49 protein-coding genes and 2 tRNA genes (2 of these 51 running past the window's edge) are annotated in these 57,671 nt (G+C 69.2%); 32 read left to right on the top strand and 19 right to left on the bottom strand.

What is annotated here, in order from left to right:
* From BM362_RS04740 to BM362_RS04730, 3 genes are all read left to right on the top strand, one after another.
* Positions 1-521, top strand: partial view of a TNT domain-containing protein gene (locus tag BM362_RS04740; RefSeq protein WP_167545204.1) — the end only. 850 nt of this gene lie to the left of the window's left edge; 521 of the gene's 1,371 nt are visible here — the last part of the coding sequence; the start codon falls outside the window, past its left edge; the stop codon is at positions 519-521.
* Entirely contained in the window at positions 522-2,750 is a 2,229-nt protein-coding gene (locus tag BM362_RS04735; RefSeq protein WP_067578279.1) for an ADP-ribosylglycohydrolase family protein, read from the top strand.
* A gap of 124 nt (positions 2,751-2,874) precedes the next feature.
* Positions 2,875-4,767 carry a TNT domain-containing protein gene (locus BM362_RS04730; protein WP_093572296.1) on the top strand — a complete coding sequence of 631 codons (1,893 nt, stop codon included), beginning with the start codon at positions 2,875-2,877 and terminating at the stop codon, positions 4,765-4,767.
* Here BM362_RS04730 and BM362_RS04725 read toward each other — a convergent pair.
* The 3 genes from BM362_RS04725 to BM362_RS04715 all read right to left on the bottom strand — a co-directional run bounded on the left by BM362_RS04725 (position 4,753) and on the right by BM362_RS04715 (position 8,495).
* On the bottom strand, positions 4,753-5,586 hold the full coding sequence (locus BM362_RS04725; protein ID WP_093572295.1) for a small ribosomal subunit Rsm22 family protein: 834 nt from the start codon (positions 5,584-5,586) through the stop codon (positions 4,753-4,755). The two genes, BM362_RS04730 and BM362_RS04725, sit on opposite strands and share 15 nt — an antisense overlap.
* Entirely contained in the window at positions 5,571-6,896 is a 1,326-nt protein-coding gene (locus tag BM362_RS04720) for a sensor histidine kinase (RefSeq protein WP_093572294.1), read from the bottom strand. Before BM362_RS04720 ends, BM362_RS04725 begins: the two co-directional genes overlap by 16 nt.
* A 141-nt stretch (positions 6,897-7,037) precedes the next feature.
* A complete protein-coding gene (locus tag BM362_RS04715; RefSeq protein ID WP_067578287.1) occupies positions 7,038-8,495 on the bottom strand; it encodes a CCA tRNA nucleotidyltransferase in 1,458 nt (485 codons plus the stop codon).
* Positions 8,496-8,596: 101 nt separating this feature from the next.
* Between BM362_RS04715 and BM362_RS04710 the strand changes: the two genes are divergently transcribed.
* From BM362_RS04710 to BM362_RS04670, 9 genes are all read left to right on the top strand, one after another.
* Complete coding sequence (locus tag BM362_RS04710; RefSeq protein ID WP_009085315.1) at positions 8,597-9,103, top strand: NUDIX hydrolase; 507 nt, start codon at positions 8,597-8,599, stop codon at positions 9,101-9,103.
* Positions 9,104-9,117: 14 nt separating this feature from the next.
* Positions 9,118-11,280, top strand: coding sequence for a DUF6049 family protein (locus tag BM362_RS04705; protein ID WP_067578289.1), 2,163 nt, complete (start codon positions 9,118-9,120; stop codon positions 11,278-11,280).
* A gap of 714 nt (positions 11,281-11,994) precedes the next feature.
* Positions 11,995-13,773: a murein biosynthesis integral membrane protein MurJ gene (gene murJ / locus BM362_RS04700; protein ID WP_244287077.1), complete on the top strand. Its 1,779-nt coding sequence runs from the start codon at positions 11,995-11,997 to the stop codon at positions 13,771-13,773.
* 79 nt (positions 13,774-13,852) lie between these two features.
* Positions 13,853-15,451, top strand: coding sequence for a protein kinase family protein (locus tag BM362_RS04695; protein WP_093572292.1), 1,599 nt, complete (start codon positions 13,853-13,855; stop codon positions 15,449-15,451).
* A 31-nt stretch (positions 15,452-15,482) separates the two neighbouring features.
* A complete protein-coding gene (gene sigM / locus BM362_RS04690; protein ID WP_067578291.1) occupies positions 15,483-16,148 on the top strand; it encodes an RNA polymerase sigma factor SigM in 666 nt (221 codons plus the stop codon).
* Complete coding sequence (locus BM362_RS04685; RefSeq protein ID WP_093572291.1) at positions 16,145-16,942, top strand: hypothetical protein; 798 nt, start codon at positions 16,145-16,147, stop codon at positions 16,940-16,942. Before sigM ends, BM362_RS04685 begins: the two co-directional genes overlap by 4 nt.
* Positions 16,943-17,036: 94 nt before the next feature.
* Positions 17,037-18,029, top strand: coding sequence for a thioredoxin-disulfide reductase (gene trxB / locus BM362_RS04680; protein WP_067578294.1), 993 nt, complete (start codon positions 17,037-17,039; stop codon positions 18,027-18,029).
* Between the two features lie 28 nt (positions 18,030-18,057).
* A complete protein-coding gene (gene trxA / locus BM362_RS04675) occupies positions 18,058-18,381 on the top strand; it encodes a thioredoxin (RefSeq protein WP_067578295.1) in 324 nt (107 codons plus the stop codon).
* 268 nt (positions 18,382-18,649) lie between these two features.
* Positions 18,650-19,798: an N-acetylmuramoyl-L-alanine amidase gene (locus BM362_RS04670; RefSeq protein WP_067578297.1), complete on the top strand. Its 1,149-nt coding sequence runs from the start codon at positions 18,650-18,652 to the stop codon at positions 19,796-19,798.
* Positions 19,799-20,647: 849 nt separating this feature from the next.
* Here the strand turns inward: BM362_RS04670 and BM362_RS04665 are convergent.
* Positions 20,648-21,292: a GNAT family N-acetyltransferase gene (locus tag BM362_RS04665; RefSeq protein ID WP_093572290.1), complete on the bottom strand. Its 645-nt coding sequence runs from the start codon at positions 21,290-21,292 to the stop codon at positions 20,648-20,650.
* Positions 21,293-21,473: 181 nt separating this feature from the next.
* On the opposite strand from BM362_RS04665, the gene BM362_RS04660 reads away from it, so the two are divergent.
* Both BM362_RS04660 and BM362_RS04655 read left to right on the top strand, forming a co-directional pair.
* On the top strand, positions 21,474-22,793 hold the full coding sequence (locus BM362_RS04660) for an aminotransferase-like domain-containing protein (protein WP_093572289.1): 1,320 nt from the start codon (positions 21,474-21,476) through the stop codon (positions 22,791-22,793).
* A 30-nt stretch (positions 22,794-22,823) separates the two neighbouring features.
* Entirely contained in the window at positions 22,824-23,774 is a 951-nt protein-coding gene (locus BM362_RS04655; protein ID WP_067578302.1) for a D-alanine--D-alanine ligase family protein, read from the top strand.
* Positions 23,775-23,905: 131 nt separating this feature from the next.
* On the opposite strand, the gene BM362_RS04650 is transcribed toward BM362_RS04655, so the two are convergent.
* From BM362_RS04650 to rpmH, 8 genes are all read right to left on the bottom strand, one after another.
* The gene (locus BM362_RS04650; RefSeq protein WP_093572288.1) at positions 23,906-24,925 is read right to left on the bottom strand and encodes a ParB/RepB/Spo0J family partition protein; all 1,020 of its coding nucleotides are present in this window, start codon (positions 24,923-24,925) and stop codon (positions 23,906-23,908) included.
* The gene (locus BM362_RS04645) at positions 24,922-25,845 is read right to left on the bottom strand and encodes a ParA family protein (RefSeq protein ID WP_093572287.1); all 924 of its coding nucleotides are present in this window, start codon (positions 25,843-25,845) and stop codon (positions 24,922-24,924) included. The genes BM362_RS04650 and BM362_RS04645 overlap by 4 nt, the downstream gene beginning before the upstream one ends.
* Before the next feature lie 86 nt (positions 25,846-25,931).
* Positions 25,932-26,612 (bottom strand): 16S rRNA (guanine(527)-N(7))-methyltransferase RsmG, encoded by a 681-nt coding sequence (gene rsmG, locus BM362_RS04640; protein ID WP_093572286.1) that lies wholly within the window; start codon positions 26,610-26,612, stop codon positions 25,932-25,934.
* A 620-nt stretch (positions 26,613-27,232) separates the two neighbouring features.
* Positions 27,233-27,772: a Jag family protein gene (locus BM362_RS04635; protein ID WP_067578310.1), complete on the bottom strand. Its 540-nt coding sequence runs from the start codon at positions 27,770-27,772 to the stop codon at positions 27,233-27,235.
* Between the two features lie 28 nt (positions 27,773-27,800).
* Positions 27,801-28,946: a membrane protein insertase YidC gene (gene yidC, locus BM362_RS04630; protein WP_067578312.1), complete on the bottom strand. Its 1,146-nt coding sequence runs from the start codon at positions 28,944-28,946 to the stop codon at positions 27,801-27,803.
* A 4-nt stretch (positions 28,947-28,950) separates the two neighbouring features.
* The gene (gene yidD / locus BM362_RS04625) at positions 28,951-29,277 is read right to left on the bottom strand and encodes a membrane protein insertion efficiency factor YidD (protein WP_067578314.1); all 327 of its coding nucleotides are present in this window, start codon (positions 29,275-29,277) and stop codon (positions 28,951-28,953) included.
* Positions 29,278-29,283: 6 nt separating this feature from the next.
* Complete coding sequence (rnpA, locus tag BM362_RS04620; protein WP_067578316.1) at positions 29,284-29,715, bottom strand: ribonuclease P protein component; 432 nt, start codon at positions 29,713-29,715, stop codon at positions 29,284-29,286.
* Positions 29,716-29,737: 22 nt separating this feature from the next.
* Entirely contained in the window at positions 29,738-29,881 is a 144-nt protein-coding gene (gene rpmH, locus BM362_RS04615; protein WP_067578318.1) for a 50S ribosomal protein L34, read from the bottom strand.
* Positions 29,882-30,481: 600 nt separating this feature from the next.
* Between rpmH and dnaA the strand changes: the two genes are divergently transcribed.
* From dnaA to BM362_RS04535, 16 genes are all read left to right on the top strand, one after another.
* Positions 30,482-32,161, top strand: coding sequence for a chromosomal replication initiator protein DnaA (gene dnaA, locus BM362_RS04610; protein WP_093572285.1), 1,680 nt, complete (start codon positions 30,482-30,484; stop codon positions 32,159-32,161).
* Between the two features lie 910 nt (positions 32,162-33,071).
* On the top strand, positions 33,072-34,205 hold the full coding sequence (dnaN, locus tag BM362_RS04605) for a DNA polymerase III subunit beta (protein ID WP_067578322.1): 1,134 nt from the start codon (positions 33,072-33,074) through the stop codon (positions 34,203-34,205).
* 49 nt (positions 34,206-34,254) lie between these two features.
* Positions 34,255-35,145 (top strand): phosphogluconate dehydrogenase (NAD(+)-dependent, decarboxylating), encoded by an 891-nt coding sequence (gene gnd, locus BM362_RS04600; RefSeq protein WP_067578324.1) that lies wholly within the window; start codon positions 34,255-34,257, stop codon positions 35,143-35,145.
* Positions 35,146-35,164: 19 nt separating this feature from the next.
* Entirely contained in the window at positions 35,165-36,319 is a 1,155-nt protein-coding gene (gene recF / locus BM362_RS04595; RefSeq protein WP_093572284.1) for a DNA replication/repair protein RecF, read from the top strand.
* Positions 36,320-36,428: 109 nt separating this feature from the next.
* On the top strand, positions 36,429-37,064 hold the full coding sequence (locus BM362_RS04590; protein ID WP_067578328.1) for a DciA family protein: 636 nt from the start codon (positions 36,429-36,431) through the stop codon (positions 37,062-37,064).
* 197 nt (positions 37,065-37,261) lie between these two features.
* The gene (gyrB, locus tag BM362_RS04585) at positions 37,262-39,229 is read left to right on the top strand and encodes a DNA topoisomerase (ATP-hydrolyzing) subunit B (protein ID WP_067578330.1); all 1,968 of its coding nucleotides are present in this window, start codon (positions 37,262-37,264) and stop codon (positions 39,227-39,229) included.
* A gap of 50 nt (positions 39,230-39,279) precedes the next feature.
* Complete coding sequence (gene gyrA, locus BM362_RS04580; RefSeq protein WP_067578332.1) at positions 39,280-41,889, top strand: DNA gyrase subunit A; 2,610 nt, start codon at positions 39,280-39,282, stop codon at positions 41,887-41,889.
* 35 nt (positions 41,890-41,924) lie between these two features.
* Positions 41,925-42,578, top strand: coding sequence for a DUF3566 domain-containing protein (locus tag BM362_RS04575; protein WP_093572283.1), 654 nt, complete (start codon positions 41,925-41,927; stop codon positions 42,576-42,578).
* Positions 42,579-42,628: 50 nt separating this feature from the next.
* A tRNA-Ile gene (locus BM362_RS04570) sits at positions 42,629-42,702 on the top strand.
* Positions 42,703-42,792: 90 nt separating this feature from the next.
* Complete coding sequence (locus BM362_RS04565; RefSeq protein WP_093572282.1) at positions 42,793-44,178, top strand: hypothetical protein; 1,386 nt, start codon at positions 42,793-42,795, stop codon at positions 44,176-44,178.
* Entirely contained in the window at positions 44,175-44,945 is a 771-nt protein-coding gene (locus BM362_RS04560; RefSeq protein WP_093572281.1) for a phosphotransferase, read from the top strand. Before BM362_RS04565 ends, BM362_RS04560 begins: the two co-directional genes overlap by 4 nt.
* A 159-nt stretch (positions 44,946-45,104) precedes the next feature.
* Positions 45,105-45,275, top strand: a complete 171-nt coding sequence (locus BM362_RS04555) for a DLW-39 family protein (RefSeq protein WP_093572280.1) — start codon at positions 45,105-45,107, stop codon at positions 45,273-45,275.
* A 30-nt stretch (positions 45,276-45,305) separates the two neighbouring features.
* A tRNA-Ala gene (locus BM362_RS04550) sits at positions 45,306-45,378 on the top strand.
* 540 nt (positions 45,379-45,918) lie between these two features.
* Positions 45,919-46,566 (top strand): antibiotic biosynthesis monooxygenase, encoded by a 648-nt coding sequence (locus BM362_RS04545; RefSeq protein ID WP_093572279.1) that lies wholly within the window; start codon positions 45,919-45,921, stop codon positions 46,564-46,566.
* A gap of 632 nt (positions 46,567-47,198) precedes the next feature.
* Positions 47,199-47,699, top strand: coding sequence for a hypothetical protein (locus tag BM362_RS04540; RefSeq protein ID WP_143132382.1), 501 nt, complete (start codon positions 47,199-47,201; stop codon positions 47,697-47,699).
* 550 nt (positions 47,700-48,249) lie between these two features.
* Positions 48,250-49,167: an ATP-binding domain-containing protein gene (locus tag BM362_RS04535; RefSeq protein ID WP_244287040.1), complete on the top strand. Its 918-nt coding sequence runs from the start codon at positions 48,250-48,252 to the stop codon at positions 49,165-49,167.
* Here BM362_RS04535 and BM362_RS04530 read toward each other — a convergent pair.
* Positions 49,149-50,348 (bottom strand): glycosyltransferase 87 family protein, encoded by a 1,200-nt coding sequence (locus tag BM362_RS04530; protein WP_093572277.1) that lies wholly within the window; start codon positions 50,346-50,348, stop codon positions 49,149-49,151. The genes BM362_RS04535 and BM362_RS04530 overlap by 19 nt on opposite strands.
* A gap of 21 nt (positions 50,349-50,369) precedes the next feature.
* The gene (locus BM362_RS48700) at positions 50,370-51,188 is read right to left on the bottom strand and encodes an AraC family transcriptional regulator (RefSeq protein WP_093572735.1); all 819 of its coding nucleotides are present in this window, start codon (positions 51,186-51,188) and stop codon (positions 50,370-50,372) included.
* 97 nt (positions 51,189-51,285) lie between these two features.
* On the opposite strand from BM362_RS48700, the gene BM362_RS04520 reads away from it, so the two are divergent.
* A complete protein-coding gene (locus tag BM362_RS04520; RefSeq protein WP_093572276.1) occupies positions 51,286-52,695 on the top strand; it encodes an amidase in 1,410 nt (469 codons plus the stop codon).
* Here the strand turns inward: BM362_RS04520 and BM362_RS04515 are convergent.
* The 3 genes from BM362_RS04515 to BM362_RS04505 are packed head-to-tail and all read right to left on the bottom strand — an operon-like array spanning position 52,692 to position 55,981.
* Complete coding sequence (locus tag BM362_RS04515; RefSeq protein WP_067578352.1) at positions 52,692-55,076, bottom strand: ATP-binding cassette domain-containing protein; 2,385 nt, start codon at positions 55,074-55,076, stop codon at positions 52,692-52,694. The genes BM362_RS04520 and BM362_RS04515 overlap by 4 nt on opposite strands.
* Before the next feature lie 40 nt (positions 55,077-55,116).
* Positions 55,117-55,527 (bottom strand): VOC family protein, encoded by a 411-nt coding sequence (locus BM362_RS04510; RefSeq protein ID WP_067578717.1) that lies wholly within the window; start codon positions 55,525-55,527, stop codon positions 55,117-55,119.
* Positions 55,528-55,537: 10 nt separating this feature from the next.
* Positions 55,538-55,981, bottom strand: coding sequence for a helix-turn-helix transcriptional regulator (locus tag BM362_RS04505; RefSeq protein WP_067578355.1), 444 nt, complete (start codon positions 55,979-55,981; stop codon positions 55,538-55,540).
* A 107-nt stretch (positions 55,982-56,088) separates the two neighbouring features.
* On the opposite strand from BM362_RS04505, the gene BM362_RS04500 reads away from it, so the two are divergent.
* Positions 56,089-56,973, top strand: coding sequence for a hypothetical protein (locus BM362_RS04500; protein ID WP_167545203.1), 885 nt, complete (start codon positions 56,089-56,091; stop codon positions 56,971-56,973).
* Here BM362_RS04500 and BM362_RS04495 read toward each other — a convergent pair.
* Positions 56,970-57,608, bottom strand: coding sequence for a pyridoxine/pyridoxamine 5'-phosphate oxidase (locus BM362_RS04495; RefSeq protein ID WP_093572275.1), 639 nt, complete (start codon positions 57,606-57,608; stop codon positions 56,970-56,972). The two genes, BM362_RS04500 and BM362_RS04495, sit on opposite strands and share 4 nt — an antisense overlap.
* A 1-nt stretch (position 57,609) precedes the next feature.
* Positions 57,610-57,671, bottom strand: partial view of a hypothetical protein gene (locus BM362_RS04490; RefSeq protein WP_167545242.1) — the end only. The gene runs 610 nt beyond the window's last position; 62 of the gene's 672 nt are visible here — the last part of the coding sequence; its start codon lies beyond the right edge, outside the window — the gene reads right to left on this strand; it ends in the stop codon at positions 57,610-57,612.

Genomic DNA, 57,671 nt, shown 5'->3' with positions numbered 1-57,671 from the left:
ACCGGGAAGCCGGGAAATGGAGCCTCTACCAGGTCAAAGCCGGTTGGGCAGTCGTCGCACCGGACGGTCGCGAGCAGACCTTCGCCCGCCTCGAAGACGCCGCTCAGCAGCTGCTCGGCGCACTCCTGATGCATCCTGCCCGCGCGACAGGCGGCCGCGAAACTCCGCTGGAAACGGCGCGGGAAGTCGCCGACTGGCCGGTCCAGCCCGCGCCGGGTGACCCTCCCCTCACGCTGCTGCGGAACAAGAGACTCACTCGGTTGGCGGAAGGTACCGTCGTTCTGCGATTCGGCGAAGAACCCGGCAACCTGGTCCACCACCAGGCGGTACGGTTCGCGACGACGTCCCTGCCACTCGAACGGGAGCGCATGACCAGCACTTTTCGCCTCCGAAGATCACTCCAGGTGATCACCGGGGTGACGGTGCCCTGGGCGAACCTTCCCGGGGGCGCGGTGGCGTACGTCTTGCCCAAGCCGATCGCGGAACACGAGTCCGACGGAAGCCTGGAGAGGATCGAGTAGGTGGAAGCGGCGGAAGCGGTGGAGAAGGTCGGGAAGTGGTTGCGCGCCGTGCACGGCCCCGAGGTCTCCGGGCCGGGCGGCCTCCGGGTCGACCGCGACCGCGTGCTGCGGGTCCCCGAGGGCTGGTCGATCCCCTACAACACCGTCGCGTTCCTCGACGACGGCCGTCCGGACAAGGAGCTGTTCCCCGCCCCGTCGGTGCTCGTGCGCGAGCCGGACGGGGAGCTGCGCCAGGCGCACCCGCATCCGGGCGGGCTCAGCACCCCGGTCGCGTACCCGGGCCAGGAGAGCTGGCGCGAGGTCGTCGACCCGGAGTACGCGAAGGCCGGGCTGGGCGAACTCGGCGTGCCGCTGCCCGCGGTCGCGGGCTGGGTGAAGGTCGACAACGACGGCCACCAGACCGGTGACGAACGCGAGAACCCCGAGTACAAGGCCGGTCCGATCCGCCGCGGCTACCCGAAGCCGGAAAACCCGCTGGAAACCCTCCTCGCGTTCGCGAGCGTCGGCTGGCTCTCGCGCGAACAGCTGCTGATCGGCCTGCTGCGCTGCGAAGTCTTCGTGCCGTTCGACCTCAAAACCGGCGCGACCGACCGGTTCTACTTCTCCGAGGAACGCAACGAGCTGCGCGTCTTCAGCGCGACCCGGCATCTGCCCGCCCGCGAGCACGCCTGGTGGCGGGTCGACTTGGCGACACTCGCCGAGTTCGAGCACCCGCCGAACCTGGTGATCAACGGCGGTCCGGCGACCTTCGAGGACGTCGCCGGCGCCGAGCTGACCACGATCGCGAAGCGGTTCCCCCGGCAAGAACCGCGGGTCGACGAGAACGGCCGCTGCCCGGAAATCGAAGAAGACCTGGAGAAGTTCGCCGTCGAAACCGCCGCCCGGATCGGGCTGGACAAGCCGGTCGACGTGCCGAAGGCGGCCGCGGAACGCGCGCGGCGGCACGGGTTCGAGCTGACCGCGGACGAATGCCGCAAGACCGTCCTCGGCCGGTCGTGGCTGCGCCGGTTCGACCAGCCCGAGCCGAGCCGCTCGCGACCGAACGACCTGCGCGCCAACGGTCTCGTGCCGTCCTGGGACAACGGCGGCCGGATCGTCCCGAAGCTCGACACGTTCGGCAAGTATCCCGAGATCAGCCTGGAGAACTTCCGTTACGGCTGGCAGCGGGTCACCGGCGCGTGGGTCGGCTTCGCGCTCGGCGAGGCGCTCGGATCGGCCGTCGACCGGATGCGGCTGGACGAGATCGTCTCGACCTACGGTCCAGACGGCGTCCGCGACCTGCCGCTCGCGTTCGACCAGCCGGGCCGGATCGGTTCGATGACGCAGCGGCTGCTTTTCCTGACCGAGGCGGTGATCCGCAGCCCGCACCGCGAACAGCCGGAGTCGCGCGACGTCGAAAAACTGTTCCCCGGCGTGGTCCGCGGCGCGCTGGGCCGCTGGCTGCACACCCAGGGCGCGGCGATCCAGAACGCCGACGGTTTCCTGGTCAAGGTGCCCGAACTGCACGCCCGCCGCGCGATCGACGACGCCGAGCTCAACGCGTACCACGCGCTGGTCACCGGCGATCCGCAGGCCGCGCCGCTGTCGGGTCCGGCCGCGCTGCTCGGCGCGCTGCCCGCGGTGCTGACCGCGGCGGGTCCGGGCACCGGGTTCAGCGGCGGCATCGGACAGGTCGTGCGCGATCTGGCCGGCGTGACGCATCAGCCGGACGACGTGGCCGCCGCGACCTATCTGGCGTGGGTGTTCGAGAAGGCGCTCACGAAGGATTCGTTCAGCTACCCGGTCTGGAACCTGTCCCGCGAGGTCCTCGACGAGCACGACGGCCCGGAGTGGGGACCGGTGCGCGATCTGGTGGCCGAAGCGGTGCCGTTCTTCGGCGAGCACGGCCTGCCGGACCTGCGGATGCCGGAGCTGATCGGCGACGGACACAGCACACTGTCCGTCCTCGGCCGCGCGTTCGCCGCACTGTCCGGTTTCGAGAACTACCCGGAGCAGGCCATGCTGCGCGCGGTGAACCACTCCGGCCGCAGCGCGCTCACCGGCGCGTTGACCGGTGCGCTGCTCGGCGCGCGGGTGGGCGTTCCCGGGCTGCCCCGGAAGTGGGTCGAACAGCTTGAGTTGCATCACCTGATCGAACAGGTGGCGACCGACGCGCTGTGGCATTTCGACCGCCATTCGGCGCGGAACGCCCTCGGCGACGCCTGGGTCCAGCGCTACCCACGGCACTGATCGGTCACCCGAGCAGGTATTTGTGGGCGCATATTCTCCCGTCTCCGGTGACCGATGGTCGGGTCGTGACACGGTCAGATAAGTTCGTTGCGGCTACACGGGGGACTTCGGGGAGGAACCAGACGTGCGGTACCGGGTGGAATCGGGAGAACGCCCAGACGGCCTGTACGCGACGCTCGACGATCGCACTTTCGCGGCACAACGCTCCACCACCGACGGCACGCTGCTGCTGACCGTCGTCGGCGACGAGGAAGCGCCCGAGGGGTTCGACCGCGAGCACGAGGGCAAGCCGGCGCGGGTCGTGCTCGCGAACGAGGTGCCCGCGACGTTCGACCTGCGCACCTACGTCGAGTACGACGACGAGCTGTTCGAGGTCGCGCCGGGCGACCAGGCGAATCTGACCCTGCGCTGGGCGCGGCACGATCCGGTGCGCGCGGCGCAGCTCGGGCTCACCGATTTCTCGGTGAGCGTCCCGGGCAAGCAGCTCACCGGGCTGTGGCTGACCCGGCACGACTACGGCGAGCCGAAGGCCGAGACCGAGGGCGGCGACCAGACCCGGATCCTGCGGGGGATCGGCCGCACGCTGCGCCAGGTGCCCGGCGGATGGTCGCGGGTGGCGGCGCAGTTCCGGCAGGTCGGCGACTACTCCGAGCTGGAGGTCCGCGCGGTCGGCGACGAGAACGGCCCGGTTTCGGTGGCGCTGCCCGGCACGCCGCAGCTGACCACGCTGTTCTCTCAGTTGCGCGCCGCGATGTACCAGCCGGAGACCGGCACCTGGTTCCAGGGCACCTTCACCCTCGACGCCGACTCGCAGTTCGATTTCGACTTCGACGCCGACCAGGAGCCGGACTGGCGGCTGCCGCCCAACGCCGGCGGCGAGCCCGCCCGCGAGTCCTACCTCGTGGAGCTGACCCGGTTCCCGCGCCCGGACAAGCACCTGCCGGACTGGCTCGGCGCGAAGGCCGGGCTGCCGCTGACCGTCGGGTTCCGCCAGGCGCATCCGGTCGACGCGTACAACGAGGGCGAGCGACCCGTGGTGAACCGCCCGCCGGTGCCGCCGGACCAGGTCCGCGGCGTGCTCGACTACCTGTTCCGCTCGCCCGTCGTGCTGCACCGGCCCGTACCGCAGCCGGACATCTTCGCGCCCGGCGCGCCGCCGGACGTGCCGCAGGCCTTCCACACCGACGGCACCTGGATCTGGCCCGCCGCCGTACCACACTACCTGCGCAAATACGGGGTCCCGCCGGAGCCGGAGCTGGTCGAGCACATCCGCGCCGCCGGGTTCCGGCCGCCGATCGTGCGCGATCTGGTGCGCGCGACCGCCGAGGCGGACGTGCTCGGCAAACCGCGTCCGGGCCGTACCGAGGCCGACATCCCGGACGACAGTTCGCTCGCCCGCGCGGTCCGCGGCGAGCCGACCCTTGGGCTGCGCGGGGCCGAGACGTTGGCGCTGTTGCAGCAGCGGCTCGTCGAACACGGCGTGCCGTCGTCGGCGTACCGGATCGGCGCGAACGAGGTGCCCGCCGAAGGCGTGTGGACGTTGCGCCGCGCGGAAAACGGCTGGGAGGTGTCGCGTCCGCCCGCGGTGGAACCGGTGGCGTTCGCCAATCTCGCCGACGCGGCCCGGTTCCTCCTCGGCACGCTGCTGATGCTGCCGCCGCAGGCCCCGGACGAATCCGATCAGCCCGCGGACTGGCCGATCCTGCCGATGCGCGGCGAGCCGCCGTTGTCGTTCTTCCGCGGCAAGCGGGTCGTCGCGCTGCCCGCCGGCACGACGGTGGTCCGGTTCGGCCCCGAGGCCGGGAACCTGGTGCACCCGAATGCGGTGCGGTTCCTCGAAACCTCGCTGACGCCGGACCGCGAACGCGACCGGCACGAGTACCGCGTGCAGCGGACGATCCGGGTGCTGACCGGCGTCACCACGCCGTGGGGCCAGCAGCCCGGCGGGGCCACCGCGTACCTGCTGCCGCGGCCGATCGCGCAGCACCTCGAACAGGGAGCGCTATCCCGGCTGTGAAGCCGTGATCAGCACGGCGGGCGCCCACCAGTAGTCCGCCAGCGGTTCCACGGTCACGTCGGCGAACCCGGCGGCCGCGAGCTGCCGGGTCCACTGCGCGGCCGGATGCTCCCAGTTCGTCCGCGCCGTCCCGGCAGCGACGCCGAGCAGCACCGGCAGCAGAAATCCTTGCGCCACCAGGGAAGCCTGCTCGCCGTATTCGGCGACGCCGCGTTCGTACCGCCGCACGAGCGATTCCAGATCGGCGGTGTCCGGCACGTCGAATTCGGCCAGCACCAACCGTTCCGTCCGCCCCCGCAACGCACTCAGTACCGCGGCACGGACGGAAGGCTCGATCGACTGCAGCGCGAAGGTCGACTGCGTGAGGTTCCACGTGGAACCGTCCGCGGCGAGAAAGTCCTGCGCGGTCAACGAAAACCGGCGCGCACCAGGAACTTCGACGTCCGCGAGCAGCGCCTCCGACGGCTCCACCAGGTCGATCCGCTCCGGCCGGAACGAGGCCCGCGCCAACGCCGGTTCGATCGCCGACCCGTCGCCGCACCCGAGATCCAGCAACGCGGCCGGACGCCAGGAGTCGTACCGCGCGGCCAGTTCTTCGCTCAACCGCCGGTACAACTCGACGTTCCCGCCACCGCGGATGAACGCCGTGAACGCGGCCGGCTGGTCGTACACCGGAGCGCTCGGACCCGCCGCGAGATACGTCGCCAGCTCAGCACCCAACGGCGTTGCCGCCGCGGCGGCAAGCGCACCTGCCCGCTCGACATCGCCGTCCCGGTACGCCGCCAGCGCTCCGGCCACCCCGCTCACAGCGGCACCCACAACGTCACCCGCGTTCCGCTCCCCGGACTCGATTCGACCAACGACGTCCCGCCGACCTCGGACAACCGCGCGGTGATCGACTCGCTGATGCCGAATCCGGCCGGCCGGTCCTGCGGACTGAAGCCGGTGCCGTGATCCCGCGTGATCACCGCGATCCCGCCGTTGCGTTCCTCCACGCGTACCACGACCTTGTCCGTCTCCGCGTGCTTCATCGTGTTGCGCATGGCTTCCCGCACCGCGTCGCGGATCGCGATCTGCCGGACCTCGGACAGCGTGTCGTTGTCCAGCTCGGCGATCACCAGCTGCGCGCGCAGCCCGTCCCGCGCCATCTCCGCGGCCAGCGCCGCGAGCTTCTCGCCGAGCGGCCGCGCGCCCTCCTCGGCTCGCTGCGCGGCGGCGGTCTCGATCGTCTGCCGCAGTTCGATCGCCTGCGCGCGAGCCAGCCGCTGCACCTCGACCAGCCGCTGATCCGAATCCCCTGGACCGCCGAGGGCGATCGCTTCCAGCGTCTGCAGCACCGTGTCGTGCAGCATCCGGTGCTGCCGTGCGCGTTCGGCGAGCCGCCCGTTGCGAATCCCGTACGCCAGCGCCAGCCGGATCCCGAGCCCGAGCAGGATCAGCGCGCCGACCGCGGTGAACAGGACGCCGAACATCGTCGGGTACAGCGACGCGGCCTGCGCGAAATCGAAGGTGCCGTGGTTGAGCAGGTCCGACAGCAACCGCACCGGCAGGCTGAGCGCCGCCAGTCCGATCCCGGACGGGATGCCGACGGCGAGGGTGACCAGGGCAACGCTGCCGAGCAGGTGTTTGTCCGCGACGCCGACCGCGTCGTGGAACACCGCGGGCGACACCGTCGCGCCCATGAACAGCTCGAACGCGAGCGTCGCCACGAGGTCGGCCACCAGCAGCCGGCCCGCGAGATCGCTGCGGAACGGGGCCCGGCGCATCATCCAGAACAGGCCGAACGCGCTCAGCGCCACCGAGCACACCGTGACGACCGCGACCGACGCCAGCCCGGCCGACCCGTGCTTGACCGCGTACGACGCGAACGTCGCGGGCACCACCAGCAGCCGGTAGACAAGCGGAACCAGCACCACATACCGGGCCGCACGCAGCAGCAGCCCGTCGCGCTGCCGCTCGTCGACCGGACCGGCCATCCGCGAGATCCGCTGCAAGGCGCGCACCGGGGTCGGATCGCCGATCTCGTCGGTCAGCCCGGTCGTCGCCGTGGCCAGCGCGGGCGTGCCGCGCCGCAGCAGCATGACGAGAAAGCTGGCTCCGCGCCGGTCCCCGTCCTGCTGCCGCGTCATCGATCCCCCTGTTCGGTTCGAGACAGGGAGTATCTCGGCTGCCCGGGCGATGATCCAGGGCCCAAAGGGGGATCGTGGCTCTAATGTGGCGTCGGCTTCGCCGCCGCGGCGGGATCGCCGTTAAGTCCGCGATCCCGCGGTTCAGTTCTGCGGCGGCTGGCCCGAACCGAGGCCCTCCGCCGCCGCCCACTTCTTCAGCTCGGCGACCGCCTCGTCGTGCTCCAGCGGACCGCGGTCGAGGCGCAGCTCCTTGAGGAACTTCCAGGCCTGCCCGACCTGCGGGCCCGGCGGGAGGCCGAGCAGCCGCATGATCTCGTTGCCGTCGAGATCCGGCCGGACCCGGTCGAGGTCCTCCTGTTCCTTGATCCGCGCGATCCGGGCCTCAAGATCGTCGTAGGTCGCCTGCAGCGCGGCCGCCTTGCGCTTGTTGCGCGTGGTCGAATCGGCGCGGACGAGCTTGTGCAGCCGGGTCAGCAGGTCGCCGGCGTCGGTGACGTAGCGGCGGACCGCCGAATCGGTCCACTCGCCGCCGCCGTACCCGTGAAACCGCAGGTGGAGGAACACGAGCTGGGAGACCTGCTCGACGATCTCCTTCGAGTACTTCAGTGCCCGCAAACGTTTGCGGGTCATTCGCGCGCCGACCACCTCGTGGTGGTGGAAGCTCACGCCGCCGCCGGGGGTGAACTCGCGAGTGGCCGGCTTGCCGATGTCGTGCAGCAGCGCGGCCAGCCGCAGCACGAGGTCCGGCCCGCTGGCCGGTTCGTGCGATTTCTCCAGCGCGATCGCCTGCGCGAGCACGGTCAGCGAATGCTGGTAGACGTCCTTGTGCTGATGGTGCTCGTCGATCGCCAGCCGCATACCGGGCAATTCGGGCAGCACCCGGTCGGCCAGCCCGGTGTCGACCAGCAGCTCAAGGCCCGGTTGCGGGTCCGGGGCCAGCATCAGCTTCGACAGCTCGGTCTGGACCCGCTCGGCGGTGATCCGGTCGATCTCCTCGGACATCGACGTCATCGCCTCGACCACGCGCGGCGCGGCGGTGAAACCGAGCTGCGCGGAGAACCGGGCGGCGCGCATCATCCGCAGCGGGTCGTCGGCGAACGACTCCTGCGGCAGCGCCGGGGTGTCGAGCACCTTCAGCCGGAGCGCGTCCATGCCGTCGTGCGGGTCGATGAACGTCTTCCCGACCAGGTCGATCGCCATCGCGTTGACGGTGAAGTCACGGCGCAGCAGGTCGCCCTCGATGGTGTCGCCGAAGGTGACCTCGGGGTTGCGGCCGACGCGGTCGTAGCTGTCCGCGCGGAACGTGGTGATCTCCAGCGTCGTCCCGTTCTTGGTGACGCCGACGGTGCCGAACGCGATGCCGACGTCCCAGACCGCGTCGCCCCACTCGCTCACGATCTGCAGCACCCGGTCCGGGCGCGCGTCGGTGGTGAAGTCGAGGTCGTTCGTCGTCCTGCCGAGCAGCGCGTCGCGCACGCTGCCGCCGACCAGGTACAAGCTGTGGCCGGCGCGAGCGAAGCGCTCGGCCAGCTCATCGGCCAACGGGGACACTCGCATCAGTTCCGTCACCGCGTTCTGCTGGGCGACCAGGTTGTTCACTCGAATCCCACCACGAAAATGGCGCCACCACCGCGGACGCCGCCGGACACGGACACGGAGAGCCAGAGTACCCGGGCGACCGTTTGCTCTAGCATCGCAGCATGTCTGGATCCGCCGGTCGCGCCGGGCCGCCGACGCCGCGCCGGCGGCGACGGCGCCACCGCGGCAGGCGGCTGACCACGGTCGACGAGACCTCGGCGGGCGGACTGGTCGTCGATCCGGAGCGGGAACGCGCGGTGCTGATCGGGCGGCTCGACCGACACGGCAGACTGCTGTGGTCGTTGCCGAAGGGCCACATCGAGGACGGGGAGACGGTGGAGCAGACCGCGGTGCGCGAGGTGAAGGAGGAAACCGGCATCTCCGCGCGCGTGCTGCACCCGCTGGGCACCATCGACTACTGGTTCGTCGCGCAGCAGCGCCGGGTGCACAAGACCGTGCACCATTTCCTGCTCGAAGCCACCGGCGGCGAGCTGTCGGACGAGGACGTCGAGGTGACCGAGGTCGCCTGGGTCCCGCTGGCCGAGCTGGAGACCACCCTCGCCTACGCGGACGAGCGCAAGCTGGTTCGCGGGGCAGCAGAACTTTTCGCGCCCGACGAGCGCGGCTGAGAGGGAGCACCCGAGTGAAGCGGCCCGCCGCCTTCTTGCTGTCTTTGCTGATCGCCGCCGCCACCGCGCTGTTCGGTGCGCCGGCGGGCGCGCAGGAGAATCCGTCCCCGGAACCGGCCCGGCTGCGGCTTGACCTCGGCCAGCTGAACCCGCGCGTGATCACCAGCTCGGACCAGGCGCTCACGGTGACCGGGACGGTGACCAACACCGGATCCCGGCGGATCGTCAAGCCGATGGCCCGGCTGCAGATCGGCGAACGCCTCGCCAGCCCGCGCGCGATGGATTCGGTGCTGGCCGGGAACCCGGTGCAGGACAGCCCGCTCACCGAGTTCACCTCGCTCGCCGAGGAACTGGAGCCGGGCCAGAGCGCCCGGCTGGCCATCACCGTGCCGCTCGCCGGAGCACGCGGCGCGGCGCTCCGGCCGGGTGTGTACCCGCTGCTGGTGAACGTGAACGGCACCCCGGAGTACGGCGGTCCGGCCCGGCTCGCCGCGGTGAGCTTGCTCATGCCGGTGCTGTCGACGCCGGGGCACACGAGCAACCAGGCGACGCAGCGGCATGCGAAACTGGCCGTGCTGTGGCCGGTCACCGACAGCACCCCGCACATCCAGTCCGCCCCGTTCGGCGTGCCGATGACGCTCACCGATGATTCGCTCGCCGACGAGCTGAGCCCGGGCGGACGGCTGTATTCGCTGGTCTCGGCGGCGCGAGCGGCGCAGGAGACCAATCCGAAGGTCGGCGGCTCGCTGTGTTTCGCCCTCGATCCGGACCTGCTGCGCACCGTGGACGCGATGCGAAACGGCTACCGGGTCAGCGGCGGGGCGGCGGGCAAGGGCGCGGACGCCGCGACGAACTGGCTGGCGGCGCTGCGTGCGCTGGTCACCGGCCGATGCGTGATCCCGCTGCCGTTCGCCGACGCCGACCTCACGACGCTGGGCAAGATCCGCGGCGCCGAGGGCAACCCTGATGCCAGCCTCATGACCACGGCGTTGAACGGCACCGCGACGATCCGTCAGGTGCTCGGCGTCGAGTCGAAGAGCGGGGTGCTGTGGCCGGGCGGGACGCCGGACGAGAAGGCATTGTCGGCGATTTCGTCGGGCGGCTTCCAGACCGTGCTCACCGACAGCGGCAAGCTGCGGGCGGGCGGTGACGACGAAACCGTCACCGGCGCGGCGACCCTGTCCGACGGCCTGCGCGCGCAGCCGACCAACTCGATGGCCACCGCCGGTCTCACCGGATTCACCCCGAGCCCGCAAACGCCGACCACCTACAGCGGAGCGTCGCAGCGCGCGGTCTCGACGCAGAACGGTCTCGCCGCAGTCGCCTTCGAAGCCGGGCTCGGCCGTACCGAAGGAGCTACCGGCGGGCCGCTTCTCGTCGCTCCGCCGCGGCGCTGGGACGCCACCACCGACGAGCTGAACGCCTTCCTGTCCGGGCTCGGCAAGCTCACCAACGCGGGGGTGACGGCCGGTTCGACGCTCGACGACCTGCTGGGGAGCACCCCCGAAGGCAGCGCTTCGCTGGCCGCGGACACCCGCTCGGACGGCGGCGCGGCGGTCGCCAGCCAGCTGTCCGGCCTCGACCAGGACGCCACCGGCCTGGTGTCGGCGATGCAGATCGACCCGCGCAACCAGGTCGAACCGAAGGCCATCGTCGGGCCGGTGCGCGACGCGCTGGTCCGCGGAAGCTCGACCGCGTTCGGCCCGCCGGCGGTGGCGTCCGCCTCGGCGAACGCCACCGCGGAGCTCGCCGCGATCCGCGACCAGGTGACCGTCGAACAGCCGAAGCAAACGATTGCGCTCGCGTCCGGATCCTCGCCGCTGCCGGTGTACGTGCACAACGACCTGCCGGTCGGCGTCACCGCGCAGATCGCGCTCAGGAACAACATGGGCGTCCGGCCGGAACAAGCGGACAAGAACCTGCTCTTCCCGGCGAAGGGCGGGCAGACCAAGTACGTGCAGATCGAGGCGCTGCGGGCCGGGCGCCTGTCGGTCGATGTGTCCTTGACCACCCCATCGGGCACGGATCTCGGCGCGACCGCGCGGTTCGAGCTGACCTCGACCGAATACGGCCCGATCACCATCATCGTCACCGTCGTCGCTGGTTGCGCGCTGCTGCTGCTGGCGTCCCGGCGGATCTACCGGCGGATCAAGGAAAGCCGCGGCGGCACGCCCTGACATCCGAAGGGGCCGGGTGCTCGCGCCCGTTCCCGATTACCCTGGGTCGGCGCTGCCACAATGGCAGGGGCAAGGGGACCGCCGAGGATTGGGCACGCGTTGGACAAAGAGCCGGGTCAACCACCCGAGCGTGCGGGTCGTCCTCGGCGGGACGGCGCGACGCCGAGGCGGAGCGACCAGCCTCGCCGCGCGGTGCGGGACGCCCGTCGCCAGCCTCCGCCGCCGCCGGCCGCCGACCGCAGGCAGCCGCCGCCGGGCGGCACCCGCCGGATGCCGTTGCCCGCCGAACGTCCGCCCGCCGAACGTCCGCCCGCCGACCGGGCGCCCGCCGACCGGGCGCCTTCCGACCGAGCCCAGCCGCGCCGGATCGACCCGCGCGGCGGTGATCACCGGGATCCTCGCGAACCTCGGGACCGCGCGCCGCGCCGGGTCCCGCCGCCACCGCCGCCGAACGGCCAGCGTCCGGCCCCGACCAGGGCCGCCATGCCGCCAGTGCGCAGGCCGCCCCCGCCGAGGCAGTCCGGGCCGCCTTCCGGTCCGCAGCAACTCCCGCCCTCCGGCCCGCAGCCGATTCCGCCGAACCAGCCGCCGAACCGCGGCCAGCTTCCGCAACCGACCCCGCCGCCCGCGAACGTGCCGGGCCCGCAGCCGCCGGTGCATCGCGGCCGCGGCCCGCGTCCCGGCGCGCCGATCCGGCCGTGGCAGGAAGAAGCGATGCGGGACCCGGACGCCACCCGGTTCATCCCGCGCACCGCGGGCGTCCCGCTGGCGGCCCCCTCGCGCTGGCCGACCGCCGACCCGGACGTGCTGCGCCCGTACGACGCGCTGGCCACCCAGGTCATGCCGCGGATCAAGGACGCGCCGCTCGCGCGTCCGGCCGAGGCTCCCGAACAGCCGAAGGACGAGGGTCCGTCGGTCGCCAAGGCATCCGGCCGGATGGCGATCGCGTCGCTGATCAGCCGGATCACCGGCTTCCTGTGGAAGGTGCTGCTGGTCGCGGCGATCGGTTCCGGGGTCGCGACCGACTCGTTCAACGTCGCGAACACGATGCCGAACATCATCTTCGAACTGCTGCTCGGCGGCGTGCTCACCAGTGTGGTGGTGCCGCTGCTGGTGCGTTCGCAAGACGATCCGGACCACGGCCAGGCCTACGCGCAACGGCTGCTGACCACCGGCGTCACCGTGCTGTTCATCGGCACCGTGATCGCGGTGCTCGCGGCACCGGCGTTCACCTCGCTCTACATCGACTCGTCCGGGCAGGCGAGCGCGGGCCTGACCACGGCGTTCGCCTACCTGCTGCTGCCGGAGATCTTCTTCTACGGCGTGTTCGCGCTGGTCTCGGCGATGCTGAACGCCAAGCACGTGTTCGGGCCGACCGCGTGGGCCCCGGTGATCAACAACCTGGTGGTCATCTTCACCATCCTCGTGGTGTGGCTGATGCCCGGTTCGATCGACACCGGCAATCCGTCGATCACCGATCCGAAGGTGCTCACCCTCGGCCTCGGCGTCACCGGCGGCATCGCCGCGCAGGCGCTCATGCTGATCCCGCCGTTGCTGCGCTCGGGCTTCCGCCCGCGCTGGCGCTGGGGCCTGGACAGCCGGATGAAGGAGTTCGGCGGGCTGGCCCTGTGGGTCGTCGGCTATGTCGCGGTCAGCCAGGTCGGCCTCACGATCACCACCCGCGTGCTCACCAAGGGCACCTCGGGCGGGGTCACCGCCTACAACTACGCGTGGCTGCTGTTCCAGCTGCCCTACGGCGTGCTCGGGGTCTCGCTGCTGACCGCGATCATGCCGCGGCTGAGCCGCGCTGCCGCCGACGGCGACACGAAGAAGCTGGTCAGCGACCTGTCGTATGCCTCGCGGATCTCGACGGTGACCCTCGTGCCGATCTCCGCGGTGATGACGATCGTCGGCACCTCGATGGGCGTCGCACTGTTCGCGATGGGCAAGGGCACGCTGGAAGACGCCCAGCGGATGGGCCAGGCGCTGGCGATCACGGCGTTCGCGCTGCTGCCGTACGCGCTGGTGATGCTCCAGATGCGGGTGTTCTACGCGATGAAGGACGCCCGCACGCCGACATTGATCATGATCGTGATGACCGCGGTCAAGGTGCCGCTGCTGTTCCTGTGCCCGGTGCTGCTGAACCCGGAGAACGTCGTGCTCGGCGTCATGATGGTGAACGCGCTGACCTACGTGATCGGCGCGATGCTCGGCCAGGTGTGGCTGTGGGTGACGCTCGGCAACCTGCGCAGCAAGCGGGTGATCGGGGTGATCCTGTTCACGGTCGTGGCGAGTGTCCTCGGGGTCGGCGCCGCGTGGGTCGTCGGGCTGATCGTGCCCTCGTCCCTCAGCCCGGTTCCGCACGCCTGGATCAAGCTCGTCCTGCAAGGAGTCGTCGGGATCGTGGTCTCGTTCGGGGTGCTCATGGCGCTGAAGGTCGAGGAGCTGAAGCCCGTAACATCGAGGTTCACCCGATTGATCAAGCGCGGGTAACGATTGATTCACGACTCACGACGCTTCTACGGCTGATGATCCGGGTACCCTCGGTGCCGGGAGCGAAGCGGGAGAGAGCGTGGACACGAGACGAAGCGAGCAGGCGGGGGACGCCGCGGGCATTCGCGCCCGGGGCGGATCGCTCGCGCCCGGACGCGTCGTAGGGGACGGCCGGTACCGCCTGCTTGCCCAGTTCGGGGTAGACGAGCGGGCCGCCGCGCACCTGTGGCGCGCGCGGGACGGGCAGCTCAAACGGGACGTCGCACTGACGCTGCTGGTCGGCGATCCGGCCGATCCGGAGGCGGCGCGGCAGGCGAGGCGCACCCTGGAACGGGCCGCGCACGCGTCGAAGTTCGGGCACGGCGGCGTCGCCAGGGTGCTGGACGTGCTCAGCCTCGGCAGCGGGGTCACCTCCAGCGAGGGGCTGCTCGGCGTCGTGGTGGCGGAGTGGACCAAGGGCAGCGACCTGGTGGACCTGGTCGCGCAGCGCCCGGTGGCCCCGGCCGCGGCCGCGCGGATGGTGCAGGCGCTCGCCGAAGCGGTCGACCATGCCCACCAGAACGGTCTCGTCCTCGGCCTCGACCACCCGCAGCGGCTGCGGCTCACGCCGGGCGGCGCGCTCAAACTCGCCTTCCCCGGCCCGCTGCCGGAAGCCACTCTCCGCGACGACGTCAAGGCGCTCGGCGCGGTGCTGTATCTGCTGCTCACCGGACGCTGGGCGCTGCCGGGCGGACCGCCCGCGATTGCCGCGGCCCCGCTCACGCCGCAGGGGCACGTGGTGCCACCGCGGTCGCTGGTGCCCGCGGTGCCACCGGAGCTGTCCTCGCTGGCCGTGCGCACGATCGAGGACGGCGGCAGCGGCGGGATCCGCACCAGCTCGGCCATTCTTCGCGTGCTCGGCCAGGTCGCCGAGCAGGAGGAACGCACCCAGCTGATCAACGCGGTCGGCAAGGACGAGGCAGCGGCGGAGACCGACGGCACGATCTGGACCACGAAGAAGCCGGTGAAGGACGTCGCGCGGCGGCGGAAGCTGGCCTTCGGCGTCACCGTGCTGGTGGTCGCCACCGTGGTGATCCTCGCGTGGGGCGGGCTGATGCTGATCAACCTGTTCCAGGGCGACGGCAAGCCGACCGGTCCCGCGATCAACGTCGCGGCACCGCCCAGCTCGGCCCCGGCCAACCCGGGCAACCAGGCCCCACCGCCGTCGAACCAGCCGCCGGCCGGCCCGAAGATCGGCGACCCGGTGGCCCCGAAGTCGGCGTCGGTCTACAACCCGCAGGGCTCCGGCGACAACCCGGGCCGGGCGAAGAACACGATCGACGGAGATCCGGGAACGGTCTGGAAGACCGACCAGTACCAGCAGCAGCTGCCCGCGCTGAAGCCCGGCGTCGGCATCGCGGTCTCGTTCGACAACCCGGTGAACCTCGCGCAGGTGAAAATCAGCGCGAACAGCCCGGGCACGAAGGTCGAGATCCGGTCGGCGGACAGCAAGAATCCACAGCTCGACGACACCAAGGTGGTCGGGAGCGGCGACCTGAACGGGCCGGACACCACGATCACCCTGCAGCAGCCGACGCAAAGCCAGTACTTCATCGTCTGGATCACCCAGCTGGGCGACAACGGCGGCGACGGCTTCCTGACCCAGATCGGAGAGCTGAGCTTCCTGCCTGCGGCGTGAGCTGCGAGCACGACTCAGTAGGCTCTGCCGGGTGACGGCTGCAGCTCCCACGGATGCGGATCTGATCGCGGCACACGCCGCGGGCGATCCGCATGCGTTCAGTGAACTGGTCCGGCGGCATCGAGACCGCATGTGGGCGGTAGCGCTGCGCACGCTGCGCGATCCGGAAGAGGCGGCGGACGCGCTGCAGGAGGCGTTCATCTCGGCCTTCCGCGCGGCGGGCAAGTTCCGCGCGGAGTCGCAGGTCACGACGTGGCTGCACCGGATCGTGGTGAACGCGTGCCTCGACCGGATCCGGCGGAAGCAGGCCCGGCCGACGGTGCCGCTGCCCGAGACCGGCGAGTACAACGAACCGGCCGCGCCCGGCGATTCGATGGCCGAGAAGGAAACCAGCCTGCTGGTCCGCAAGGCGCTCGACGAGCTGCCCGAAGACCAGCGCGCGCCGATCCTGCTCGTCGACGTCGAGGGCTATTCGGTGGCCGAGACCGCGAAAATGCTCGGCATCGCCGAGGGCACGGTCAAGAGCCGGTGCGCGCGCGGGCGGGGGAAACTCGCGAAGGTTCTCGGGCATCTGCGGAACCCGGACGGGGGTGGCGACGTCCCAACTAACGAAAGCAAACGCAAGCACGCCACTTCGGAGGAGTCCCGGAGTGCCGGGCGAGCCCAGCGCTCGCCGGGGAACGGGGAGGGACGATGACGGACGAGAGCCGGGGGGCAGGCGGAACCATCGGACCGCCCTGGTCTGTCGACCTGCTCGCCGACCTCCACGCCGGGGTCCTCGACGACCAGGAGGCAGCGCAGCTGTGGCCGCGGGTGAACGCGGATCCGGAGGCGCGCGCGATCATCGAGGCGCTTGAGGCGACCACCGCCGATCTGTCCGCGCTCGCCGCGGCACCGGCCCCGCCGATGCCCGCCGAGTTCGCGGCCAGGCTCGACGCCGCGCTCGCCGCGGAGTCGGCGGCCCGGCAGGAGGCGACGTTTCCGGCGGCCGCACCGGAGTCCGCTGCGCCGCCGGTCGCGCCGGTGGTGGACCTGTCGGCGGCGCGGAAACGGCGGAACCGGCAGCTCGGCTGGGGTGCCGGGATCCTGACCGCCGCCGCGGCCGCGGCGGTAGCGATCACCCTGACAGTTCCCGGTGCGACGAAGACGGACACGTCCGGCGTCGCCGCGCCCGCACCGTCCGCGGTCGGCGGCCCGTCCGTCGGAAGCGACGGCAGCGGTGCGGAAGCGCTGCTGGGCGGCGGTCTCGGCGTGCGGAACTACGGCCCGTTGCAGGACTCGAAACGCTTCGACGCGTGCGTCGCCGCGGCAGGCATGGATCCGGCGGTGCGGCCGGAAGGCGTGCGACCGGTGACCGTCGAGGGCAAGCCGGGCGTGGTGGCGATTTACACCACCGGCAAGCTCGCGCAGTTCCGGCTGGTCGCCTTCGGCGCGGACTGCGGGCCGGGGAACCCGGACAAGCTGTTCGACAAGGTGGTCGGCAAGAAGTAGCGCCCGGACGTAGCGGGCGTCACCGCCGGGAACACCTCCACCTACGATCGTGTTGAGCCTGGAGCACAGGTCATGACGAGCGGAGGGTTGACGGGTGGCTGCCGAGGAAATCAGGAACCTGATCGTCGTCGGGTCGGGTCCTGCCGGTTACACCGCAGCGGTCTACGCGGCGCGCGCACAGCTCGAACCTCTGGTGTTCGAGGGCACGCAGTTCGGCGGTGCGCTGATGACGACCACCGAGGTCGAGAACTTCCCAGGCTTCCGCGACGGGATCCAGGGCCCGGACCTGATGGAGGAGATGCGCAAGCAGGCCGAACGGTTCGGAGCCGAGCTGCGCGCGGAAGACGTCGAGTCGCTTGAGCTGACCGGCGAGGTGAAGTACGTCGTCGCGAACGGCCAGCGCTACGCCGCGCGCGCCGTCGTGCTGGCGATGGGCGCCGCCGCGCGGTACCTGAAGGTGCCGGGCGAGCAGGAGCTGCTCGGCCACGGAGTGTCCGCCTGTGCGACCTGTGACGGTTTCTTCTTCCGCGACCACGACATCGCGGTGGCCGGTGGAGGCGACTCGGCGATGGAGGAGGCGACCTTCCTCACGAAGTTCGCCAAGTCCGTGACGATCGTGCACCGCCGCGACGAGTTCCGGGCCTCGAAGATCATGCTTGAGCGCGCTCGCGCGAACGAGAAGATCAAGTGGCAGCTGAACTCGCAGATCACCGGGGTCGAGGGCGACGGGACGGTGTCCGGCCTGAAGGTGCGCGACACGAAGTCCGGCGAGGAGAAGACGCTCGACGTGAGCGGGTTCTTCGTCGCGATCGGCCACGATCCGCGCAGCGAACTGGTGCGCGGTCAGGTGGACGTGGACGAGGACGGCTACGTGCTCACCCAGGGCCGCACGTCGTACACGAACCTGCCCGGGGTGTTCGCCGCGGGCGACCTGGTGGACCGCACTTACCGGCAGGCGATCACCGCGGCCGGTTCCGGCTGCAGCGCGGCGATCGACGCGGAACGATGGCTCGCGGAGCACGGCGAGACCGAGGCGAACGAAGCACCGGAGCTGGTCGGCGGCGGCTACGGCGTCGGCGAGCACTGACTTTTCCACCGAGTTGAAGGAGCAAGCGATGTCCGAACCCGTGAAGGTGACCGACAAGTCGTTCGTGGACGACGTCCTGACCAGCGAGAAGCCCGTTCTCGTCGATTTCTGGGCGACCTGGTGCGGGCCGTGCAAGATGGTCGCCCCGGTACTCGAGGAGATCGCGAAGGAAAACGGCGACAAGATCAAGGTCGCGAAGCTCGACATCGACGAGAACCCGAACACGGCGCGTGACTACCAGGTGATGTCGATTCCGACGCTGATCCTGTTCCAGGGCGGTAAGCCGGTGAAGCAGATCGTGGGCGCGAAGCCGAAGGCCGCGCTGCTGTCCGATCTCGCCGACGTGCTCTGAGCGGTCCACCTGCTGAGAACCCGGGCCAGCGGCGATCGACTCGCCGGTCCGGGTTCTCGCTCGTTCGGGAACCACCCGCGCGGGGGTGTGCGCGCAGGTGCGCCCGGCGTGTCCCGGCAACCGGCGCGCACCCCTCCGATGGCGCACCGACCGGGCCTGCGTCCTTACCGAGAGTTCACAGGGCACAATGGGTGCCTGGGTACACCCCTACCCGGGTTTCTGTTTCGCATCGAGCCGGTTTCGGTGCCTGAGGAAGAGCGAGGAGTGCATGCGGGTACTCCGCCGCGGTGACGCCGGTCCCGACGTCGCCGAGATCAGGTCGATCCTTGCCGGGATGGATCTGCTCCCGCCGGTGGCGGGGACCGAGCGGTACAACACGTTCGACGTCGCGGTGGAGCAGGCCGTGCGCGCGTTCCAGCAGCGCCGCGGGCTCATCACCGACGGGGTGGTGGGCCCGGCGACGTACCAGGCGCTCAAGGGTGCCAGCTATCACCTCGGGAGCCGCCCGCTCCAGTACCTTTTGTCGTCGCCGGTGCAGGGCGACGACGTTTTCACTCTTCAGGAGCGGCTCACCGAGCTGGGCTTTGACGCGGGCCGCCCGGACGGCTACTTCGGTCCCCAGACCGAGCGCGCCCTGCGCACCTTCCAGCGCGACATGCGGCTGACGTCGGACGGCATCTGCGGCCCGGCCACCATCCGCGAACTGCACCGCCTGTCGTCGCCGCGCGCCCGCGGCGGCCGCCCGGTTTTCCTGCGCGAGCAGGAGCAGGTGCGCCAGGCGGGCCCGCGCCTGCGCGGCAAGCGCATCGTGATCGACCCGGGCCACGGCGGCGAAGACCTCGGCGTGGTCGCCGGCGGCCTGCGCGAAGCGGACATCGCCTGGGACCTGGCGCGCCGGCTTGAAGGCCGGATGCAGGCCACCGGCATGGAGGCCCTGATCAGCCGGGGCCCGAACCACAGCCCGACGGATTTCGAACGCGCCCGTTTCGCCAATGACGCCGGCGCGGATCTGTTCCTGTCGCTGCACAACGACAGCAACCCGTCGCCGCGCGCGCAGGGCGTGGCGAGCTTCCACTTCGGCACCGGCAACGGCACGACGTCCACCGTCGGCGAACTGCTGGCCGGCTTCATCCAGCGCGAGGTCGCGGCCCGTACCGGCCTGCTGGACTGCCGCACGCACTACAAGACGTGGGAGATCTTCACCCGCACGCGCTGCCCGGCGGTCCGCGTGGAAATCGGCTACCTGACGAACCCGGACGACGCCGCCCGCCTCGGCGACCCCGCCTTCCGCGACGTCGTGGCCGAGGGCATCCTCATCGCGGTCAAGCGCCTCTACCTCCTCGGCGAAGGCGACCAGCCGACCGGCACCTTCACCTTCGCCGACGTCCTGGCCCACGAACTGGCCAAGGCCGAATAGCTCTCGCTATTCACCCTCGCGGTTCGTCCCTGCCCCTAGCTACGCCCTGATTCGCCCTGCCCCGGCCCTTGCCCGCGAATACCGCCAGGGCCCCGCTCAGCGCGCCCCGACGCCCCACCGCCCGCTCAGCCCCCGCCTGCTCCCGTTTACCCGTGCTGACCCGCACTCACCTCTACCAACCACTACCCACAGTCACCGCCAGCCGCCTCCCCCTCGGCCGAGTCTCCCCACGACTCCAGCCCCACCCCCACACCCCGCCATCCGCGCCCAGAACACCAAACAACCGGAGCCACCACACCGCTTAACCGGCGCCACAAGAACTTGCGCCCCACCGCCACAACACCCACCACACCTGGGGGCAGCCCCCACCCTTCCCGGGGGGCGTCCCCAGATCCATTCTATCCATCCACAGCTTTTCCACCGCCTCTATCTGCAATCTGTGGATAACTCGGGGACTCTTCCACAGTTGTGCACAGGTACCGGGAGTGGGTGTTTTCCGAGCGAATCGGAAGTGGTATGGAACTTGTCGGGCGCGGTCTGGCGGCAGCGGAACTCCACCCGAGTCGGCGGCGGAGAGGCTGGGGCTGACCTCGGACGATGCGGTTCGAGCGGCTGCGTACCGGGTCGGGAATGGGTGGATTGCGGAGCGCACGAAGCGGACGAGACCCGGTAGCTGGCGCGGCGGTCGGCACGGAGAGTGACCGGCCGGCCGGGGAGTGGCGGGGCACTGCGGGCTAGCCAGGCGGGTCGTTCATGGTGGGTGTCAGCGAGGTCATTCTGGCTGATCTGCCCGGCCCAGGTGCGAAGCTCCGGTCAGGTGCGAAGCTCCGGTCAGGTGCGAAGCTCCGGTCAGGCGCGGCCGAGGCTCGGTTCCGCGGTCGTGATCGTCACTTGGCCCAGCAGACGTTCCAGCGCGGCTTCGACGTCTTCCTTCCAGCTGATCGCCGAGCGCAGTTCCAGGCGCAGTCGCGGGTACTTGGGGTGCGGACGCACCGTTTTGAAGCCCACGCTTTGCAGGAAAGCCGCGGGCAGCACGCACGAGTGCTGGCCCAGCGGATCCTCGTCGTCAGGGGTGGCGTCGCCGAAGGATTCGATCGCGCGGACGCCACGTTTGGTCAGGTCCTTCGCCACGGCCTGCACCAGCATCCGGCCGAGGCCGCCGCCGCGGAATTCCGGCAGGACCTGGGAGGCGGTGAGCAGGACGGCGTCGGCGCTCGGCGGCGACGTCGGGAAGGCGAGCGAGCGGGGCACCGCGTTCGGCGGGGCGTAGAGCACGAACCCGACCGGCAGTGTGTCGCTGTAGACGATGCGGCCGCAGGAACCCCATTCCAGCAGCACGCTGGAGACCCAGGCTTCCTTCTCGACCTCGGTGGAGCCGTACTCCTCGGCCTGGGCCTTCAGATGCGGCGCGAGCTCCCAGTACACGCACTGCCGGCAGCTCTTCGGCAGGTGCTCAAGATTGTCCAGGGTGACGCCCACCACGCGACGTGACACCTGAAACCTCCCTGAACCCCGCAACTCCGGCATCCGCGCCCGCAAGAGCGCAGGCAGCGCCGGAAGAACCATCCCGAGGATAGGCCGATGTGACAAGCGCCGGAAGAGCGGGGAGCCGGAAGAGGCCGCGGTTACACTCGATGGATCTACCAGCAGGTACCACCGAGCCCTCAGGTGTCCGATGACCGAGAACCGCCCAGCAAAGCCGCAGACCGGCCGCCACAATCTCGACCCGCACCTCGACCGGTACGCAGCACGTACCGCCGGGATGACCGCATCCGAGATCCGCGCGCTTTTCGCAGTGGCAAGCCGGCCGGAGGTCGTCTCGCTCGCCGGCGGCATGCCGAACCTCGCCGCGCTGCCGCTCGACACCCTCTCGGCTCAGGTCGGCGAGATCATCGCCGAGGAGGGGCTCGTCGCCCTGCAGTACGGGTCCGCGCACGGGGTCCCCGCACTGCGTGACCAGATCTGCGAAATCATGGCTCTGGAGGGGATCAAGGCGCACCCTGACGACGTCGTGGTCACCGTCGGTTCCCAGATGGGCCTCGACATGGTGACCCGGCTCTTCTGCGACCCGGGTGACGTCGTGATCGCCGAAGGCCCGTCGTACGTCGGTGCGCTCGGCTCGTTCTCCGCCTACCAGGCGAACGTCGTGCATGTCGCGATGGACGAGCATGGTCTCGTGCCCGAAGGGTTGCGGGAAGCCTTGCGCCAAGCCGAAAAGGCCGGGCAGCGGGTCAAATTCCTTTACACGATCCCGAATTTCCACAACCCGGCCGGCGTGACGCTGTCGGTCGAGCGGCGTCCGGAAATCGTGGAGATCTGCCGCGAGCACGGCGTGCTGATCATCGAGGACAACCCGTACGGCCTGCTCGGTTTCGACGGCCAGACCTACCCGGCGCTGCGCTCGCTCGACCCGGACAACGTCGTGTACCTCGGCTCGTTCTCGAAGACGTTCGCCTCCGGGCTGCGCGTCGGCTGGGTGCTCGCGCCGCACGCGGTGCGCGAAAAGCTTGTGCTGGCAGCGGAATCCGCGACGTTGTGCCCGCCGACCTTCAACCAGATGATCGTCTCGCGCTACCTCACGACGCACGACTGGAAGGGCCAGATCAAGAAGTTCCGGGAGAACTACCGCGAACGCCGCGACGCGATGTTGTCGGCGCTGCAACAGTATCTGCCGCCCGGCTGCTCCTGGACCAACCCCGACGGCGGCTTCTACGTGTGGGTCACCGTGCCGGAAGGCGTTGACACCAAGGCGATGTTGCCGCGCGCGGTCACCGCTCGGGTCGCGTACGCGTCCGGCACCGGTTTCTACGCTGACGGTTTCGGCTCCCGTCAGATGCGGTTGTCCTACTGCTATCCGACGCCGGAGCGCATCCGCGAGGGCGTGCGCCGGCTCGCCGCGGTGCTTGAGTCCGAAATGGACCTCAGCCGCACCTTCGGTAGCGTGAAGGCGCGCACCATCCCGGGGCCCGAGACCCCGTCTCCGGACACGGTCTGACCGGCCCAGCAACACTAAGGAGTTCCCACGGTGGTCGACCGTACCGTTGCCGTGCTCGCCGGCGGGCTTTCCCACGAACGCGACGTTTCGCTCCGCTCCGGACGCAGGCTGTCCGCCGCGCTGCGGGCCGAGGGCCTCACGGTGGAGGAGTGGGACACCGACGCCGGGCTGCTGGAACGGCTGCGCACGCAGCGTCCGGACGCGGTTGTCGTCGCCCTGCACGGCGGCGAGGGCGAGAACGGCTCGGTGCAGACCGTGCTGGAGATGCTCGACGTGCCGTTCGTCGGCACCCACTCGCAAGGCTGCCGCCGCGCCTGGGACAAGCCGACCGCGAAGGCGTTCGTGCAGCAGGCCGGATTCTCGACGCCGGACTGGATTGTGTTGCCGCACAGCACTTTCCGCGAGCTGGGCGCGCAGTCAGTGCTCGACGCGATGGTGGAACGGCTCGGCCTGCCGCTGATCCTCAAGCCGGATCAGGGCGGGTCGGCGCTCGGCACGCAGGTGGTCCGGGAAGCGGCGGAGCTGCCCGCGGCGATGGTCGGCTGCTTCGCCTACGGCGACACCGTGCTCGCGGAACGGTTCGTGGACGGCGTTGAAGTGGCCGTCACGGTCATCGAAGGGGAGAACGGGGCCGTGGCCCTGCCCGCGGTCGAAATCGTGCCGGAGAGCGGCGTCTACGACTACACGGCGCGCTACACCGCGGGTCTCACCGACTTCTTCTCCCCGGCCCGGATTTCCGACGAGGCCGCGAAGGCAGTCAGCGAACTCGCCGTCGGCGCGCACCGGTGGCTCGGGCTGCGCGACATCTCGCGCACCGACGCGGTGATCACGCCGGACGGGGGAGTCCACTTCCTCGAAGTGAATCTCTCGCCGGGTCTCACCGAAACGTCGACGGTGCCGATGGCGGTCGAAGCCGCCGGCACCACGCTCGGCTCCGTTTTCGCGGACCTCGTCGCGCGCGCCGTCGCCCGCGCGAACTAAAACCAGGCGGACGGGGGCGGGCGGCGGACTGCCGCCCTTCCCCGCGCCGGTCGATTCCAGCGGCCACTCCGGGTAACCATGGCCGCCTCGATCCGCAATCATCACCGTGACGAAACGACCCTGGGTGATCCCTAATCGGTTTCGTCGCTCTGATTCGCCGATTTTTCCCCAGAATTCGCGTCGATGATCCCGACGATCCGCTCAAGATCGTCGACCGACCCGAACTCGAGAACAATGCGCCCCTTGCGCCGGCCGAGGTCGACCTTCACCCGGGTGTCGAATCGATCGGACAGCCGGTTCGCGAGTTCCTGCAATCCGGGTGCTTGCATCGGCTTGCGGGGGGCGGCCTTCGGCTTCGCCGGCTTCTCGCTCTTCTTCAGCGTGACGGCTTCCTCGGTGGCACGCACCGACATGCCCTCCGCGACGATCCGCGCCGCCAGTTCTTCCTGGCTTTCCGGATCCTCCAACGACAGCAGCGCCCGCGCGTGCCCGGCCGACAGGACCCCGGCGGCCACCCTCCGCTGCACGGGGAGGGGGAGTTTGAGCAACCGGATGGTGTTCGTGATGACCGGACGGCTGCGGCCGATGCGACCGGCCAGCTCCTCATGCGTCACCGCGAACTCGTCGAGCAGTTGCTGATAAGCCGCCGCCTCTTCGAGCGGGTTCAGTTGCACGCGGTGGATGTTCTCCAGCAGCGCGTCCCGCAACATCGACTCGTCGGCGGTTTGCCGGACGATCGCGGGGATCGCCTCTAGTTCTGCCTGCTGCGAGGCGCGCAGCCGACGCTCGCCCATGACGAGTTCGTACTCGTCGTTGCCGAGTTCTCGGACGACGATCGGCTGCATGAGCCCGAACTCGCGGATCGAATGCTCGAGTTCGGCGAGCGCTTCCTCGTCGAAAACCTGACGAGGCTGCTTCGGGTTCGGTTTGACCGAGCTGACCGGGATCTCGCGATAGACCGCGCCGGCGACCTCGCCGCCCGCGATTGGCTGGCCCGCCGCGCCGTTCGCCGCGAACCAGCCCTTGTCCTCGCGCGCCGCCGTCTCCGCGGCCGCGGGCGCGCTGGTGTCGCTCGCGGCCGGAGGCGTCGCCGGCCCGGTGGGAATCAGGGCCGCCAGTCCGCGGCCGAGTCCTCCTCTGCGCTCAGTCATGTGGTGCTGCTCCTCTCGTTCACACCCCGCTCGGCGATCTCCTTCGCCGCGTCGAGATAGCTCATGGCACCACGTGAACCGGGGTCGTAGGCGAGGACAGTCTGGCCGTAGCCAGGTGCCTCGGACACCTTCACGCTGCGCGGGATGACGGTCTTCAGCACCGTGTCGCCGAAGTGGTTCCGGACCTCGTTGGTCACCTGGTCGGCCAGCTTGGTGCGACCGTCGTACATGGTGAGCAGAATCGTCGACACGCTGAGTTCGCGGTTGAGGTGTTGCTGCACGAGTTCGATGTTGCTGAGGAGCTGCCCGAGACCTTCGAGCGCGTAGTACTCGCACTGGATCGGGATGAGCACTTCCTGCGCAGCCACCATCGCGTTGACGGTGAGGAGACCGAGCGACGGCGGGCAGTCGATGAAGACGTAGTCGACGCCGAGCTCGTCGAGCGCCCCGGACGACAGCGCCTCCTTGAGCCGCGTCTCGCGGTTCGCCATGGAGACGAGTTCAATCTCGGCACCGGCGAGGTCGATCGTCGCGGGCACGCAGTAGAGGTTGGGGGACTGCTCGCTCTGCTGCGCGGCCTCGGCGATCGAGACCTCGCCGATGAGCACTTCGTAAATCGAGGGCGTCCCGGAACGGTGGTCGATGTCGAGTGCGGTGCTGGCGTTGCCCTGCGGGTCGAGGTCGATCACCAACGTTTTCAGCCCGTGCACGGCGAGCGCCGCGGCCAGGTTGACGGTGCTCGTCGTCTTGCCGACCCCGCCCTTCTGGTTGGCGACGGTGAGCACCCGGCGGCGAGACGGCCGGGGGAGTACCCCTTCCTTGGGGTGGAGCACGCTCGCGGCGCGAACGGCTTCTTCAGCGATCGGCGTCCAGCCCATCTCTTGGCTGGCCTCCGCGGAGTCGGACGGCGGGGGATTCACCGGTCTCGACACCTCCTCCTGGTAGACGATTCGGGGGCGTTCACACCGCGATGTTTCACGTGGAACGGCGCGGCTGTTGTCGTTCGCTAGCTCCGTCTGCCGCGTGGCCGGTTCGGCTTCGGCGGCAGGCGACGGATCAGGACCACCGTGCTGGGGACTTCGAGAACCGCCTTCCCGCATTCCGCGACCTGTGGTTCGGCACCACCAGCCTTGCGCACCGCGTCGCGGTCACGGGAGATCTCTTCGGCAGCACTGGCGCCTTTGAGGGCAACCAGTCGACCTTCGGGACGAACCAGGGGAAGGCACCAGCCCGCGAGCCGAGCAAGAGGGGCGACCGCGCGGGCGGTGACGACGTCTGCGCCACTCAGCTGCTCGCGTACGGACCGCTCCTCGGCGCGTCCACGGACGATGGTGATCGGGAGTTCCAGCTTCTCGGCGACCTCGGCCAACCAGTCAATCCGGCGAGCCATGGGTTCCACGAGCACGATATCGAGGTCCGGTCGAGCGATCGCCAGCGGTACTCCCGGAAGCCCCGCGCCCGACCCGACATCGACCACGCGCGCCCCGGACGGGATCTGCTCGCCGATCACCGCGGAGTTCAGCACGTGCCGTTCCCACAGCCGCTCGACCTCACGCGGACCGATCAAGCCTCGCTCGACCCCATGAGTCGCCAGCAGCTCCACGTACCCGGCGGCTTGCTCGACGCGCTCCCCGAACACCTCCACCGCCGCGGTCCGGACCGTCCCGGTGGCGCCGTCCAAGCTCACTACTCCCACTCCTCGCTCCGCGCGTTTCACGTGAAACGCGCTCACTTGATTGTCCCTGATGCCGACGCCAAATCGAGCCGACAGACCGCAACTGTGGACAACTCCACTCAGACGCCGAGCGATCCACAGGTCGTTTCACGTGAAACGCGATCGCCCGGGTGCGGCAAGGGCGGGGAGTTTCACGTGAAACGCCACGCGTGTAATTCGCTCCGCCGCCGAGCCACCGCGGCACCCGCGCCGGAAGCCTGAGAGGCCGGGAGAGAGCAGCAGACGAGTTGCGGCAAGACGAACGAGATCAGCCAGCTCGGCGCACGAACCCACCGAACGGAAGACCGCAGCCACCGGCCGAGTACGCGAAGCCGGAGGCGAGCGATGGAGGCACCGAGCGGTGCGGCCGGAGACGGAGTGGTCCGGAGGGAAGCCAGCGCCGAGTGGCCGGGCCGTTCAGCGGGACCGACCGAGACAGTCGGCTGCGACAGTCGGCTGCGACAGTCGGCTGCGACGGCGTGCCCCATCTCCGCCGACGCGTCGGAAGCAGACACAAAAGAAGCGGCCCACCGGATTAATTCCGGTGGGCCGCTTCGGCTCAGTGCTCAACGCGGATCATCGCGTCCGAGGGCTCAGTCCTCGGGGAAGATCACCACGCGGCGCTTCGGGTCCTCGCCCTCGCTCTCGCTCGTGACGCCCTTGACCGTCGCGACCGCGTCGTGGACGACCTTGCGTTCGAACGGGCTCATCGGCTGCAGGCGAACCCGCTCGCCGCTCGACAGCACCGACTCGGCGGTGGACCGGCCGAGTTCGCGGAGCTCCTCGCGACGGTCCGCGCGCCAGCCGGCGATGTCCAGCATCAGCCGGCTGCGCGAGCCGGTCTCCTGCTGGACCGCGAGACGAGTCAGCTCCTGCAGCGCTTCGAGCACCGTGCCGCGGGGGCCGACCAGCTTCTCCAGGTCGTCGCCGCCGTCGATGCTGACGATCGCGCGGCCCGCCTCGACGTCCAGGTCGATGTCGCCGTCGTAGTCGAGCAGGTCCAGCAGACGCTCAAGGTAGTCGCCGGCGATGTCGCCCTCTTGCACGAGAGCGTCGTCACCGCCCGCCTTCGGCTCGGCCGGTGCGCTCGTCTCTTCCTGATCGGCGTCGATCGTGTCGACCGTCTCCGACATCTTTCGTCTCCTCTCCGAACCCGAAGCGTCAGCGACGCTTCCGGCCCGACTTCCTGTTCGAGTCCTTGAGGAGTCCGGGCACCCCGGTGCCGTTCTCCTTCGATCCGTTCTGGGTCGACGTCTGCTCCGGCGCGCTCTCCGCCGGTTCGGCCGCCTTCTTCTCCGAGGAAGCGACGCCGCCGGACTTGCCTGCCGACGAGGTCTGCGCGAAGCCGTGCGCCGAACCCGCCTTGGTCACCTTGCCCTGCTGGCCCTGCTGCTGGTTCTTCTTCTGCTGCACCGGCTTCTGCCCGACCTTCGGCGCGGTCGGCTTCTGGCCTGGCTTCGGGCCGAGCGACGCGCGCTTCTCGGCCGCCTCCGCCTTGCGGGCCGCCTCTTCCTTGTCGATCTTCGTGTAGACGAGGCGCTGCTGCATGAGCGTCCAGCCGTTGTTCGCCAGCCAGTAGAAGAGCAGGCCGAGCGGGAAGAAGGCACCGAACACGAGCACGCCGAGCGGGAAGACGTACATGGTGAGCTTGTTCATGATCGCGGTCTGCGCGGTGCCCGCGGCCGACGCGTTCTGCCGGGAGACCGAGTGCCGTGCGGTGAGGTGCGTGGCGATCGAGGCGATGATCATCAGCGGCAGCGCGACCGGGAGGACCTCCCAGTGCCACCCGCCGTTCGCGACGTGCCCGGCGACGGCGCCGACGCCGTTGTTGACCGCCTCGCCCATGTTGACGCCGAAGAGCTTCGCGCTGACGTACGAGTTCACGTCCTGCGCGTTGAAGAAGTAGTTCTCGGTCTTCGGACCGCCGCCAGCGGGCGACATGGTGAACGCGCGCAGCACGTGGTTCAGGCCGATGAAGACCGGGATCTGGAGGATCATCGGAAGGCAGCTGCCGAGCGGGTTGACGCCGTGCTCGCGCTGGAGCTTCTGCATCTCCTGCGCCTGGCGCTGCCGGTCGTTCGCGTACTTCTTCTGGATCTTCTTCATTTCCGGCGCGAAGTCTTGCATCTTCTTCATCGACCGGACCTGGTTCACGAACGGCTTGAACATGATGCCGCGGACGGTGAACGTCAGGAAGATGATGCCGAGGATCCACGAGATCGCGGTCGCTTCCCCGAAGACGAACCCGAAGACCTTGTGCCAACACCACAAGATGAAGGACACGGGGTAGTAGATGAAATCGAGCACTGAGCTACTCCTCGATCGGTGTTTCAGGCGTGCGGTGCCGCCACGAGAACTTCTCGGGCACCGGGTCGCGGCCGGGCGGGGTCCACGGGCCGCAGCGAAGCAGCCGGCGCAGCGCGAGATAGGAGCCCTTGGCCGCGCCGTGGCGGGTCAGGGCTTCGACTGCGTACGCGCTGCAGCTCGGGTAGAACCGGCAGGCCGGAGGAAGGAAGGGCGAAATCGCCTTGCGGTAGAACCGCACGGGAAGGAGCAGCACCCACGCGACCGGTCCCGGCCGGGGCGGCGACTCTTCCTCGGGTACTTCGGTGGTGCTGTGTTCGGAGGTGGCGTCCATAGCCGTTTACACCGCTGATCCGTGGTCGGGTGCCGCGCCCTGCTGGCGCGGCTGCCGGGGAGCATTGGCCCCGGCCGGGCGGCCGGACGGCGCGAGGCCGAGCCGGCGCAGTGCGGCGTCGAGATCCGCGCCGAGCTCAGCGCTCGACGCGGACGCGGCCGGAGGCAATGCCCGTACCACCAACGAGCTGCCCGCGGGCAGTGTTCCGAGACGCGCGGAAACCAGGTGCCGCAACCGCCGGGTCACCCGGTGGCGTACCACCGAGTTCCCGACGGCCTTGCTCACCACAAAACCCGCCCTGGCCGCGAACGAGGCGGCCACGGACGGGTCCGTGGTCAACGCATGGACGACGAGGCGGCGCCTGCCGGCTCGGGACCCCCGGCGGAGGACGACCCGGAAGTCCTCGCTCCGCCGCAGACGTGCGCCAGCGGGCAGCACGACGCGGTCCCGCGGAGCCGGATCAGGCGGACAGCTCGGCGCGGCCCTTGCGACGGCGCGCCGCGAGGATCGACCGGCCCGCACGGGTCCGCATGCGCAGGCGGAACCCGTGGGTCTTCGCGCGACGACGGTTGTTCGGCTGGAAGGTGCGCTTGCCCTTGCTCACTGCTTCTCCTGTGTCTCGGCCGTCGGGCGACGGCGGATTCCCCGGCGCCCGGCGTGTCGTGCGGGTCGCACGGAAGTTCGTGCTGTCTCCTACCACCGGGTGGCCTCGTCACGACGAGCGACGACATACGTAGGCACGCGAAACGCACCCGTCGCATACGGGAGACCTTACGAGGGTACGCACCCCGGTCGTGAACGCCGCAGGCGCCCCTCCGCCACCCTCGGCGACCGACCGGCGAGACTGCCTTCCGGCACGGCGCGGCACCGAATGGCAACACGCCGTACACCGTGAAATGCTTGCGCAGCACCACGTCTTGTGGCATCGAGCAGGGCTTGTTAGCGTGCCTCTCTCGGCCTCCGGCCAGGACTGATCCGGCCTCGCCGGCACCGGGGGGTGTGGAGGCGCCCGGGGAGTACGCCGAGCCCGCAGGTCGCGTGGCTGCGGACGGCCGTACATTAGTGCACAGCTGTGGACAACTTTGTGGATATCGCTGTGCCGTCGCGCGGGTGAGTCCGGACCGCGGGCTCGAGGCGAGCTTCCAAGACGTGCTCGGGGTGGGTCCGAGGCGTGCGCGCCGACGAGGGGAGGGGAGTCAGACCGGTGTCGGAGCACCAGCACAATCTGGGCGTCATCTGGGAGCAGGTGGTGCGGGAGCTGTCCAACGGCACCCTCTCCCCGCAGCAACGGGCCTGGATGCGGGTGACCCGCCCAATCGGTCTCCTCGACGGCACCGCGCTGCTCGCCGCACCGAGCGATTTCGCGAAGGAAGCCATCGAACGCGCGCTGCGCACCTCGATCACCGAAGCGCTGTCCCGGCGGCTCGGCCGTCCGGTGTCGCTGGCGGTGAAGGTCGACAGCGCCGAACCGGTCGCGCCCGCCCCCCGCTATGCGGCGTCACCCGCCCGGGTGGAAAACGATGTCCCCCGGCCGGAGCCGGTTCCGCAGGCGAGCCCGCACACGGAGAACGGCCAGGCCGACCACGTGCGCGCGGAGCGCCCGAAGCCGATGCCGCCGCCGCGCCGGCCTCAGGTCGACGCGGCCGGTCTTCCGCCCGCGCGCGTCGAGCCGCCGCCACCGCCTCCGCAGCAGCCGGTGCACCCGGGCCTCGACGACCTCGAAGACCCGGACGAGGAAGTCGACGAAGAGGGCGAGGCGCTGGCGACCGCCAACGAGATCTGGCCCCGGTTCGCCGGGCAGCCGATCGCGGGCCAGCCCTATACCGCTCCCGCGCAGCCGCAGACCTCGAAGACGAAGCTGAACGAGAAGTACAACTTCGACACCTTCGTCATCGGCGCGTCCAACCGCTTCGCGCACGCCGCCGCGGTCGCCGTGGCCGAGGCACCGGCACGGGCGTACAACCCGCTGTTCATCTGGGGCGAGTCCGGGCTCGGCAAGACGCACCTGCTGCACGCCGTCGGGCACTACGCGCAGCGGCTGTTCCCCGGCATGCGCGTGCGCTACGTCTCGACCGAAGAGTTCACGAACGACTTCATCAACTCGCTGCGCGACGACCGCAAGGTCGCCTTCCAGCGGCGTTACCGCGACATCGACATCCTGCTCGTGGACGACATCCAGTTCCTGGAGGGCAAGGAAGGCACCCAGGAGGAGTTCTTCCACACCTTCAACACGCTGCACAACGCGAACAAGCAGATCGTGGTCAGCTCCGACCGGCCGCCCAAGCGGCTGGAGACGCTGGAGGACCGGCTGCGGACGCGGTTCGAATGGGGCCTGATCACCGACATCCAGCCGCCGGAGCTGGAGACCCGGATCGCGATCCTGCGCAAGAAGGCGGCGCAGGACCGGCTCGCGGTGCCCGGCGAGGTGCTGGAGTTCATCGCGTCGCGGGTCGAGGCGAACATCCGCGAACTGGAGGGCGCGCTGATCCGCGTCACCGCTTTCGCGTCGCTGAATCAGCAGCCGGTGGAAGTCGGGCTCGCCGAGATCGTGCTGCGCGATCTGATCCCGGATTCGCACACGCCGGAGATCACCGCGCCGACCATCATGGGCGTCACCGCCGAGTTCTTCGACGTGACGCTCGACGAGCTGTGCGGCCCTGGCAAGACGAAGGCGCTCGCCACGGCCCGCCAGATCGCGATGTATCTCTGCCGCGAGCTGACCGAGATGTCGCTGCCGAAGATCGGGCAGACGTTCGGCGGCCGCGACCACACGACCGTCATGCACGCGGACAAGAAGATCCGCAAGGAGATGGCCGAGCGTCGGCGGATTTACGACCAGGTGCAGGAGCTGACCTCACGGATCAAGCAGCGCGCCCGGCAGTAGCCGGCTGCCGCGTTTGGACACTCTCTTGTAGACAGTTCTGTTTCGACGCCAAGGGCACCACGGACCTCCGTGGTGCCCTTTTTGCTGCCATGACTGGCTTCTCGCGCGTACGCAGCTGAAGCGTGCGTACGGGTCGGCAGCGGAACGAAGCACGCGTACGCATCCACAGACGTCCACAGCCTGTGTACACAGAATTTCTCAAACTTATTGATACACAAGGGGTTTTTCCCCAGGGTGTGGGCAGTTTGCCCACAGTGCCAACAGATCTCGGAGCTGCGATGACCCGGATTCGATCCACATCCCGCTCACACCGAATCCACAGGTTGTCCCCAGGGTTGTCCACGCGGATTCCCCAGGTTGCCCACAGGTCATCCACAACTGTGGGTCGTCACTCACCAGGGCGATCCCGGCCGCTTCGGCTGCCCCCAGAACCTGGGTACAACTCGGCCCCAACCTGGGGACAACCCTGGGGACAACTGGGCCCGACTGTGGATGAATCGGGGACGGCTCGAAACCATCCACGGATCGCCCGAACCATCCACCGATCCGCCACCAGGGCTGCCCACAAGCCGCCGCGCGCCACGACCAGCGCGAACGGGCGCTGTCCACACAATCCACAGCCCCTATTACTGCTACTGGTTTTTCCTCTCTTCTTAGAAAGAACAGAACAAAAACAGGCGGAGGACGAAACTGGGGACAACCCGAGATTCGTGTCGTCTTGTCGACAAAGTGAAGGGGAGGCCGAGGTGACGGCACCCCCGGCGACGGCCTAACGTGGATGTCTGCAGCTGGTCCGTTCCCGCGCGGGGCGGACCGGACCGGCGGGGACCCGGTCGCGCGCGGTGCTCACGACTGGTGCCCGGCGACCCCTTCACGAGCCGAGGGGCTCGGCTGTCGAAAGGAAGCGCGCATGAAGATCCGCGTCGAGCGCGACGGGCTCGCCGACGCCGTCGCGTGGGTGGCCAGAAGCCTCCCCTCCCGGCCTCCGGTGCCGGTCCTGGGCGGCGTCCTCCTCGACGCGGGCTCCGGCGGGGAGTCCGACGCGCTCACGGTCTCCGGCTTCGACTACGAGGTCTCGGCCACGGTCGGCGTTCCCGCGACCATCGCCGACGGCGGACGGCTGCTCGTCTCCGGTCGCCTCCTCGCCGACATCACCAAGGCGCTGCCCGCGCAGCCGGTGGAGATCTCCGTCGACGGTGCCCGCGCCACCATCACGTGCGGCAGCGCCCGGTTCAGCCTCCCGACCATGCCGGTCGAGGACTACCCGCAGCTGCCGTCCCAGCCCGCGCGTGCGGGTGAGCTCACCGGCGACGTCTTCGGCCAGGCGGTCACCCAGGTCGCCACCGCGGCCGGCAAGGACGACACGCTCCCGATGCTCACCGGCATGCGCCTGGAGATCTCCGGCGAGACGCTCACCCTCGTCGCCACCGACCGGTTCCGGCTCGCCATGCGCGAGTTCACCTGGAAGCCCGCCGAGGGCCTGTCCGACGCCGCGGTGCTCGTCCCCGCGCGCACGCTCGCCGAAGCCGCCAAGACGCTCGGCGGCGCGGGCACCACCGTGCAGCTCGCGCTCGCTTCCGGCGACGGGCTGCTCGGCCTGTCCGGGGCCGGCCGCTACACGACCACCCGGCTGCTCGACGCCGAGTTCCCGCCGTATCGCCAGCTGCTGCCCGCGAACCACACCTCGCGCGCGGTCATCGAGGTCAGCGCGCTCACCGAGTCGATCAAGCGTGTGTCGCTAGTGGCCGAGCGCGGCACCCAGGTGCGGCTCGAGTTCGCCGACGGGTCCCTGCGGCTGTCCGCAGGCGGCGACGACGAGGGCAGCGCCGAGGAAGAACTCCAGGTCGACTACGAGGGCGAGCCGGTCACCATCGCGTTCAACCCCGGCTACCTCGTCGACGGGCTCGGCGCACTGCACAGCGACCGGGCCGAGCTGACGTTCACCACGCCCAACCGCCCGGCGCTGATCAAGCCCGCCGACGCCGAAGGCAACGTCGTCCCCGGATATCTCTACCTGCTCATGCCGGTCCGGCTGCCGGGCTGAGCGCCGCGCGTCCAACCGAGGAAAACCGATCCAATCCAAAGGGGATCTCATGGTTCAGCTGGGTCTCGTCGGCCTGGGCAAGATGGGCTTCAACATGCGCGAGCGGCTGCGCGCCGCCGGGCACGAGGTGGTCGGCTACGACCGCAACCCCGACGTGAGCGACTCGACCTCGCTCGAAGACCTCGTCTCCCAGCTGTCCGGTCCCCGCATCGTGTGGATCATGGTCCCGGCCGGGGAGCCGACCCGGCAGACCGTGACCGAACTCGGGCAGCTGCTGTCCGAGGGCGACCTGGTGATCGACGGCGGGAACTCGAAGTTCACCGACGACAAGCTGAACGCCGATCTGCTCGCCTCGCACGGCGTCGGCTACCTCGACTGCGGCGTCTCCGGCGGCGTGTGGGGCAAGGACAACGGCTACGGCCTGATGGTCGGCGGGGCGGCGTCGGACGTCCAGCGTGCGATGCCGATCTTCGACGCGCTGCGTCCGGAAGGCCCGCGCGAGGAAGGCTTCTCGCACGCGGGCTCGGTCGGTGCCGGGCACTACGCGAAGATGATCCACAACGGCATCGAGTACGGCATCATGCAGGCCTACGCCGAGGGCTTCGAACTGCTCGAAGCCGCGAAGACCGTCGATGACGTGCCCGCCGTGATCAAGGGCTGGCAGCGCGGCACCGTGGTCCGCTCCTGGCTGCTCGACCTGCTGGTGCGCGCGCTGGACGAGGACCCGGACCTGGACGACCTGGAAGGCTACGTCGAGGACTCCGGCGAAGGCCGCTGGACGCTGGAGGAAGCGGTCAACAACGCGGTGCCCGCCCCGGTGCTCTCGGCCGCGCTGTTCGCCCGGTTCTCCTCCCGGCAGAAGGATTCCGCCGCGATGCGTGCCGTCGCCGCGCTGCGCAACCAGTTCGGCGGCCACGCTGTGAAGAAGGCCGGGAGCTAGCCTCCCGCGGTCCCTGCCCGTGTATCTGCGACATCTCCAGGTCACCGACTTCCGGTCCTGGCCGCTGGCCGACCTCGCCCTCGAACCGGGGCCGGTCGTGCTCGTCGGCCAGAACGGCCGGGGGAAGACGAACCTGCTCGAAGCGATCGGCTATGTGGCGACCCTCGGTTCGCACCGGGTCTCCACGGACGCCCCGCTCGTCCGGCACGGCTGTGAGCGCGCGCTCGTCCGGGTCGCGGTCGTCAACGAAGACCGCGAGCTGACAGTCGAACTCGAGATCACGCCTGGTCGCGCCAACCGTGCCCGAGTGAACCGCGGTGCGGTCGGCAAACCGCGCGACGTGCTCGGCATTCTGCGTACGGTGCTGTTCTCTCCCGAGGACCTCTCGCTCGTGCGCGGCGATCCGAGCGAACGCCGTCGGTTCATGGACGAACTGCTCGTGCTTCGCGCGCCTCGGTACGCAGGCGTGCGCGCGGACTACGAGAAGGTGCTTAAGCAGCGCAACGCGCTTCTCAAGACCGCGGGCAAACGCCGTACTGGTCGCGAAGACCCGTACGCACTGTCGACGCTCGACGTGTGGGACGACCATCTCTCGGTGGCTGGCGCGCAGCTGCTGGCGGCGCGGTTGAACCTCATCGCAGACCTCGCGCCGTACACGGCCGACGCCTATATGGGGGTCGCGCCCGACTCTCGCCCGGCGAAGATCGCGTACAAGTCTTCGCTCGGCGAAGCGCTGCCGCCCTCGTACGGAGTGCCTGGCGGCGAGCGTGCTGAGACAGAGGTACTGCGCGAGCTGTTGCTGAAGGCGTTGGCTGGCACGCGGCGGCAGGAACTGGAGCGAGGGATCAGCCTGGTCGGTCCGCATCGGGACGAACTGGAGCTGATTCTCGGCGAAGTGCCGGCGAAGGGGTACGCGAGCCACGGCGAGTCTTGGTCGTTCGCGCTCGCGTTGCGGCTCGGAAGTTACGAACTTCTGCGCGCCGAAGCGGGTGAACCGGTCTTGTTGTTAGACGATGTGTTCGCCGAACTCGACCGCAAGCGCCGGGCTCGGCTGGCCGAGGTCTCCGCGAGCGCCGAACAGGTCCTCATCACCGCGGCGGTGGCCGAGGACGTGCCCGAGGAGCTGGCCGGCGCGAGGTTCACGGTGGCCGACGGGGAGGTGAACCGTGCCTGAACAGCCACGACGACCACGCGGGGTGACCGGAGTCACGCGGGTTGCCCACCGATCTGGGGACAAACCTGTGGACAGTGTGGATAAACCCGGAGCCGGGTTATCGCCCCGCGTGACGAACCGGCCGGATGGCGGTCTTGACACCCCGGAAGCGGGCGACACTTCCGGAAATCCCGCGCGCGGCGCGACGGAGCGTGACAGTTCCACTGGGCCGAACGAGAGGCCCGCTGGGGACAAACCGAGCGGCCGCGACCTCGCGCACGCCGCGCTCGAAGCGGCGAAGGCGAAAGCCCGCGAGCGCGGAGCCCCGCCGAACCTCCGGCGCGGCCGGATCAGCGGGGGCGGCGGGCAGAACCGGGCGCGCAGGCGCTGGTCCGGTCCCGGCGCGGATCCGCGCGACCCGCAGCCGCTCGGTCGCCTCGTCTCGCGGCTGATTTCCGACAGCGGCTGGCAGGACACGATGACCAACGCGCGCGTGTTCGGGCAATGGGCCCGGCTCGTGGGCGAGGACGTCGCCGAACACGCCCAGCCGGTGGCGTTGAAAGACGGCGAGCTGACCGTCCGCGCGAGTTCCACCGCGTGGGCGACGCAGTTGCGGTTGCTGCAGGGCAAGTTGCTGGCGAAGATCGCCGCGGGCGTCGGGAACGGCGTGGTCAAGCGGATGCGGATCCAGGGCCCGACCGCTCCGAGCTGGCGGAAAGGGCCCCGGCATGTGCCTGGTCGCGGGCCGCGTGACACGTACGGCTGACGGGGGTTGCGCTCTGGCGGATGAGTTCCCCGAGAACCGGGCCGCGCGGGTTCAGATACGAGATGACTCAACTGAGGGTGATTTCGTCCCTCTGCGACCGGCTGAGGGGTGTCCTAGCCGCATGTGAGCGCGTGCGGGCAAGTACACTGTTGTAGTAGCGGGCGTCCGCTCGGGCGAGACGAGGAGAATCAACGCCGGTGACCGAGAACAAGAGCGAGTACAACGCGTCGTCCATCACCGTGCTCGAAGGCCTCGAAGCAGTTCGCAAGCGCCCCGGCATGTACATCGGTTCCACCGGTGAGCGCGGTCTCCACCACCTGGTCCAGGAGGTGGTGGACAACTCCGTGGACGAGGCGATGGCGGGGTACGCCACCAAGGTCGAGGTTACCCTGCTCGCGGACGGCGGGGTGCGGGTAGTCGACGACGGTCGCGGCATTCCGGTGGACATGCACCCCAAGGAGAAGAAGCCGACCCTCGAGGTCGTGCTCACCATCCTGCACGCGGGCGGCAAGTTCGACAGCGACTCCTACGCGGTTTCCGGCGGCCTGCACGGCGTCGGCGTCTCGGTGGTGAACGCGCTGTCCACGAAGCTGCTCGCGGAGATCAAGGTCGGCGGCCGCAGCTGGCGCCAGGAGTACACGAACCAGGTTCCCGGCCCGCTGGAAGACCTTGGCCCGGCCAGCGACACGGGCACCACCATCACCTTCTGGGCCGACGGCAGCATCTTCGAGACCACCACCTACAACTTCGAGACCATCTCGCGCCGCTTGCAGGAGATGGCGTTCCTCAACAAGGGCCTCACCCTGTCGCTGCGCGACGAGCGCGTCGCCGACGAGGAGACCGAAGAGGACGCGGCGGGCAAGCAGGCCAGGGTCAAGGAAGTCGTCTACTGCTACCCGGGCGGGCTTGAGGACTTCGTCAAGCACATCAACGGCAGCAAGGACCCGATCCACGAGAGTGTCATCTCCTTCGACGCCAAGGGCTCCGGCCTTGAGGTCGAGGTCGCGATGCAGTGGAACACCGGGTTCACGCCGTCGGTGTACACCTTCGCCAACACGATCAACACGCACGAGGGCGGCACGCACGAAGAGGGCTTCCGCGCCGCGCTCACCCGCGTGGTCAACGCGTACGCGCGCGAGAAGAAGCTGCTCAAGGAGAAGGACGCCAACCTGACCGGCGACGACGTGCGCGAGGGGCTTGCCGCGATCGTGTCGATCAAGCTGTCCGAACCGCAGTTCGAGGGCCAGACCAAGACCAAGCTGGGCAACAGCGAGGCCAAGACGTTCGTGCAGCAGCAGTCGAACGAATGGCTCGGCGACTGGTTCGAGCGCAACCCGAGCGAAGCCAAGACGATCATCAACAAGTCGATCTCGTCGGCGCAGGCCCGGCTCGCCGCCCGCAAGGCGCGCGACCTGGTGCGGCGCAAGGGCGCGCTGGAGATCGGCGGCCTTCCGGGCAAGCTGAAGGACTGCCGCTCCAACGACCCCGGCGAGTGCGAGCTCTACATCGTGGAGGGCGACTCGGCTGGCGGTTCGGCCAAGGAAGGCCGCGACTCGATGTACCAGGCGATCCTGCCGATCCGGGGCAAGATCATCAACGTCGAGAAGGCCCGCATCGACCGCGTCCTCAAAAACACCGAGGTCCAGTCGCTGATCACCGCGCTCGGCACCGGCATCCACGACGATTTCGACCTCTCGAAGCTGCGGTATCACAAGATCGTGCTGATGGCCGACGCCGACGTCGACGGCCAGCACATCACCACGCTGCTGCTCACCCTGCTGTTCCGGTTCATGACGCCGCTGATCGAGCACGGCCACGTGTTCCTGTCGCGGCCGCCGCTGTACAAGATCAAGTGGCCGCGGGCGGAGCCGGAATACGCCTACTCGGACAAGGAACGCGACGCGGTGATCCAGGCAGGCGTCGAGTCCGGCCGCCGTCTTCCGAAGGACGACGCGATCCAGCGGTACAAGGGTCTCGGCGAGATGAACGCCGAGGAGCTGTGGGAGACCACGATGGACCCGGCGAACCGGCTGCTCGGGCAGGTCACCCTCGACGACGCTGCGCAAGCCGACGAACTGTTCTCCGTGCTGATGGGCGAGGACGTGGAAGCGCGCCGCTCGTTCATCACGCGCAACGCCAAGGACGTGCGCTTCCTGGACGTGTAGGCGTCCCCTGCTAACCCGCTTCCCCAGGACTGCTCACCGAGAAGGACCCCATGACGGAAACCTTGCCGCCGGAACACGACCGGATCGAACCGGTCGACATCCAGCAGGAGATGCAGCGCTCCTACATCGACTACGCGATGAGCGTCATCGTGTCGCGGGCGCTGCCGGACGTGCGCGACGGCCTCAAGCCGGTGGCGCGCCGGATCCTGTACTCGATGTTCGACTCCGGGTTCCGCCCGGACCGCGGGTACAACAAGTGCTCCCGCGTCGTCGGCGACGTCATGGGCAACTACCACCCGCACGGCGACTCGGCGATCTACGACGCGCTCGTGCGGCTCGCCCAGCCGTGGTCGCTGCGCTACCCGCTGATCGACGGACAGGGCAACTTCGGCTCGTCGGGCAACGACCCCGCGGCCGCGATGCGGTACACCGAATCCCGCCTCGCGCCGCTCGCGATGCAGATGCTCGCGGACATCGAAGAGGACACCGTCGATTTCCGCGACAACTACGACGGGCGCACCCAGGAGCCCGACGTGCTGCCGTCGCGGTTCCCGAACCTGCTGGTCAACGGCGGTTCCGGGATCGCGGTCGGGATGGCGACGAACATCCCGCCGCACAACCTGCGCGAGGTGTCCGAAGGCGTCGTATGGGCGCTGGAGAACCCGGAAGCGACCGACGACGAACTGCTGGCCGCGCTGCTCGTGCGGATCAAGGGCCCGGACTTCCCGACCAAGGCGATGATCCTCGGCACGTCCGGCATCGAGGACGCCTACCGCACCGGCCGCGGTTCGATCCGGATGCGCGCGGTCGTCGAGGTCGAAGAGGACGCGAAGGGCCGCACGATCCTGGTCGTGTCCGAGCTGCCCTACCAGGTGAACCCGGACAACCTGGTGGAGAACATCGCGCACCTGGTGCGCGACGGCAAGATCACCGGCATCGCGGACATCGCGGACGAGTCCAACAGCCGCTCCGGCATGCGGATCGTCGTCACGATCAAGCGCGACGCGGTGGCGAAGGTGGTGCTGAACAACCTGTTCAAGCACACCCAGCTGCAGCAGAACTTCGGCGTGAACATGCTGGCGCTGGTCGACGACGTGCCGCGCACGCTGCGGCTCGACCAGATCATCCGGCACTACGTGAAGCACCAGGTCGACGTGATCGTGCGGCGCACCCGGTTCCGGTTGCGCAAGGCCGAGGAACGGGCCCACATCCTGCGCGGCCTGGTCAAGGCGCTGGACATGCTGGACGAGGTGATCGCCCTGATCCGGCGGTCGCCCTCGGCCGACGAGGCCCGGCCAGGCCTGATGTCGCTGCTTGAGATCGACGAGATCCAGGCCACCGCGATCCTGGACATGCAGCTGCGCAGGCTGGCCGCGCTGGAACGGCAGCGGATCATCGACACCCTGGCCGAGATCGAGCTGGACATCGCCGACCTCAAGGACATCCTCGCGAAGCCCGAGCGGCAGCGGTCGATCATCCGCGACGAGCTGATGGAGATCGTCGACAAGTACGGCGACGACCGGCGCACGCAGATCATCCCGTTCGACGGCGACGTGTCGGTCGAGGACCTGATCGCGCAGGAAGACGTCGTCGTCACCATCACCCGCACGGGCTACGCCAAGCGGACGAAAACCGATCTGTACCGGTCGCAGAAGCGCGGCGGCAAGGGCGTGCAGGGCGCGACGCTGAAGCAGGACGACATCGTCCAGCACTTCTTCGTGTGCTCCACGCACGACTGGATCCTGTTCTTCACGAACAAGGGCCGGGTGTACCGGGCGAAGGCCTACGACCTGCCCGAGGCCAACCGCAACGCGCGCGGCCAGCACGTGGCGAACCTGCTCGCGTTCCAGCCGGACGAGCAGATCGCCCAGGTCATCGAGATCCCGAACTACGAGGTCGCGCCGTACCTGGTGCTCGCCACGCAGCGCGGCCTGGTGAAGAAGACGAAGCTCACCGACTTCGACTCGAACCGCGCGGGCGGCCTCATCGCGATCAACCTGCGCGAGGGCGACGAGCTGATGGGCGCGGTGCTGGCCGCGGCCGAGGACGACCTGCTGCTGGTGTCCGCAGGCGGCCAGTCGATCCGCTTCCACGCCACCGACGAGGCGCTGCGCCCGATGGGCAGGCCGACCTCGGGCGTGCTGGGCATGCGGTTCAACGACGGCGACGAACTGCTCGGCATCAGCGTGGTCAAACCGGACAAGTTCCTGCTGGTCGCCACGGACGGCGCGTATGCGAAGCGGACGCCGATCGAGGACTATCCGGTACAGGGCCGCGGCGGCAAGGGCGTGCTCACCATTCAGCACGACAGCAAACGTGGCAGGCTGGTGGGGGCACTCATCGTCGACGAGGACGACGAGCTGTTCGCCATCACGTCCAGCGGCGGGGTCATCCGCACGCCGGCGCGGGACGTGCGCAAGGCGAGCAGGCAGACCAAGGGCGTTCGGCTGATGAACCTTGGTGACGGAACCACTCTTCTCGCGGTCGCACGCAACGCGGACGAGGGTTCGGACGTCGCCAATGGTGGCGAGGACTCCGCCGAGGAAGCTTCCGAGGCTTCGGAGACTCCGGAAGTCTCGTCCGAGACGGTTTCGGAGGAAGCGGCGGAGGCTACGCCAGAGGAGCCCACAGCAGAAGACGGCACGGCGCCGGAGCAGTGATCGGCGCCCCACGCACGGGTAAGGACTGACTCAACGTGGCACCATCCGACAAGGCCGACGACGCGTCGGCCAACCCGCCCTGGCAGCGCACCGCCAAGGACGGCGGCGGCGACTCCGAGGCCATGGCCACGGCGCGGATCGCGACCGAGGACGTGCCCACTGCGGCTCCGGAACCGGCCGCGGCCGAGAACAACGACTACCCGGTGACCGGTTCGGCGGCGCCCCGGCTCTTCGGAGGCGAGGCACCGCCACCGGCGGCCGACGTGCCGCCCGCGGGCCGCACCCGGCCGACGCCGAGCGCGCTGCGCCGTCCCGGCCGTGGCCCGCGGCGGGCGAGCCTGCAGATCAAGCGCTTCGACCCGTGGTCGGTGCTGAAGCTGGCACTGGTGCTCGGCGTCGCGATGTTCTTCGTCTGGCTGGTCGCGGTCGGCGTGCTCTACACGGTGCTCGACGGCATGGGCGTGTGGGACAAGCTGAACGGCACGTACTCGTCCCTGGTCGGTGGCGAGGGCGCGAACGCGTCCGCCGAACCGCTGATCAGCGCCGGTCGTGTGTTCGGCATCGCGGCCATCCTCGGGGCGATCAACATCGTGCTGGTGTCCGCGCTGGCCACGGTGAGCGCGTTCATCTACAACGTGTCGGCAGACCTCGCGGGCGGCCTTGAGGTCACGCTCTCGGAGCGAGAGTAACCCGGTTGCGAGGGCGGATGGGGAGTCCGGTAGAGTTCTCCTCGTTCGACGGGCCCATAGCTCAGGCGGTTAGAGCGCTTCGCTGATAACGAAGAGGTCCCAGGTTCAAGTCCTGGTGGGCCCACATTTCCCGGAAGGCCGGTTCGCAGCTGCGGACCGGCCTTTCGAGTATTTCGGATGACTGCCAGGCGGTGTTCTCGCCAGAATCAGCGGTATGCAGACCCCCGCGCAGATCCGTGAGCAGCTGAGCCTCGCCACCGGGCGTGCTCAGTCTGGCCTTGCCGAAACCGAGGCCTGGCTCGTGTCGGCGACTGCGCGCGAGTTGCTGCGGATCGACCACTACGCCCGCCAGGCCCGCTACCCGGTGCCGGTGCTGGGACGGGCGAAGGACTGGCAGCTGAAGAACGCCACGCCGGTTGTCGCCGCGCTGGCTTCGATGCACCCAGACGGTCGCCTCCGGGAGCAGGCCGTTCGCGTGTTGTGCGCTTCGGTTGGTGCGGTGAGCGATCGGGCGCTGGCGGTGCGGGTTACTGACCATGTCGAGGTGGTCCGCGAGCTGGCTGAACAAGAGGTGCTGCGGCGTACGACGGTGGCGCGGGCGGAGCGGATCGTGCCGCTGCTGCAGCGGATTTCGCAGCGCTGGCGGGGTTCGCAGGTGCTTGGGCGCTATCTCCGGGTGCTGGTCGCCGCGCAGGGCGAGGAGTCAGTGTGGGCGTGCTTGCGGAGTTCCGGGGACTTCGACGTACGGCGGACCGCGTTCCGGCACAGCTTCGAGAATGGATTGCTCGGCTTGCCGGACGCGGTCGGGTTGCTGCCGCGGGAACGGGACCAGGTCGTCCGGCGGAAGTTGATCCAGGTAATCGCGGACTCGGGTACGCCGGAGGTCGTCGCCGGGTCGTTGCTTCGCGGGCGGTCCGCGGAGAGCCGGGTGCTGGGGTTGGTGAAGCTGACCGCGGCGCAGCTCGATTCCGTTGACGTGGAACAACTTCTGGTCGACCGGTCGGTGCTGGTTCGGTTGTGGGCGCGGCTGCGCTGGCAAGAAATGGGACGGGACCCGGTCGAGGTTTATGCCGCGATCGCGCGTTCTGCTGCCCGGTCGGCGGTGCGGGCTCGCGCGTACGCCGGCCTCGCGGAAACCGGGACCGAGCTGGACCGTGCGGAGATCGCCGAGGTTGCGCGGAGTGCGGATGTGGCCTTGAAGAAGATCGGGTTGTCGTTGCTTCGCGGCAAGGCGGTCGCTGCGGAAGTTCCTTGGCTGCTCCGGGAAATGGGCGGCGGGGAGCCCACGGTGGCCCGGTTGGCCGGGGATGTGCTCGGCAGCAGTCCGCAGCTGTGGTCGCTGGCGGATTTGGCTGTGCTGAAGGATTCCCCGGACCCGGTGATTCGGCGTCGGGGATGGTGGTTGCACCGGAGCCTCGGCGGATGGGAAGCGGTGATCGCCGACCTGGAGTTCGGGGCGGCGTGGGATCGGCAGGTGCTGCCGATGTATTTCCGGCCGACTGCCGCGCAGCAGCAACGGATCGCGGGCTTGCTGGACACGCTTTCCCTTGACCGCGGGCCGGTTTCGGAGATCGCGTTCGCGGCTGGGCTTCCGAGGTGAGCGGCGAGGAACTGGGCGAGGGCTGGGACAGCGTCGCGACTCTCGTCGACGGGCGCTGGGTCGAGCGGCGGCCCAAACGGGACGAGGTGCGCGCGTGGCTGCTGCGCGAGACGCGGGTGTTGCCCTGGCTGGCTCCGCAGTTACCGCTTTCGGTGCCGATTCCGTTGGTGTGGCGGGAAAATCCGTTGGTCGTCCGGCATGAACTGGTGCCGGGCGAGCCGGGTGAACTGACCGCTGACGACGGTCGCGTGCTCGGTCGGTTCCTTCGCGCCTTGCACAGTGCGGACGTGGCCAAGGCGCGTGAACTCGGTGCTGAGCCCGAAGTTGTGGCGCTCGATGCCGTTCCGCCGTTGCTTGGCCCCCTGGCCGATCGCAGGCGGGCGCTGCTGGCGGAAGTCCAGGGTTATCCAGCAGACACCGTCATCCATGCCGACCTCGGCCCGGAGCATTTGCTGAGGCAGGACGGCCGGTTGAGCGGGGTGATCGACTGGACCGACGTGTCTCTCGGCGACCCCGCGCGGGACCTGGCGTGGCTGCTGCACTGGACCTCGGCGGAGTGCGTCGCGGCGTTCTCCACGGAGTACGAGGTCACGCCGGAACTACGTCGTCGCGCTCGGGCGTGGAACCAGCTGGGTCCGTGGTACGAGGTGACGTACGGAATGGAGAACAACCGGCCTGACCTGGTCGAATCGGGCCTCGATGGCACCAGGGCCCGGCTCGCGGAGACGAGTCAGCCCTGCCGGGAAGAGAAGGACCGGCAGGGCTGAGCAGTGCGCGGCCGCTGGGGCCGTCTGGTCCAACGGACCGATCACTCCGGATATTCCCGGTGTTCCACGTGGAACGAGAGAGCCGGAACCGCCGGACGGGACGCGCGGCGGATCCGGTAGCATCGTGGGGTAGCGCAAGCACTCAGAAGGGGGCTTCAGGTGAAGAAGCTGTTGGCACTCGCGGTCGTCGCGGGCGGCGTCCTGTTCGTCGTCAAGCGCAACAAGGCGGCCAAGGCCGAGGCTGACCTGTGGCGGGAAGCCACCACGCCTGCCGCCCCGTCGGCGAACGGTAGCGTTCCGGCCAAGGCCGCGGACGCGTCGCGCAACTGACGTAGCACTTCGCGGGCCTCGGCCCGCACCGGGCCTGTAGCTCAATTGGTAGAGCACCGCCTTTGCAAGGCGGGGGTCAGGGGTTCGATTCCCCTCAGGTCCACCCGCACTCCCCGTTCGGCCAAGCCGGGCGGGGATTCGTGCGTTATGGGTCTGCTTCAACCGATCGATGATCGTGAAGATCGCGTCCCCGAACACCTCGTTGAGCGCGGGTGCCGGGTAGTCCTCGCTGCGAGAGATCCGCGTGGCCGGGAGTCATCGGAATCCAGCAGATCTCGCCGTCGCCCACCTTTTGTTCGAGGTGGCTTCCGCTGGTCCCCCGGACCGTCGATGTGCGGGTGGCAGTTCGCGTGGTTGGCATACGTCTCGACCCGAACTTTCTCGGTCGATCAAGAACTTGAGGGCGTCCTCCGGCTTTGGCGAGACCTGGCCCGTCCCCGGAGTGTCAGGGTGCATGGTCAGCGTGGCCGCACCCGGCCGCCGGCACCGTGAGACAGCCCACCATCTCGGTCTGCTTGGAAAGCATCAAGATCCTCTGTCCTCGTGACAGTCAGAGTACCGAGAGCCACGGCCGAAGGCTTGACTTCAACCACCCTTGAAGTTCCATCCTTCGAGAGTCATCACTGATTTCGAAGGGACATCCATGACTGTCAATCACGTTGCCCGGCCTGACTTCGCGCGCACGGACGTCGACGCTGTGCTGGTTGCCGAAACGTCCGTCGAGGCGGCGGATGTGCTTGCCCGGCTGGAGAAAGAGCCGTGGCCGACCGGACTGATTTCGTTCAATGCGTTGGCCGGTAACGACGGCGAGGGGTCGCTGGTCTATACCCAGTGGGCGGAGGAGACAGCCGATCCCGGTCTCGTGCGGCGGGTTTCCGGGAGCGATCCGGTGGAATATCGGTTGTATCGCAGCGTAAATCGGGACCACTCGGTGGTTCCGGGATGTGTTGTCGTGGTAAGCGTTGAGTTCGACAGTGCGGATGCGCAGCGGCAGCGACGTTGGGTGGATACCGTGTTCGGCGCGATGGCCAGTGAGGACAAACCTGCGCCGGGCGGGATATCCGGGCATTTCCATGTCAGCACCGACGGGACCCGGGCGCTCAATTATGCGGAGTGGACCGACGAACAATCGCATCGCGACGCGTTGGCGCGCTCCGGCCGAGGGACGGTCGGGGTGTCGGACGAATGGCGGAAGGTGCAGGACTTTCCGGGGGTACGCGGCGGTGGATTCCGGAGGTACCGGATGGTGCGCAGTCTTTCGCTTGGACTGTCCGCGAAGGAGCCAGCCTGATTCTGCTCAGCTGGGCGCGGAGTTCGTGCCGGTGACTGATGATGCTGCCGGGTGCTGCGTGGCTCCGAGCTGAAGTCATGAGACGCGCGTGATAACGTCGCGGCGATGCTCGGGGCAGGAACAGTGCGGGCTGCGCCGCGATTGGCGGAGCGGGCACAACTACGAATCGACGGCGATCACCTTCCCGGACGGGCATACGACGGAATGCGTTGCCTGTCAGCTCCAGGACTGGAGAAAGCTCGTCCAAACCCGGGCGGCGGATCGCGATGATCGGGCAGTCGATCGGCGGAGCCAGCACGGCACCGGCGATGCTGGACGGCAGGTGCGGACTGCGGCTGCTGGACGGGCCGTCGCCACGGTACCCCGCAGTGCGGTTGTCGGGCCGAGGTTCTTTCGCGGGCAAGTCCGCGGAATTTCTTCGCAACCCCCTCCGGCGGTGTGCGTCTCTAGAGGCAAAGGGAAATCCAAGAGCTGGTCAGGGGAGAATTGAAATGCTCATGAAGACTGTCAAATTTGCCACCGTCGGAGCGGCTCTCGGTGCGGTCGCACTGCTTTCCGCCTGCTCTGGCCAGAATTCGGCAGCCCAGGCGAGTAACCAATCCGCCCCGGTCAACGTCGCGGCGAAGAGCCAGGTGCAGCAGCTGGAGACGCCGGTGAAAAAGGGCGGCAGCGGCGGTGGCGGGGCCAGTTCCGAGGACGTTAATTGCAGTGCGCTCGGCGGGCCTGTCGGACCGCGCAAGGTTGATTTGATCGCGGACGCAACCGAGGCCGGTACTGTCGGATGCACCGAAGCGTTCAACGTTATTCCCGAATACTTCGACAATATCGACAAGGCCGTCGGATCCAACTACATGCTGACCGTGCGGGGCTGGCAGTGCCTGACCGATACCGGCGCGGAGGGCACGCACGAGATCCGCTGCGAGAAGGACGGGTTGAAGCTGCACACCACCCCGCCCAAGGACGAGAACACTCCGGACCCGCAGGAACAGGGCACGGGATACAACGGCGTGCCGATCGACCCGCCCACGGACCAGGGCACCGGTTACCACGGGGTTCCGGTGGACCCGCCGAACGCGCAGGACCGGGGGACTGGGTACCAGGGCGTGCCGGTCGACAGCCCGGACCAGAACTGAGCTGGCGCGAGACGCGGGAGCGGGCCGGGCACTTTTCGTGCCTCAGCCAATCAAGGTTCTGTGAACTGAACCAGAGTCACAGCACCGAGGACAGCCCCTCCCGCAGCATCCGGTAAGCCGCTCCCGCCCGAGCGACCGCTTCCGGATGAGTCTCATCAGCGCTTCGCCCGCCGCGGTCTCCCGGGCATGGTGAAACCCCAAGATCCGCTGCGCCCCGAGGACCTGCGCAGCCACCAGTCGCGCGGTGAACTCGTCCGAGACCCCGCACGAAGCCTGTAGCTCTTCGACCAGTTGCTGTTCCTTCTCCAGCAGGTACCCGGCAAGCCGGGCCAGCAAAGCAGGCGTTGAGTACAGCAGGGTGTGGCACGTGATCGCGTCCGGCGAGCCAGCCGGTCGACCGGACGCTCGAAGTGAAGTACCAGCACCGGACCTGGCGGTTGCATCCCGAGGACATCGCCGAGGAACTCACAGAAATCCTCAGCCGCGGCGCGGATTACAGTGCTGGGCGCGAATTGCTGGCCAACGGCTCGTGCATCGGGTGCTGCGCGAGATGGAGCGGTCCGGGGGCACTAGCGCGACCCTGCGTCAGCTTCGTCGCAATGCCGCGATCACCAAGGCGGTCCGCGACATGTGGCCTGCCGTCGAGCCTGCGCGGCTGGTCTGTGACCTGCTGACCGAGAAGGCGTGTCTCGCGGAAGCGGCCGACGGGATTCTCACTGCTGAGGAACAGGAAGCGCTCATCCGTCCGCGCCCGCGCAGTCGTAAGGCGATGACCTGGTCGACACTCGATCTCGCGCTGCTGGACGAGGTCGCGGCGCTGATCGAACGGCCGGTGAAGCTCGGGCACGTCGTGGTCGACGAGGCCCACGACCTCAGCCCGATGCATCTGCGGGCGATCGCGCGCAGGTTGGCTGGTGCGTGCACGGTTCTCGGCGACGTCGCACAGGCGACCAGTCCGTCCGCGGTCCGCGATTGGCCGACAGTGCTGACCCACCTTGACCGGACCGGCGGGCGGATCGAAGAATTCACGCACGGCTACCGCGTTCCGGCGGATGTCCTGGACTTCGCTGCCCGGCTGTGCCCGCAGATCGCGCCGGAGCTGCGGAGTCCCACGTCGTTCCGGCATTCCGCGGATGCCTTGCACCTGAGCGAAACGGACGAGACGGTCGATGCTTGCGGGGAAGCGCTCAGCCAAGAGGGATCGATCGGGCTGCTGGCCGCGGATATCCCCGAAGCGAGCCGGGCCCTTGCCGAGCGCGGGCTGGACCAGGCGGCCCGGATCACGCTGGTGCCGGTGAGTTTGGCGAAGGGGCTGGAGTACGACACGGTCCTGGTGGTCGAACCGGCGCGCAGCGTGGCGGCGGAGGAGCGTGGGCTGCAACGGTTGTACGTCGCGCTCACCCGAGCGGTCAGCGCATTGCACGTACTCCACGCAGACGCGTTGCTGGCTCAGACCGCGGCGGTGTGACGGCGCGTCGAGTAGCACTGCCAGCCCAGAAAACCCAGCGCCAGCAGCAAGTAGCTGTTGCCGATCACGTGCTCGACCGGACCCCAGGACAGCTCCAGATAGCCGTTCTTCGGCAGCCACGAATGCGGCGCGATCACGAAAATCGCCGCCACGGCAGCCAATCCGGCGACGGCGTTCCGGGTGTGCGCGCGAGCGGCGAACAGCACGATCGCGGGCACGATCCACACCCAGTGGTGCGACCACGAAATCGGCGAACACACCAGAATCGCCGTCGCGTTGAGCAGGAACGCCATCGGCGGGTCGGCGCGCAGCATCGCGGGAACGGTCAGCGCGAGCGCGGCCAGGGTCAGTACCGCGACCAGGATCAGCGTCGGCGCGTCGGTGAGTCCGAACCGGTGCACCGCGCCCTGGATGGTCTGGTTCGTCGCGAAAATCGATCCGCTCATCCCGGACGCACCGGTCAATCCGCCGCCGAACCAGTACTTCATCGACGCTTCCGGAGCGATCACGAACCCGGCAGCGCCGGCCAGCACGAAGGTGACCATCGTGGTCAGTGCCGCGCGGAAGTCCTTTTTCAGCAGGAAGAACAGCAGGAACCCGGCCGGGGTGATCTTCACGGCGGCGGCGAGGCCCAGCAGGACGCCGCGGGGCAGCCGCGTCCGGGGGCCGAGGCAGTCGATCACCACGAGTGCCATCAGCAGCAGGTTGATCTGCCCGAACCACAACGTCTCGCGGACCGGTTCGAAGGCCAGCGAACCGGCACCGATCAGCAGTGCGGCCAACACCGCGGTCCGCCGCCCGGCATGCGGCCGGACCACGACGTAGACCGTCCCGCACAGGCACGTCAGGGACACGGCGAGCATCAGCATCGCGCCCAACGGCAACGGCATCGCGGCGAAGATCAGGAACAGGACGGCCGCGAACGGCGGGTAGATGAAGGGCAGGATCAGCCCGGCGCGGGTCGGCGGGAGCGGGCCGTAGACGTCCTCGCCCTGGGCCAGCGCCCGCGCGCCGGACCGGTAGATCTCCAGATCGAGCGGCCACATCGTGCAGACGAGCCACAGAATCGCCGCTGCCGCCGCCACCGAGGCACCGACCAGCGCGAACACCGCCGGTCGGCGGGTGCCGACGTCGTCTAGCCACCGGCGCAGCACGACAGCGGGGGGCCGGATGGAAGTCACTCCGGGATCATGCCGGTGCGATCACCCGGTCGCGCGGTGGGGGCGAGACCAGGCGACCTCGTCGACCGCGAGCCACGGTGCGTTCGCGGCGGCGGCGGGGGTGACTCCGGCGAAGGCTTTGATCTCGTGGTGCAGGTGCGACTGGTCGACATATCCGCTCTCGGCCGCCACCGAAGCCGGGCTTTCCCCCGCGGCGAGCCGGTGCACCGCGTGGTCGAACCGGACCAGCTGCGCGGCGCGTTTCGGGCTGAGCCCGAGCTGGCCGCGGAACCGGGACCACAGGCGTTTCCGGCTCCATCCGGTCTCGTCGGCCAGCTGCTCGATCCGCACCTGACCGTGATGCGCGTGCATCCGCTGCCAGGCGAAGGCGACTTCCGGATCGACCATGCGCCCGGCCGCATACCGCTTGCCCAGCGTGGCTTCTACCAGCGCGAACCGGTCGTTCCAGGAGTCGAGTGCGCGCAGCCGGTCAGGCAGCCCAGCAGGCCAGACGTCCTCAAGAGGGGCGATCTCGCCGGTCAGATCCGTCCCGAGCACCGCGTGCGCGACCTCGGGGGACAGCCGGACCTGCACGCATTCGATGTTCTGCCCGCGCACGCGCATCTCTCGCGGTGCGATGCCGGTGACGGCGCTGTCTCGCGCTACCCCGTTGACGAACAGCCCTTCGCGGAGATTGACGAACAGCGTGACCGCCGGGTACGGGACCACCGTCAAGTCGATCAGATCAACGGTGTCGCCGACGAATCCGGCCATCTGCACCCCGGGCAGCCGGAGCGGCCGGGACGGCACGGCGATACCCCAGACCGCTGCCCCGTCGCGAGCCCACTCGGCTGGTCGCATGCCGCCAGCGTAGCCAAATCCGGCAGCGCGACATTTCTCCAAGACCGCCGACCACCGGTCCGACCAGGTTGAACGGGAACCGGAAAGGGGATCGGTCATGGTCAATCCGTTCAGCTCCGCCGTCGAAATCGCCGCCGCCATCCGCGCGAAGGAGGTGAGCCCGGTCGAGGTCGCCGACTGCTACCTCGACCGCATCGCCGAGCTGGATCCGAAGTTCAACGCCTTCTGCTTCCGCGCCGACGACGAGGTCCGCGCCGCCGCGAAAGCCGCCGCGGACGCTGTGGTGCGGTGCGCGCCGGAGGACCTGCCGCCGTTCCACGGGGTTCCGCTGCCGGTCAAGGACCTCGTCCACGTGCAAGGCTGGCCGACCACGTACGGCTCGCTGGCCACCGACCGTTCCCCGCAGCCGAAGTCCGACCCGATCGTGCGGCGGTTCGCTGATGCGGGCTTCCTCCCGCTCGGCAAGACCACGACATCGGAGTTCGGCGCGGTTTCCTTCACTGAGAGCGAGGCGCAGGGCATCTCGCGCAACCCGTGGGATCCGGACCGCACGCCGGGCGGGTCATCGAGCGGCGCGGGGGTCGCCGTCATCGCCGGAATGGCCCCGGTCGCGCACGCGGAGGACGGCGGCGGATCGATCCGCATCCCGGCTTCGTGCACCGGTCTCGTCGGGCTGAAGCCGACCCGCGGCCTGGTCACGAACGCCGTGGTGGAGGTCGAGGGCTTCGCGACCAGCGGTGTCCTCAGCCGGACGCTGACCGACACCGCGGCCGCCCTGGACGTCCTCACACGACACGACCCGGGCGCGTGGTGGTCACAGCCGACGCCCACGCGGTCGCTTGCCGACGCACTGGCCGTCGAAGCGCCGTCCGGCCTGCGGATCGGCGTCCTCACGACCTCGCTGATCGACGGCATCACCGTTGACCCGGCTTGCCTGACCGCGGTCGGCGAAACCCTCCGCGCGCTCGAAGAAGCCGGACACCAGATCGTCGACAAACCGCTTCCGCTGCCGAAGTCCGAGGAGCTGCTCTCGACGTTCCTGAAGGTCTGGAGCGTCGCCAGCGCAGGCGTCCCGGTGGTCGATCCGGATCGCATCGAACCGCACAACCGGGCACAGCGCGAAGCCGCGAAGTCGGTTGATTCCTGGACTTACGCGGAAAGTGTGCACCAGACCCAGGTGTTCTCCCGCCGCATTGCCGAAGCCTTCGTCGACAGTTTCGACCTGCTGGTCACGCCGACCATGGCGTGTCTCCCGCCGAAGGTCGGCGGGTGGCGAGCGAGCGGAAATCCGGTGGTGGCCGCGTACCCGATGGGCGTCTTCACGTCGCTGTTCAACGTGACCGGCCAGCCGGCGATCTCCCTCCCGCTGCACCACGACGAGGCCAGCGGCCTGCCGGTCGGCGTCCAGCTGGTCGCCGCGCCCTGGCGGGAGGACCTGCTGCTGCAGGTCTCCCGCACTCTGGAGCAGGCGCTGCCCTGGACCGACCGGCGGCCGCCCCTCGACTAGCCCACGTAGGCGGCCAGGTGCTTCCCGGTCAGCGTCCGCTTCTTCTTCACCAGTTCGGCGGGCGTCCCCTCGAAGACCACCTGGCCGCCGTCGTGCCCGGCGCCGGGGCCGAGGTCGATGATCCAGTCGGCGTGCGCCATCACGGCCTGGTGGTGCTCGATGACGATCACCGACTTGCCCGATTCGACCAGGTGGTCCAGCAGCCCGAGCAGCTGTTCCACGTCGGCGAGGTGCAGGCCGGTGGTCGGCTCGTCGAGGATGTACACGCCGCCGCCTCCCCCCATGTGCGTGGCCAGCTTCAGCCGCTGCCGCTCGCCGCCGGACAGCGTGGTCAGCGGCTGGCCGAGGGTCAGGTAGCCGAGCCCGACCTGCTCCATCCGTTCGAGAATCCGGTGTGCGGCCGGAGTTTTCGCGTCGCCCTCGGCGAAGAAGGCGGCGGCCTGGGCGACCGACATCGCGAGCACCTCGCTGATGTCACGTCCGCCGAAGTGGTACTCCAGCACCGAGGCGTCGAACCGCTTGCCCTCGCAGACCTCGCAGGTGGTGGCCACCCCGGCCATCATCCCGAGGTCGGTGTAGATGACGCCGTTGCCGTTGCAGTTCGGGCACGCGCCCTCGGAGTTGGCGCTGAACAGCGCGGGCTTCACGTTGTTGGCCTTGGCGAAGGCCTTGCGGATCGGTTCGAGCAGCCCGGTGTAGGTCGCCGGGTTGCTCCGCCGCGAACCGCGGATCGGGGCCTGGTCCACCGACACGACATCGTCGGATTCCCGGACCGACCCGTGGATCAGCGAGCTTTTGCCGGATCCGGCGACACCAGTGATCACGCACAGCACGCCGAGCGGGATGTCGACGTCCACGTCCTGCAGGTTGTGCGTGCTCGCGCCGCGGATCTCCAGCACGCCCGTGCGCTCGCGCACTGACGGCTTGAGCGATGCGCGGTCGTCCAAATGCTTGCCGGTCAACGTCTTGCTCGCGCGCAGACCGTCCACAGTGCCCTCGAAACACACCGTGCCGCCGTTCGTGCCCGCGCCCGGTCCGAGGTCGACCACATGGTCGGCGATCGCGATCGCCTCCGGCTTGTGCTCCACCACGAGGACGGTGTTTCCCTTGTCCCGCAAGCGGAGCAGCAGATCGTTCATCCGCTGGATGTCGTGCGGGTGCAGGCCGATGGTGGGCTCGTCGAAGACATACGTGACGTCGGTGAGCGACGAGCCGAGGTGCCGGACCATCTTCACCCGCTGCGCCTCCCCGCCGGACAGCGTGCCCGCGGGCCGGTCCAGCGACAGGTAGCCGAGCCCGATTTCCACGAACGACTTGAGCGTCTCGTGCAGCGATTTCAGCAGCGGCGCGACCGACGGGTCGGACAGCTTCCCGACCCAATCGGCGAGGTCGCTGATCTGCATCGCGCACACGTCGGCGATGCTCATCCCGTCGACCTTGGCCGATCGCGCCAGTTCGCTCAGCCGCGTCCCGTCGCACTCCGGGCAGGTCGCGAAGGTGACCGCGCGGTCCACGAACGCGCGGATGTGCGGCTGCATCGCCTCGACGTCCTTGGACAGATACGACTTCTGGATCCTCAGCACCAGACCCTCGTAGGTCATGTTGATGCCTTCGATCTTCATCCGCGTCGGTTCCTTGTACAGGAAGTCCCGCAGCTCGCGCTTCGTGTACTTGCGGATCGGCTTCTCCGGGTCGATCAGGCCGGACCCGGTGTAGAGCCGGTAGTTCCAGCCGCCCGGGGTGTAGCCGGGGATGGTCAGCGCGCCCTCGGCGAGCGACTTCGCGTCGTCGTAGAGCTGGGAAAGGTCGATGTCGTTGATCGAACCGCGGCCCTCGCAGCGCGGGCACATGCCGCCGGTGACGCTGAAACTGCGCCGCTCCTTGATCTCCTTCCCGGCGCGCCGCACGGTGACCGCTCCCGCGCCGCTGACCGAGGCGACGTTGAACGAGAACGCCTGCGACGACCCGATGTGCGGCGTACCGAGCCTGCTGAACAGGATCCGCAGCATCGCGTTGGCGTCGGTGGCGGTGCCGACCGTCGACCGCGGATCGGCCCCCATCCGCTGCTGGTCGACGATGATCGCGGTGGTCAGCCCGTCGAGCACGTCGACCTCGGGACGGGCGAGCGCCGGCATGAAACCCTGTACGAAACTGCTGTAGGTCTCGTTGATCAGCCGCTGCGACTCGGCCGCGATCGTGCTGAACACCAGCGAGCTTTTGCCCGAGCCGGACACCCCGGTGAACACCGTCAGCCGGCGCTTCGGGAGTTCGACGCTGACGTCCTTGAGGTTGTTCACGCGGGCGCCCTGCACGCGGATCAGGTCATGGCTGTCAGCGGCGTGCTCCGGCGAGGGCGTGGTCTTCCCCTTGGCCTTGGTCATCGTCTCTCCCAGTTTCCCCGGCGGTCCGGCTCGGACTTCTTCAGCTCGCTTGCTGGATGCGGATCAGGTTCCCGGCCGGGTCGCGGAACGAGCAGTCCCGCAGGCCGTAGGGCTGGTCGGTGGGCTCCTGCACGACCTCGACGTCGCTGGCCTGCAACCGGTTGAAGGTCGCGTCGACGTCCTTCGTGGCCAGGTTCAGCGCGGCGTAGGTGCCCTTGGCCATCATTTCGGTGATCATCCGGCGTTCGTCGTCGGTGATGCCGGGGAACGCGGCGACCGGCTGCAGCACGAGCGAGGTGTCCGGCTGTCCGGGCGGGCCGACGGTAATCCAGGCCAGGTCCCCGTATTTGACGTTGTTGCGCACCTCGAAGCCGAGGACGTCACGGTAGAAAGTCAGCGTCGCTTCCGGATCGGTGTGCGGGAGGAAGCTCGCGTGAATGGTCATCTCCATGCCGGTCACACTAGGTTCGCGCCGAACGGGGTGCTTCTCGATTCCTGATCGGTCGGGTGACCTGTTTCGCGACGCACGGCGCCATGCCCTCGGTCGCCCCGGTCTCCTCCTGGCGGTAAACGCTTGGCGGCTTTCCGACCAGCTCGGTGAAGCGCGTACTGAACGTCCCCAGCGACGAGAACCCGACCTCGAAACACACCTCGGTGACGCTCAGGTCGCCTCGGCGCAGCAACGCCATCGCGCGTTCGATGCGACGGGTCATCAGATACGAATACGGCGACTCTCCGTAAGCGGCGCGGAACTGCCGGCTCAGGTGCCCGGCGGACACGTTGACGCTCCGCGCGAGCGCCTCGACATCCAGGGGACGCGCGTATTCGCGGTCGATCCGGTCGCGCACCCGGCGCAACCGTGCGAGATCGGCCCATCGCTGCGCGTCGTCCGGTTTGCTGGTCACTTCCGAATCGTGCCACGGAGATCGCTCCAGCCCCAGTAATCCGCTCTTTCGTGCTGGTGGCCGATTCGTTCAAGACCCTCGCGCCGGGCTCGTGCGACCGTTTCCGGGTGACTGTGAAATGGGAGGCCGTCGCCCCGTTCCTCGCCGGGCACGGCAGGTTGCTGGACCAGCGGCGGTTCGAGCTGCTGAACGGAAACGGGCGGGCCGAGGAGGTGCTCGCGGCGGTCGCGGCCTACCGGAATCCGGACGGCGGCTACGGCTGGGGCCTGGAACCGGACCTGCGTGCGCCGGAAAGCCAGCCGGGCGGCGCGCTGCACGCGTTCGAGATGTTCGCCGACCTCGCGCCGGTGACCACGCCGCACGCGGTGCAGTTGTGCGACTGGCTGGAATCGGTGTCGTTCCCGGACGGTGGGCTGCCGTTCGCGTTCCCGGTCGCCGACCCGACCGCGTGCGCTCCCTTTTGGACCGGAGCCGATCCGGCGGCGTTCTCCTTGCAGAGCACCGCGTTCGTCACGTCCGCGGCGTGGCGGGTCGCCGAGCACGATCCGGCCGTCGCGGCACATCCGTGGCTCGCGCGGGCGACCGAGACGTCCCTGCGGGCGATCCGGGACCTCGAAGAGATGCCGCACGCCATCGAGCTGAGCTTCGCGATCCATCTGCTCGATGCCTCCCGCGACCGGTATCCGGAAGCGGACGAACTCCTGACGAAGCTCGGGAAGTTCTTGCCGGAGAGCGGAATCGTCCCGGTGCAGGGCGGTTCCGAGGGCGAGGTGCTGCGTCCGCTGGACTTCAGCCCGGTGCCCGGCCCGTCGCGGCGGCTGTTCACCGCGGCGGCGATCGAAGCGGATCTGACCCGGCTGGAACAGGGCCAGCAGCCCGACGGCGGCTGGACGGTCGACTTCGCCAGTTTCTCCCCGGCGGCCGCGCTGGACTGGCGTGGTTACGTCACCGTCGGCGCGATCTCCAAGCTGCGCGCCAACGCCCGGCTTTAGGGCCAGAGGCGTTCGCGGACCCAGCCTGCGGGGTCGCGGCGGTAGCGGACCCGGAGGTGTTGCCGGTCGTGCGAGGCCTGCCAGAACTCCACCGATTCCGGCTGGATCAGGTAGCGCGTCCACGTTTCCGGTGCCACGTCCGGGTTCTCCGCTACCCAATCCGCGGCCGCCGCGGCCGCTTCGACGAGCTTCGCCGGATCGGAGAGCACCTCCGACTGATGTCCGACGTACGCCTCGGCGCGCGACGCCGGCGGCCGAGCGAGGAAGTCGTCGGCGGACACCTCGGGCGCGGCCGGGACCACCAAACCGCGCACCCGGACCTGACGTCCGCGGCCGGGCCAGAAGAACGTCAACGCCGCGCGCGGGTTCGCCGCCAGCTGCTGGCCCTTCGGGCTTTCCGAACTGGTCGCGACCGCCCAGCCGTCCTCGCCGACGTTCTTCAGGATCACCACGCGAGCGTCCGGAGCCCCGTCAGCGTCCACTGTGGACAGAGTGACGGCGTGCGGGGCCAGCACGTGCTCGCCCGCTTCGGTCAGCCAGGCGAGGAACAGCTCTTCGGGCGTTTCCGGGGTGTGGTCCGGGTCGAATTCCGGAAGCTGTTCGGGAAACGACTGCCAGCCGCGCAACGAAACCATGTCACCGACCGTACGGCGGTTGGCCCGGCGGCGGGTAATGCGGCGGCCGCGGCCCGGCCGGTC

The sequence above is a fragment of the Amycolatopsis rubida genome, assembly GCF_900115345.1.
In the GTDB taxonomy this organism is placed as follows: Bacteria; Actinomycetota; Actinomycetes; order Mycobacteriales; family Pseudonocardiaceae; genus Amycolatopsis; species Amycolatopsis rubida.
Note: the sequence above shows the minus strand (reverse complement) of the source record. Positions and strands in the feature narration are given on the sequence as shown.

Bases quoted from the DNA above. Each gene is read 5' to 3' on its own strand.
- BM362_RS04720 (WP_093572294.1), bottom strand. From the start codon at position 6,896: ATGACGCGGCAGCAGGACGGGGACCGGCGCGGAGCCAGCTTTCTCGTC.
- BM362_RS04710 (WP_009085315.1), top strand. From the start codon at position 8,597: ATGTCTGGATCCGCCGGTCGCGCCGGGCCGCCGACGCCGCGCCGGCGG.
- murJ (WP_244287077.1), top strand. From the start codon at position 11,995: ATGCGGGACCCGGACGCCACCCGGTTCATCCCGCGCACCGCGGGCGTC.
- BM362_RS04685 (WP_093572291.1), top strand. From the start codon at position 16,145: ATGACGGACGAGAGCCGGGGGGCAGGCGGAACCATCGGACCGCCCTGG.
- trxA (WP_067578295.1), top strand. From the start codon at position 18,058: ATGTCCGAACCCGTGAAGGTGACCGACAAGTCGTTCGTGGACGACGTC.
- BM362_RS04670 (WP_067578297.1), top strand. From the start codon at position 18,650: ATGCGGGTACTCCGCCGCGGTGACGCCGGTCCCGACGTCGCCGAGATC.
- BM362_RS04660 (WP_093572289.1), top strand. From the start codon at position 21,474: ATGACCGAGAACCGCCCAGCAAAGCCGCAGACCGGCCGCCACAATCTC.
- BM362_RS04650 (WP_093572288.1), bottom strand. From the start codon at position 24,925: ATGACTGAGCGCAGAGGAGGACTCGGCCGCGGACTGGCGGCCCTGATT.
- BM362_RS04635 (WP_067578310.1), bottom strand. From the start codon at position 27,772: ATGTCGGAGACGGTCGACACGATCGACGCCGATCAGGAAGAGACGAGC.
- yidD (WP_067578314.1), bottom strand. From the start codon at position 29,277: ATGGACGCCACCTCCGAACACAGCACCACCGAAGTACCCGAGGAAGAG.
- dnaN (WP_067578322.1), top strand. From the start codon at position 33,072: ATGAAGATCCGCGTCGAGCGCGACGGGCTCGCCGACGCCGTCGCGTGG.
- gnd (WP_067578324.1), top strand. From the start codon at position 34,255: ATGGTTCAGCTGGGTCTCGTCGGCCTGGGCAAGATGGGCTTCAACATG.
- gyrA (WP_067578332.1), top strand. From the start codon at position 39,280: ATGACGGAAACCTTGCCGCCGGAACACGACCGGATCGAACCGGTCGAC.
- BM362_RS04565 (WP_093572282.1), top strand. From the start codon at position 42,793: ATGCAGACCCCCGCGCAGATCCGTGAGCAGCTGAGCCTCGCCACCGGG.
- BM362_RS04545 (WP_093572279.1), top strand. From the start codon at position 45,919: ATGACTGTCAATCACGTTGCCCGGCCTGACTTCGCGCGCACGGACGTC.
- BM362_RS04535 (WP_244287040.1), top strand. From the start codon at position 48,250: ATGGAGCGGTCCGGGGGCACTAGCGCGACCCTGCGTCAGCTTCGTCGC.
- BM362_RS48700 (WP_093572735.1), bottom strand. From the start codon at position 51,188: ATGCGACCAGCCGAGTGGGCTCGCGACGGGGCAGCGGTCTGGGGTATC.
- BM362_RS04520 (WP_093572276.1), top strand. From the start codon at position 51,286: ATGGTCAATCCGTTCAGCTCCGCCGTCGAAATCGCCGCCGCCATCCGC.
- BM362_RS04515 (WP_067578352.1), bottom strand. From the start codon at position 55,076: ATGACCAAGGCCAAGGGGAAGACCACGCCCTCGCCGGAGCACGCCGCT.
- BM362_RS04510 (WP_067578717.1), bottom strand. From the start codon at position 55,527: ATGGAGATGACCATTCACGCGAGCTTCCTCCCGCACACCGATCCGGAA.
- BM362_RS04495 (WP_093572275.1), bottom strand. From the start codon at position 57,608: ATGGTTTCGTTGCGCGGCTGGCAGTCGTTTCCCGAACAGCTTCCGGAA.